This is a genomic window from Psychromicrobium xiongbiense (genome assembly GCF_030271165.1).
Classification (GTDB): Bacteria; Actinomycetota; Actinomycetes; order Actinomycetales; family Micrococcaceae; genus Renibacterium; species Renibacterium xiongbiense.
Genome location: NZ_JASSZH010000021.1, coordinates 227934 through 278668, shown reverse-complemented (window position 1 = coordinate 278668; position 50735 = coordinate 227934). Strand labels below are relative to the sequence as shown.

43 protein-coding genes and 1 tRNA gene (1 of these 44 only partly in view) are annotated in these 50735 nt (G+C 66.0%); 28 read left to right on the top strand and 16 right to left on the bottom strand.

Annotated elements, in window-relative coordinates:
* Positions 1-35: 35 nt before the first annotated feature.
* Genes QQM37_RS09180 through QQM37_RS09165 form a run of 4 tightly spaced genes read left to right on the top strand, consistent with a single transcriptional unit; the run spans position 36 to position 4841 of the window.
* Positions 36-1337: a M20 family metallopeptidase gene (locus QQM37_RS09180; protein ID WP_285726730.1), complete on the top strand. Its 1302-nt coding sequence runs from the start codon at positions 36-38 to the stop codon at positions 1335-1337.
* The gene (locus QQM37_RS09175; RefSeq protein WP_285726729.1) at positions 1330-3126 is read left to right on the top strand and encodes an ABC transporter ATP-binding protein; all 1797 of its coding nucleotides are present in this window, start codon (positions 1330-1332) and stop codon (positions 3124-3126) included. The genes QQM37_RS09180 and QQM37_RS09175 overlap by 8 nt, the downstream gene beginning before the upstream one ends.
* Positions 3113-3856, top strand: a complete 744-nt coding sequence (locus QQM37_RS09170) for an AroM family protein (protein WP_285726727.1) — start codon at positions 3113-3115, stop codon at positions 3854-3856. The genes QQM37_RS09175 and QQM37_RS09170 overlap by 14 nt, the downstream gene beginning before the upstream one ends.
* Before the next feature lie 52 nt (positions 3857-3908).
* On the top strand, positions 3909-4841 hold the full coding sequence (locus tag QQM37_RS09165) for a DUF1177 domain-containing protein (RefSeq protein WP_285726725.1): 933 nt from the start codon (positions 3909-3911) through the stop codon (positions 4839-4841).
* A gap of 113 nt (positions 4842-4954) precedes the next feature.
* Here the strand turns inward: QQM37_RS09165 and QQM37_RS09160 are convergent, their stop codons facing one another.
* From QQM37_RS09160 to QQM37_RS09140, 5 genes are all read right to left on the bottom strand, one after another.
* The gene (locus QQM37_RS09160; RefSeq protein ID WP_285726724.1) at positions 4955-5320 is read right to left on the bottom strand and encodes a hypothetical protein; all 366 of its coding nucleotides are present in this window, start codon (positions 5318-5320) and stop codon (positions 4955-4957) included.
* On the bottom strand, positions 5317-6591 hold the full coding sequence (gene manA, locus QQM37_RS09155) for a mannose-6-phosphate isomerase, class I (protein ID WP_285726722.1): 1275 nt from the start codon (positions 6589-6591) through the stop codon (positions 5317-5319). The genes QQM37_RS09160 and manA overlap by 4 nt, the downstream gene beginning before the upstream one ends.
* A gap of 62 nt (positions 6592-6653) precedes the next feature.
* The gene (locus QQM37_RS09150; protein WP_285726720.1) at positions 6654-8264 is read right to left on the bottom strand and encodes an LCP family glycopolymer transferase; all 1611 of its coding nucleotides are present in this window, start codon (positions 8262-8264) and stop codon (positions 6654-6656) included.
* Positions 8261-8791: a 5-(carboxyamino)imidazole ribonucleotide mutase gene (gene purE, locus QQM37_RS09145; protein WP_285726764.1), complete on the bottom strand. Its 531-nt coding sequence runs from the start codon at positions 8789-8791 to the stop codon at positions 8261-8263. Before purE ends, QQM37_RS09150 begins: the two co-directional genes overlap by 4 nt.
* An 83-nt stretch (positions 8792-8874) precedes the next feature.
* Positions 8875-10071, bottom strand: a complete 1197-nt coding sequence (locus tag QQM37_RS09140; protein WP_285726718.1) for a 5-(carboxyamino)imidazole ribonucleotide synthase — start codon at positions 10069-10071, stop codon at positions 8875-8877.
* Positions 10072-10318: 247 nt separating this feature from the next.
* Between QQM37_RS09140 and QQM37_RS09135 the strand changes: the two genes are divergently transcribed.
* The gene (locus tag QQM37_RS09135; protein ID WP_285726716.1) at positions 10319-10828 is read left to right on the top strand and encodes a GtrA family protein; all 510 of its coding nucleotides are present in this window, start codon (positions 10319-10321) and stop codon (positions 10826-10828) included.
* A gap of 9 nt (positions 10829-10837) precedes the next feature.
* Here QQM37_RS09135 and QQM37_RS09130 read toward each other — a convergent pair whose 3' ends face one another.
* Positions 10838-11614 (bottom strand): TIGR03089 family protein, encoded by a 777-nt coding sequence (locus QQM37_RS09130; protein WP_285726715.1) that lies wholly within the window; start codon positions 11612-11614, stop codon positions 10838-10840.
* Positions 11615-11901: 287 nt separating this feature from the next.
* On the opposite strand from QQM37_RS09130, the gene QQM37_RS09125 reads away from it, so the two are divergent.
* Genes QQM37_RS09125 through QQM37_RS09115 form a run of 3 tightly spaced genes read left to right on the top strand, consistent with a single transcriptional unit; the run spans position 11902 to position 17710 of the window.
* The gene (locus tag QQM37_RS09125; protein WP_285726713.1) at positions 11902-12501 is read left to right on the top strand and encodes a WhiB family transcriptional regulator; all 600 of its coding nucleotides are present in this window, start codon (positions 11902-11904) and stop codon (positions 12499-12501) included.
* An 11-nt stretch (positions 12502-12512) separates the two neighbouring features.
* Positions 12513-15944 (top strand): glycosyltransferase, encoded by a 3432-nt coding sequence (locus QQM37_RS09120; RefSeq protein WP_285726712.1) that lies wholly within the window; start codon positions 12513-12515, stop codon positions 15942-15944.
* Positions 15941-17710: a DUF5719 family protein gene (locus QQM37_RS09115; protein ID WP_285726710.1), complete on the top strand. Its 1770-nt coding sequence runs from the start codon at positions 15941-15943 to the stop codon at positions 17708-17710. The genes QQM37_RS09120 and QQM37_RS09115 overlap by 4 nt, the downstream gene beginning before the upstream one ends.
* Positions 17711-17756: 46 nt before the next feature.
* Here the strand turns inward: QQM37_RS09115 and QQM37_RS09110 are convergent, their stop codons facing one another.
* Positions 17757-18317, bottom strand: coding sequence for a metallopeptidase family protein (locus tag QQM37_RS09110; protein WP_285726708.1), 561 nt, complete (start codon positions 18315-18317; stop codon positions 17757-17759).
* A gap of 152 nt (positions 18318-18469) precedes the next feature.
* Between QQM37_RS09110 and QQM37_RS09105 the strand changes: the two genes are divergently transcribed.
* From QQM37_RS09105 to QQM37_RS09090, 4 genes are all read left to right on the top strand, one after another.
* A complete protein-coding gene (locus QQM37_RS09105; RefSeq protein WP_285726706.1) occupies positions 18470-18871 on the top strand; it encodes a DUF3499 domain-containing protein in 402 nt (133 codons plus the stop codon).
* 86 nt (positions 18872-18957) lie between these two features.
* The gene (locus QQM37_RS09100) at positions 18958-19173 is read left to right on the top strand and encodes a hypothetical protein (protein ID WP_285726704.1); all 216 of its coding nucleotides are present in this window, start codon (positions 18958-18960) and stop codon (positions 19171-19173) included.
* Positions 19174-19242: 69 nt separating this feature from the next.
* Positions 19243-20709: an adenosylhomocysteinase gene (gene ahcY / locus QQM37_RS09095; RefSeq protein WP_285726702.1), complete on the top strand. Its 1467-nt coding sequence runs from the start codon at positions 19243-19245 to the stop codon at positions 20707-20709.
* 186 nt (positions 20710-20895) lie between these two features.
* The gene (locus QQM37_RS09090; RefSeq protein ID WP_285726700.1) at positions 20896-22158 is read left to right on the top strand and encodes a L,D-transpeptidase; all 1263 of its coding nucleotides are present in this window, start codon (positions 20896-20898) and stop codon (positions 22156-22158) included.
* A 44-nt stretch (positions 22159-22202) separates the two neighbouring features.
* On the opposite strand, the gene QQM37_RS09085 is transcribed toward QQM37_RS09090, so the two are convergent.
* Positions 22203-23006 carry an RDD family protein gene (locus QQM37_RS09085; RefSeq protein WP_285726698.1) on the bottom strand — a complete coding sequence of 268 codons (804 nt, stop codon included), beginning with the start codon at positions 23004-23006 and terminating at the stop codon, positions 22203-22205.
* Between the two features lie 40 nt (positions 23007-23046).
* On the opposite strand from QQM37_RS09085, the gene QQM37_RS09080 reads away from it, so the two are divergent.
* Positions 23047-24039, top strand: a complete 993-nt coding sequence (locus QQM37_RS09080; protein ID WP_285726696.1) for a stage II sporulation protein M — start codon at positions 23047-23049, stop codon at positions 24037-24039.
* A gap of 57 nt (positions 24040-24096) precedes the next feature.
* Complete coding sequence (locus QQM37_RS09075; RefSeq protein ID WP_285726694.1) at positions 24097-25224, top strand: TIGR01906 family membrane protein; 1128 nt, start codon at positions 24097-24099, stop codon at positions 25222-25224.
* 98 nt (positions 25225-25322) lie between these two features.
* Here the strand turns inward: QQM37_RS09075 and QQM37_RS09070 are convergent, their stop codons facing one another.
* Positions 25323-26936, bottom strand: coding sequence for a dolichyl-phosphate-mannose--protein mannosyltransferase (locus QQM37_RS09070; protein WP_285726691.1), 1614 nt, complete (start codon positions 26934-26936; stop codon positions 25323-25325).
* Between the two features lie 63 nt (positions 26937-26999).
* Between QQM37_RS09070 and rsmI the strand changes: the two genes are divergently transcribed.
* Positions 27000-27860 carry a 16S rRNA (cytidine(1402)-2'-O)-methyltransferase gene (gene rsmI, locus QQM37_RS09065; RefSeq protein WP_285726690.1) on the top strand — a complete coding sequence of 287 codons (861 nt, stop codon included), beginning with the start codon at positions 27000-27002 and terminating at the stop codon, positions 27858-27860.
* 19 nt (positions 27861-27879) lie between these two features.
* On the opposite strand, the gene QQM37_RS09060 is transcribed toward rsmI, so the two are convergent.
* From QQM37_RS09060 to QQM37_RS09050, 3 genes are read right to left on the bottom strand one after another with little or no spacing between them, the layout of a single operon-like run.
* Positions 27880-30375: a transglutaminase TgpA family protein gene (locus QQM37_RS09060; protein ID WP_285726688.1), complete on the bottom strand. Its 2496-nt coding sequence runs from the start codon at positions 30373-30375 to the stop codon at positions 27880-27882.
* The gene (locus QQM37_RS09055; RefSeq protein ID WP_285726686.1) at positions 30372-31778 is read right to left on the bottom strand and encodes a DUF58 domain-containing protein; all 1407 of its coding nucleotides are present in this window, start codon (positions 31776-31778) and stop codon (positions 30372-30374) included. Before QQM37_RS09055 ends, QQM37_RS09060 begins: the two co-directional genes overlap by 4 nt.
* Positions 31775-32842, bottom strand: a complete 1068-nt coding sequence (locus tag QQM37_RS09050; protein WP_420030150.1) for an AAA family ATPase — start codon at positions 32840-32842, stop codon at positions 31775-31777. The genes QQM37_RS09055 and QQM37_RS09050 overlap by 4 nt, the downstream gene beginning before the upstream one ends.
* 174 nt (positions 32843-33016) lie before the next feature.
* Here QQM37_RS09050 and QQM37_RS09045 point away from each other — a divergent pair, with 174 nt between their 5' ends.
* The 8 genes from QQM37_RS09045 to QQM37_RS09010 all read left to right on the top strand — a co-directional run bounded on the left by QQM37_RS09045 (position 33017) and on the right by QQM37_RS09010 (position 42613).
* Positions 33017-34024: a TatD family hydrolase gene (locus tag QQM37_RS09045; RefSeq protein ID WP_420030149.1), complete on the top strand. Its 1008-nt coding sequence runs from the start codon at positions 33017-33019 to the stop codon at positions 34022-34024.
* Between the two features lie 251 nt (positions 34025-34275).
* The gene (locus QQM37_RS09040; protein ID WP_285726681.1) at positions 34276-35427 is read left to right on the top strand and encodes a transglycosylase family protein; all 1152 of its coding nucleotides are present in this window, start codon (positions 34276-34278) and stop codon (positions 35425-35427) included.
* A gap of 133 nt (positions 35428-35560) precedes the next feature.
* Positions 35561-36511 (top strand): 16S rRNA (adenine(1518)-N(6)/adenine(1519)-N(6))-dimethyltransferase RsmA, encoded by a 951-nt coding sequence (gene rsmA, locus QQM37_RS09035; RefSeq protein WP_420030145.1) that lies wholly within the window; start codon positions 35561-35563, stop codon positions 36509-36511.
* 72 nt (positions 36512-36583) lie between these two features.
* Positions 36584-37678, top strand: coding sequence for a 4-(cytidine 5'-diphospho)-2-C-methyl-D-erythritol kinase (locus tag QQM37_RS09030; protein ID WP_285726678.1), 1095 nt, complete (start codon positions 36584-36586; stop codon positions 37676-37678).
* Between the two features lie 159 nt (positions 37679-37837).
* Positions 37838-39634: an ABC-F family ATP-binding cassette domain-containing protein gene (locus QQM37_RS09025; protein ID WP_285726676.1), complete on the top strand. Its 1797-nt coding sequence runs from the start codon at positions 37838-37840 to the stop codon at positions 39632-39634.
* A gap of 260 nt (positions 39635-39894) precedes the next feature.
* Positions 39895-39966, top strand: a tRNA-Gln gene (locus tag QQM37_RS09020).
* A 197-nt stretch (positions 39967-40163) separates the two neighbouring features.
* Positions 40164-41636: a bifunctional UDP-N-acetylglucosamine diphosphorylase/glucosamine-1-phosphate N-acetyltransferase GlmU gene (glmU, locus tag QQM37_RS09015; RefSeq protein WP_285726760.1), complete on the top strand. Its 1473-nt coding sequence runs from the start codon at positions 40164-40166 to the stop codon at positions 41634-41636.
* A complete protein-coding gene (locus tag QQM37_RS09010) occupies positions 41633-42613 on the top strand; it encodes a ribose-phosphate diphosphokinase (RefSeq protein WP_285726674.1) in 981 nt (326 codons plus the stop codon). Before glmU ends, QQM37_RS09010 begins: the two co-directional genes overlap by 4 nt.
* Before the next feature lie 91 nt (positions 42614-42704).
* Here QQM37_RS09010 and QQM37_RS09005 read toward each other — a convergent pair whose 3' ends face one another.
* Entirely contained in the window at positions 42705-43298 is a 594-nt protein-coding gene (locus QQM37_RS09005) for a nitroreductase family protein (protein ID WP_285726672.1), read from the bottom strand.
* A 265-nt stretch (positions 43299-43563) separates the two neighbouring features.
* Here QQM37_RS09005 and QQM37_RS09000 point away from each other — a divergent pair, with 265 nt between their 5' ends.
* Together QQM37_RS09000 and pth are read left to right on the top strand one after the other, a co-directional pair.
* The gene (locus QQM37_RS09000) at positions 43564-44136 is read left to right on the top strand and encodes a 50S ribosomal protein L25/general stress protein Ctc (RefSeq protein WP_285726670.1); all 573 of its coding nucleotides are present in this window, start codon (positions 43564-43566) and stop codon (positions 44134-44136) included.
* Between the two features lie 40 nt (positions 44137-44176).
* The gene (pth, locus tag QQM37_RS08995; protein ID WP_285726668.1) at positions 44177-44761 is read left to right on the top strand and encodes an aminoacyl-tRNA hydrolase; all 585 of its coding nucleotides are present in this window, start codon (positions 44177-44179) and stop codon (positions 44759-44761) included.
* Here the strand turns inward: pth and QQM37_RS08990 are convergent.
* Positions 44751-46079, bottom strand: coding sequence for a UDP-glucose dehydrogenase family protein (locus tag QQM37_RS08990; RefSeq protein WP_285726758.1), 1329 nt, complete (start codon positions 46077-46079; stop codon positions 44751-44753). The two genes, pth and QQM37_RS08990, sit on opposite strands and share 11 nt — an antisense overlap.
* A gap of 203 nt (positions 46080-46282) precedes the next feature.
* Here QQM37_RS08990 and QQM37_RS08985 point away from each other — a divergent pair, with 203 nt between their 5' ends.
* Together QQM37_RS08985 and sufU are read left to right on the top strand one after the other, a co-directional pair.
* Positions 46283-47680, top strand: coding sequence for an aminotransferase class V-fold PLP-dependent enzyme (locus QQM37_RS08985; protein ID WP_285726666.1), 1398 nt, complete (start codon positions 46283-46285; stop codon positions 47678-47680).
* A complete protein-coding gene (sufU, locus tag QQM37_RS08980) occupies positions 47677-48138 on the top strand; it encodes a Fe-S cluster assembly sulfur transfer protein SufU (RefSeq protein ID WP_285726664.1) in 462 nt (153 codons plus the stop codon). The genes QQM37_RS08985 and sufU overlap by 4 nt, the downstream gene beginning before the upstream one ends.
* Here the strand turns inward: sufU and nhaA are convergent.
* Together nhaA and QQM37_RS08970 are read right to left on the bottom strand one after the other, a co-directional pair.
* On the bottom strand, positions 48135-49418 hold the full coding sequence (nhaA, locus tag QQM37_RS08975) for a Na+/H+ antiporter NhaA (RefSeq protein ID WP_285726662.1): 1284 nt from the start codon (positions 49416-49418) through the stop codon (positions 48135-48137). The two genes, sufU and nhaA, sit on opposite strands and share 4 nt — an antisense overlap.
* A gap of 116 nt (positions 49419-49534) precedes the next feature.
* Entirely contained in the window at positions 49535-50032 is a 498-nt protein-coding gene (locus QQM37_RS08970; RefSeq protein ID WP_285726660.1) for a DUF2505 domain-containing protein, read from the bottom strand.
* Between the two features lie 267 nt (positions 50033-50299).
* On the opposite strand from QQM37_RS08970, the gene mfd reads away from it, so the two are divergent.
* Positions 50300-50735, top strand: partial view of a transcription-repair coupling factor gene (gene mfd, locus QQM37_RS08965; RefSeq protein WP_285726658.1) — the beginning only. 3221 nt of this gene lie beyond the right edge of the window; the window shows 436 of its 3657 coding nt (coding positions 1-436); the start codon lies at positions 50300-50302; the stop codon falls past the right edge of the window.

Below are 50735 nucleotides of genomic sequence, written 5' to 3'. Positions count from 1 at the left end.
GGGGGGCGCCCCCCGGCCCCGTGAAAAGGACCATCATGACTGAATCCCTCAGCGCGGCCGAATGGGAAGCCCGCCTGCTGGCCGAGATCGAAGCGACGAGCGGAGAACTGCTCGAGCTGGCCTGCCGGCTGATCCAGATCCCCAGCGAGAACCCCTCGGGTGACTGCACGGAGGTCGCGGGATTTATTGCCGGCTGGCTGCGCGAACGCGGACTGGACTGCGAGGTGCTCGACGCCGGCGCGGGGCGACTGAATATCGTCGCTCACCAGCGGCCCGGGCAGGCTGGCGGATCGCAGCGCCACCTGGTGCTGGCCGGTCACCATGACGTGGTGCCCGTGGGCGACGTCAGCCGATGGTCCTTCCCTCCCTTTGCCGGCGACATCGTGGATGGGTATCTGCGCGGCCGCGGCGCCAGCGATATGAAGGCAGGGCTGGCCGGCGTGATCCACAGCTATGTGCTGATGCACCGGCTGGGGGTTCCGCTGCAGGGCACGCTGTCGCTGGCCTCGGTCTCCGACGAGGAGACCGGCGGACCGCTGGGCGCGGACTGGCTGCTCAACCGCGATGATCTGGCCGGGGCCACCTCGGCCGTCATCGCCGAGCCTTCGGAAAGGTCACACCCCACGATCGGTCAGAAGGGCAGCAACTGGTTCAGGCTGATCATCAGCGGACAGCCGGGCCATGGCAGCCTGCAGCCGATGCACGGTGTGTCTGCCAACCTGCTGGCGGCGAAGGCGATCCTGGCACTGCAGGGGCTCTGGGAGATGGTCCCGGACGCGCCGGAGGAAGTACGCCAGCTGATTGCCGACTCCAAGCATCACGCCGAAACCCGCGAGGGTTACCAGCCGGGGGTGAGCCGGGCCTTCGATCACGTGACGATCAATATCGGTACGATTCACGGTGGCAGCTCCACCAACGTGGTGGCGGACCGGGCCGTCGTGGACATCGATACCCGGGTGCCGATCGGTCTGAGCCGTGAGCAGGTGCGCCAGCGGGTGGATGAGCTGCTGGCCGAGGCCGGGGTGCCTGCGGAGATCGAACCGCTGGGATTCCGCAGCGAGCCGAACTGGACGCTGCCCACCGAGCCGATCGTGGAAGACCTGGTGGGCGTTCTGCGGGAGCTGGTGGATCCGGAGGCCTCCGGCGTGCTGCAGTGGGCGTCCTCCGATGCACGGACCTTCCGTAGCCACGGCATCCCGGTGCTGCAGTATGGGCCCGCGGAACTGTCCACGATTCATGGTTTCGATGAGCGGTCCAAGGTCTCCGACATCATCAATGCCGCCAAGGTCTATGCGCTGACCACCGTGCGCTACCTGGGAGTGCAGGCAGATGACTGAGCCGTCGCCAGCCGGGCAGGAGGCCACCAGGCCGCTGCTGTCCGTGTCCAATCTCAGCTTGGAGATCAGCGGTGGCGCGGCGCCTTTCCGGGCCGTGCAGAACGTCAGTTTCGACATCATGCCCGGGAAGATGCTGGGCCTGGTGGGCGAGTCGGGAAGCGGTAAGAGCCTCACCGCCATGTCGATCAACCGCCTGCTGGACCGGAACATCCGGATCACGGAAGGCTCCATCGAGTTTCAGGGCAAAGATCTGGCGCAGCTGGATGAACGGGCCATGCTCAAGATCCGGGGTGCGCAGATCGGCACCATTTTCCAGGAACCGATGACGGCGCTCAACCCGGTCTTCACGATCGGCGACCAGGTCTCGGAGCCGCTGCGCCGCCATCAGGGCATGAGCCGCAAACAGGCTCTGGCCCGGGCCGGCGAGCTGCTGGATATGGTGGGTATTCACCGAGTGCGCCAGGTGTTGCAGGACTACCCGCACCAGCTCTCCGGTGGCATGCGACAACGCGCCATGATCGCGATGGCGATGTCCTGCGAGCCCCAGCTGCTGATCGCGGATGAGCCGACCACCGCGCTGGACGTCACCACGCAGTTGCAGATTCTGGATCTGATGCTGGATCTGCAGGAGCAGCATGGTACGGCCGTGCTGCTGATCACCCATGATCTGGGAGTGGTGGCGCAGACCTGCGAGACGGTGGCGGTGATGACCGGTGGCCGGATTGTGGAGAATGCGCCGGTGGAGGACATCTTCGCCCGGCCCCAGCACGCATACACCAAACGGCTGCTCAGCTTCATGCCGGAAGGGCGGAAGAGCGCGGTGGCTTCGGCCGTCATCGCTCCTGCCGAGGTTGCCATCGCTGAGCCCGCTGGTGCGCCCGTCGCTGAGGCTGTTGCGCTCGCAGAGGAGACCGCCGAGCCTCTGCTCGAAGTGACCGACCTGGTCAAGATCTTCTCCTCGCGGCGGCGGGGGAGCGAGCCGGTCGTCGCGGTCGATGGCGTCAGCTTCAGCCTGTACCCCGGCAAGACCCTGGCGGTGGTTGGCGAGTCCGGCTCCGGCAAGTCCACCACGGGCCGTCTCGCCATGCGACTGCACGAGCCGACCTCCGGCCAGGTACGCTTCGAAGGGCAGGACTTCCTGGCCCTCGAGCCGGCGCAGCTGCGCGCGGCGCGTGCCAGGATGCAGATCATCTTCCAGGACACCTATGCCTCGCTGGATCCCCGGTGGACGATCGGGAAGATCCTCCGCGAACCGCTGGCCCTGCACACCTCCATGTCCAGGGAGGAAATCCGAGACCGGTGCATCGAGGTGCTGGAGATCGTCGGCCTCAACCGGGACCACCTGGGCCGCTACCCCCATGAGTTCTCCGGTGGCCAACGCCAGCGGATCGGCATCGCGCGCGCCCTGCTGCTGCGGCCCTCACTCGTGGTCTGCGATGAGCCGGTATCCGCGCTGGACGTGTCCGTGCAGGCGCAGGTGCTGGAACTGATGAAGGACCTGCAGCGACGCTTCGGGTTGTCCTACTTGTTCATTTCCCACGATATGTCGGTGGTGGAAATGATGGCCGATGACGTCATGGTCATGAGCCACGGTCGTGTGGTGGAGCACGCCCCGGCGGCGGAACTGTTCAGCAATCCGCAGCATCCGTACACCCGGGCTTTGCTGGCCGCGGTGCCCGGGGCGGACCCGACGGAGCGCAACAACAGGGCCGAGCGTCGTCGGATCGTGGAACAGGGACTCGACGCCGCTGCCGCCGTGGCAGGAGAAGACGCCGATGCCGCAGCCTGAGACCTCGTCTGTGCTGGACGGAGCGGAGGCACGGGGCGGCCCGGCGCCCCGTCCCCGGCTGGGTGTCGTGACCATCGGCCAGAGCCCGCGCAGCGATCTCATCCCTGACCTCCGGCCACTGCTGCCGGGCATCGACATCGTCCAAAGTGGTGCCCTCGACCGGCTGAGTGCCGAGGAGATCACCGCTCTGGCACCGCGGCCCGGCGAGGAGGTGCTGACCTCCCGATTGCGGGACGGATCGAGCGCCGTGATGGGCCGCGAATCGGTGATCCCCCTGGTGCAGCGCGCCATCGAGGAGATCGATACCGAGGTCGAGACCATTCTGCTGGCCTGTACGGGTGAATTTCCGCCGTTCCGCTCCCGGGTTCCGGTGCTGGAGCCGGAGAAGCTGCTGACTCACCTGCTGGCTGCCGTCGTTCCGCCCAGCAGCCGGATCGGCATCATCTGCCCGCTCGAGGAGCAACGCGATTCCACCCGGATCAAGTACTCCGCTGCACTGCCGGACTCGGTGTCCTGGTGCAGCGCTGTGGCGACGCCGTATTCCGATGATCTGAGCCCCCTGACGCTGGCTGCCGAACAGCTGGCCCGGGAGGGCGCCGACTACATCGTGATGGATTGCATCGGCTACACCACCACGATGGCTGCCATGGTCCGCCAGATCAGCGGGCGGACGGTGCTGCTGGCCCGTTCGACGGCCGCCCGCATCGCCGCAGAATTGCTGGCCGACTAAACCGCCGTGCTTCTTACCCTGATACCCACAACCCCCACCTACGGAGTAACGAATGTCCTGGAAACACGTACTGGAAGCTTTCGATCTGCTGGACAGCCCGGCCGCCAGCGGCGAGGGCGTTGCTGAGCTCTGGCGCAGTCATGGGGCGGATGAGGTCTTTGTGAAGACGGTCAGCGGAGAGCGGGGAGCGACCGACTTTGTCCGGATCGTCATCCCCGGTAGTCGTGGTCGACTCGCCGGCGGGGATGCGCCCACCCTGGGCCTGATCGGGCGCCTGGGCGGCCTCGGTGCCCGACCGGAGAAGATCGGTTTTGTCTCCGACGGCGATGGCGCTCTGACGATTGTGGCAGCTGCCGCGAAATTGCTCGAGATGGCGGCACGTGGAGACCGGCTGGATGGCGATGTGGTGCTCGCGACCCATATTGATCCGGATGCGCCGACCCAGCCGCACGATCCGGTGCCCTTCATGAACTCGTCAATCGAGATGTCGATCAACAACCAGTACGAGGTCACCGCTGAGATGGAAGCCATCATCTCGGTGGACACCACCAAGGGCAACCGCATCTGCAACCATCGCGGTTTTGCGGTGACTCCGACGATCAAAGAAGGCTGGATTCTCCGGGTGCCCGAATCGCTGCTCGATGTGGCGGAGCGCACCAGCGGGCGTCCGGCCATGGTCATGCCGATCACCATGCAGGACATCACGCCCTACGGCAACGGTATCTATCACATGAACTCGATCGTCCAGCCGTGCACGGCCACCACGGCCCCGGTGGTGGGTCTGGCGATCACCACGGAGACCGCCGTCGCAGGTTCAGCCACCGGCGCGACCGACCTGACCAGCGTGGAGTCTGCGGTCCGTTTTGTCATTGAAGCGGCCAAGGACTTCGGCCGGGACAACCTGAGCTTCTTCGACGTCGAGGATTTCGACCGTCTGCAGCAGCAGTACGGGTCGATGTCCGGCCTCCAGGTACTGCACAGCTAGTCCCCACGCCCTCCCGCCGCTCGTGCCTCGCAGCGGGGCCCTCGGGCGCGTGGGCCCACCGAGAGGCCCCGGGCGCGTGACCCTCCCAACTGAGTCGGAGTAGCTACTGCTACTCAGTTGGGAGGGGTGGAGACGTTTACGCGCTGCTCGGCCACAGTCACCACCGTCGCCGGGTCAACTGGCGCAAAGGTGTCCACGGTGCTCTCCTGGTCGCCCGGAGCGATCCGGTACGCGATGAGTCCGCCACCCTGGTCGCGGGCCATCCCGCTGGGCCGGACGTCACGCTCCGCCCCGGCGACGCCAATCCGCCAGCCGAGCTGTTCGAGCTTCTCGCGCACCAGGCACAGCGCCTCGACCGAGCCGGATGCCGTCGAGGTGATCTCGACGCGCCACCGTGTCCCCTCGAAACCCCAGGCGATCGTCGCGTCGCTCAGAATTCCATTCCGAGCTATCTGAATCGTCTGCGGACTCTGGATCATGCGCCCAGGGTACTCTGGGCGGCACCCCGGATGGCGGTGGTCACGGCGAAACCCACGCATCCGCTCTCCGAGTGCACCATGACCGGCGCCTCCGAGGCGGCTGCAAAGGCGCTTTCTCCGCGGTGGAGGACCAGATCGCCGCGCGGTGAGTCCAGTACGGCTGATCCCTCCAGCAGCAACACCAGCAGGGCGCCCTGCTGGGCCAGCGGCACAGGCGCGTCACCGGCGGCGAGGTCAAAGCGCTGTAGCGCAAACTCGCCGAAGCCCGGGTCAAAAATGCTCTGACCCAGCGAGGTCTCCTCGGGATGCACTTCGGGAACGGGCAGCGCACGGAAGTCGATCGTGCCGAGCAGCTCGGGCACATCCACATGCTTCGGGGTCAGGCCGCCGCGCAGCACATTGTCGCTGGCCGCCATGACCTCCACACCCAGCCCGTGCAGATAGGCATGGACGTTTCCGGCCGGCATCGAGATGCACTCACCGGGTTCCAGATGAACCCGGTTGAGCAGCAGCGAGATCAGGGCGCCTGCATCACCGGGGTACTCCGCTTCCAGATCAAGGACCGTGCGCAGGCTCGCATCGAGCGCGTCCACGCCCGCGTCCGCCAGATACGTATGGGTGGCTGCCAGCGCCTCCGTGACGTCTCCGCCTCCAACGATCAGTCGCTCGAATGCCTGCCGAAGCGCGTTGCTCTGGGCGTCCGGGGCAGCGCCAGAACTCTCAGAGCCCACGATGCCGGCCCGCAGGATGCCGGCAATCTCCTCCACCACCGGGTGACGCGTTTCAATCGCGAGCAGATCGAAGTACCGAGCCGATTCACTGAGCGCCCGGAATCCGCACAGCGCCTCAAAACCGGTCAGGGCCAGGATCATCTCCGGCTTATGGTTGTCGTCCTTGTAGTTGCGGTGTGCGGCGGTGCGGGGCACCCCAGCCGCCTCTTCGGCGGCGAAGCCACGTCGCGCCTGCTCCAGCGTCGGGTGGACCTGCAGCGACAGCGCGCCCTCGGCCGCCAGCAGCTTGAGCAGATAGGGCAGCCGGTCGCCGAAAGCCGAGCGGGATTCCTCGCCCAGCGTCCCGTGCGGATCGGCCGCAATGAGCTCATTCAGCGGCACGTCGCCCGTGGCAGTGTGTGCGATCGACGGCGCATCGGGGTGCGCGCCGATCCACAGTTCCGCCTCCGGCCCGCCGGACGGCTCGCGGCCCAGCGCCCGGGCAATGGCCGTCGTCGAGCCCCAGGCATAGGGCCGGGTGACATTACTGAGCAGGTACATCTGAACTCCTCACCGGCGGTGACACCTGGCGATGACTGAAACTGACGTGGCGGCGCCCGACCTCAGCCCGGCGTGCAGTTCCCATTATTCGCCAGCAACTGGGCCAACTGGTCATCCTGACCGGTCACAGCAAGTTTCTGCAACTGCGCCTCGGTCACCTGGGGCACAGTGTTCTGCGGCGCGGGCTGCGGCGCGGGCTGTTGGGCCGGTGCCGGGGCGGCAGGCTGCGGGGCGGCCGGTTGCTGGGCGCCCTGACCGGCAGCCTGGCCGGAGTCCGTGGCTGCGGGAGCCGGCTTGCCCGCGATGAAGTCGGCCACCCGCTGGTGGAGCACGCCGAAGTCAGGACTGACCGGGAAGTTGATATCGAAATCGGGCGGGCCGATGGTCAGACGGTCCAGCGGGAAGCCTTTGGCCTTGATCGCCAGATCCAGGAAACTGCCCAGCTGTTGCTGCGGCAGATCCGATTCGATGACCTGCGCACCGGCATTGGCGATCGAGTCGAATTTAGCCAGTACGGTGGCCGGGTCCATCTGCTTGAGAATGGCCTGCTGAATGCACTGCTGGCGCTGGCTGCGTGCATAGTCATTAACCCACTGGCGCGAGCGGGCGTACCAGAGTGCCTGCTGGCCGTTGAGCTTGTGCACACCGGGAGAAATCCAGCCCACGGGCGGCTCATGGCCACCCACCTCATCGGTCGCCGCACCGCTCATCGGCACCCAGCCGCCGGCATTGATTGTCACGCCGCCCAGGGCATCCACCATCTGGGAGAAGCCGTCCATGTCGATGAGCACATAGCCCTGGATGGTCAGCCCCAGCGTGCCACCGGCGGCCTCCATCATGGCCTGCGCACCGGGGTCCTTGGCGTTGGGATAAAGCTTCGAGTACTTCTGGGTGACCTCGCTGTAGAGGAAGTTGATGATGCAGTTATCGCCGCAGTTGTACCCCTTCGGATAAACCGATTTCATGGGGGACCCGTCGCTGAACTGCGCATTCTCCAGGTTGCGGGGAATTGAGATGGTGACGGTCTTGCCGGTGGTGGCGTCGATGCTGAGCACGATGATGCTGTCCGGACGGCGGCCCACGCGGTCCGCCCCGGCATCGCCACCCATCACCAGGAAGTTGTACCGGCCGTTCACGGGCTTCATATCCGGCCCGGCCGTGGTGAAGATGGAACCCAGCGCGCTGCGCCCGGAATTCACCAGATAGGCGGCATAGCCGAGCGTGCCGGAGCAGATCACCATGAGCACCACGAGCGCGCCGCAGACGATGGCGCGCATCCCCGGAGCCAGTAGCACCGGCTTGATCAGGCGGAGGGTGTTGATGAACAGTACGGCCCAGCCGACGGCCAGCAGGGACAGGACCAGAATGATGATGACGGAGCCGACCGGATGAGTGAACCAGCCCAGCACTACGCTGCGGGCGGTCAGTGCCAGGATGCCGAGCACGATGAGCGCCAGCCAGGCAGCGATGGTAACCCTCAGTGCAGCGCGTCCCAGGCGGCGATTGCCCGCGACCAGTTGGGCGCTTCCGGGAAAGAACACGGTGAGCGCCAGGAGCAATAGCGCACGCTTGGACCGCATGGGTGCGGTGGCCGTTTGCGGATAGCGCACCGGATTGGTCAACAGGGCGGGCTTGCCCGAGGTGGTGTTGCGCTGCGGCGAGGAAAACGTCATCCGGCGGCTCCCGTTGATGGCTCAGACTGATGCCTGCTGGGCTTGATCTCCAGACTCTCGCGGAGTCGTGCGCCCTTTTCGGTGGCCTGACGGTTCAGGTCTGCTGCGAAGCCCAGCAACTCTGCCCGCAGCCGCACCGCCAGCAGATCCGTCCCGCTGGCCAGAATGCGGACCGCCAGGATTCCGGCATTGCGGGCTCCACCGATGGACACGGTGGCCACCGGCACACCGGCCGGCATCTGGACGATCGAGAGCAGTGAATCCATGCCGTCCAGTGTCTTCAGCGGCACTGGCACTCCGATCACCGGAACGGTGGTGACCGAGGCGAGCATGCCCGGCAGATGTGCGGCACCTCCGGCTCCGGCAATCACCACGCGCAGCCCCCGGGAGACGGCGCTTTCTCCGTAGGCCATCATCTCGGCGGGCATCCGGTGGGCAGAGACGACATCGGCCTCGAAGCTGACCCCGAAGTCCTCAAGAGCCGCGGCGGCCTCCCGCATCACCGGCCAGTCCGAATCGGAGCCCATGACCAGGCCGACCAGCGGTGCAGGCTGCGAGGAATGGGCACGTCCGGGCGGGACGGCAGGGAACGAGCCGGGGGCGGGTGTGGTCATGAGGGCTCCTGGGTGGTGGTCTGAGGCTCATTGGGGACATCAGCGCCGTCGCGGAGGATGCTGGCCGCACGGCTGGCACGCCGACGGACGGACGCGGCATCGTCCCCCTCGGCAGAGAGGGCATTGACGTGGCCGATTTTGCGACCGGGGCGGACGGATTTGCCGTAGTGGTGCACTTTCACACCGGGCTCGGCTGCCAGCGCTGCAGGGTACGCGGAATAGAGATCCTCGTTGCGGCCACCGAGAATGTTTTTCATCACGGTCACCTTGGCTACCGGAGTGGTCCCGCCCAGAGGAAGGCCGGCCACCGCCCGCAGATGCTGTTCAAACTGGCCAGTGAGTGAGCCGTCCATGCTCCAGTGGCCGGAATTATGCGGCCGCATGGCGAGCTCATTGATCACAAAGCCGATGCCGATGCCGGGAGTCTCGAACAGTTCCACTGCCATCGCTCCGGTGACGTCCAACTCGGTGGCCAGCCGGATGGCCGTCTGCTGAATCAACAGCACCTGCTCGGGGTCCAGATCCGGTGCGGGGGCGATCACTTCATCACAGACGCCGTCCACCTGGATCGATTCGACCAGCGGCCAGGCCCGGACCTCGCCGCTGGCACTGCGGGCCACCATGGCGGAGAGCTCGCGGGTGTAAGGCACCAGGGCCTCCGCCAGCAGGGACCCCATGGACTGGAACCAGGCGGCGGCCTGAGGCAGCTCGGCGGGAGTGCGGAGAATCATCACACCCTTGCCGTCGTAGCCGCCGCGAGGGGTTTTGAGCACCAAAGGCCAGCCCGCGCGCTCACCGAAGGCCAGTAGGTCAGCCTCGGTGGAGACCTCGGCCCAGAGCGGATTGGGCAGGCCCAGACGCTCGACGGCGGAACGCATCACGAGCTTGTCCTGAGCGTGCAGGAGGGCCGCCGGGCCGGGGTGGATGCTGACGCCCTCCGCCTGCAGCGCCAGGAGGTGTTCCACGGGAACATGTTCGTGATCGAAGGTGAGCACATCCACGCCACGGGCAAATTCACGCAGGGTGTCCAGATCGCGGTAATCGCCCACCGGAGCGCTCCGTACGGCGGCGACGGCGCAGGCCTGCTCGGACTCAGCCAGAACCGTCAGTTCAAGGCCCAGTTCAACAGCGGCAGGCGCCATCATCCGGGCCAGCTGACCGCCGCCGACAACTCCAATAATGGGAAAGCTCACAACGACAAGGGTACCGAGTGCGGGCACATCTTCCGGTGTCCCGGCGTGCCGCTCGCTGGCTCTCAGGAAAATTTCAGGGCTGGCTTGGGCGGCTCGGGTAGCATTGTAAGCCGATGCAGACTCGCCCCGCGGATCCTGCCTCGGCTGGTACGCGATGTTCTCCGGTACCGGCGCACACCTTGCCCCAGAGAATGCCCCAGAGAATTGGACAAGATCCATTAGTACCCTAGTCACCAGACTCAAAGCCGTGATCGCCCTCCTCTGGCGGGAGGCGGCCAAGTTCGGCGTCGTCGGTGCTGTCGCCTGGGTGATCGACTCTGCGGTGAATATCTGGCTGTTCACCGGCCCCCTGCATGGCAGCGAGGTCTGGGCCAAGGTCTGGGCCACCATCGTGGCCAGCATCTTCTCCTGGGTGGCCAACCGCTACTGGACCTTCCGCCACCGCAAACAGGCAAACCCGGTCCGTGAGGCCGTGATGTTCGCCATGATGAACGGCGTCGGCCTGCTGATCGCCGCGGGCTGCGTCTGGGTGGCGAAGTACCCGCTGCATATGGATGACAAGGTCTCCCTGTTCATCGCGGGCAGTGTGGTGGGCCTGGTGCTGGGCACGATCTTCCGCTTCTTCGCCTACCGTTTCTGGGTGTTCACCGCTGAGCTGGACGACGAGCCAGGTTATACGCGGGACCACGAGCTGATCGAAGGGCGTCCTGCCCGCACCGACACTGGTTCGACCGCCCGGGTGGACGTCCGGGACTGACCCCGCAACTCAGGCACCCTGCCGGGTGATCCGTTCGCTGTCCCGGAGCCGATCCGTCAACAGCTCGCCGTGCTCGCAGAGCACCACGGAACCACCAGCCAGCCACGCCCCCAGGCTTGCCTGCAGCACGGCTGCCAGGCCGGCATCGGCGTCAAGGCCCCATCGCTGTGCCCGGTCGTCTTCCGTGGAGGCAGCTCTGGGGGCAGCCGTGTCCCGGGCCCACTCCGCGAGGTGGTCGTAGTTGTACCGCCTGCCACCCAGCACCAGTGCCGTGTCCTGGCCTGACGGATCGGTCAGACGCCAGTACTGGTCGCCATGCTGCCGGACCTCCGCTGCGTAGTCGATCACCCCTGCCGGGGCAGTGGGCAGCTCGCCCTCCCAGCGGAAGGCCAGGGCGGGCAAGGTCAGCGCCAGTGCGGGGGAGAGGCTTCCCGCCAGCACGGTGGCGGCGTCGGAAGCCAGGACGGCGTCCGCCGGTTCTGAGGCCCCGGGATGCTCGGGGTCCACGAGATGCAACTGGGCACCCGTGCGCCAGGCCGCCAGGGCCAGGCAGAGCGTCTTCCAGTGTGCGGGTGCGTCGATCCGGACCACGGCGCCTGGCTCGGCGTCGAACTCATCTGTCAGCAGATTGGCGGTCTTCGCCACCCAGTTGTCCAGGACCTTGCCGGAGAGCTCCACCCGCTCACCAGCGCTGCTGTACCAGGTCAGGCGCGGGCTGCCGGGCTCGCGCAACCAGGCGGCCAGCAGGCCGTCGATGACGGTGTGCATCGGGGACGGCAGAGGCATGAGAGTGTTCCCTTCGATGGCAAAATATGACGCGTGCATTGTTCCCGGTGGCCGACTGCGACACGCCGAGCCAGTCGGCAAAATACTAGGCGTGGCGCAGCCAAGATTCTGGTCCGGGCGTAGATAAAATCCACGCTACCGCTTGACGCCCACAGTATTACACCGGTGTAATTAGTCCTGAAGGTCGCGGGTTGATAACGACTCGGCCGAGGGAATTCCCCAGGCCGCGGAGAGCCTCTTTTCTTTTCCGGCGATTGACCGACTACGGAAACTACGGAAGGACCAGCATGGGGCAGGCGGAGCGTCAGCGCAGCACGACCAGCTCACTGGCATTTGGGGCGTTCACCGAGTTGGGCCACGAGGGCGCCAGTGATCTGCACCCGGCGCCGGTTCAGCGCAGCCGGGAGATTCCAGCCGATTGGTACGTCGATCCCGCCGATCCGGGTGCGGCAGAAGGATTCCGCCGGGCGCAGGCGCAGTCTCTGGAGGATCAGGCCACGGCATTCCTGGCCGATCATCTCGCCGAAGAGTATGACGACGATGACGATGACGACCTCCCGCTGGGGGGCCAGCTCACCGTCGGCGTCGCTGAGGTCATCGGCACGGTCGATCAGGCCATCTGGATTGGCCTTCCGCTCCAGCATCGGGCCGATCCGGCCGATGAAGGCGAGTTGGGATGGCAGGCCGATGCGCTGTGCGCCCAGACCGACCCGGAGGCCTTCTTCCCCGAAAAGGGCGGCTCTACCCGCGATGCCAAGAAAGTATGTGCCTCCTGCACGGTCCGTTCACAGTGCCTCGAATATGCTCTTTCCAACGATGAGCGCTTTGGCATCTGGGGTGGGCTTTCCGAGCGTGAGCGCCGTCGGCTACGGAAGCGAGCGGTCTGATTTCTGACGCAATGCACGTAACAGCCGTTGTGGTGAGCCACAACGGCTCCACGTATATGCCGCGCACTCTGGCGGCCCTGGCCGGACAGACCCGTCCTGTGGATCGGGCCATCGGGGTGGATGTGGCGTCCAAGGATTCCTCCGCCAGGCTGCTGGAGTCGGCACTGGGATCCGGGAATGTCCTGCGGCGCTCCAGCCGGGGTGGCTTCGGCGCTGCCGTGCGTGCGGGCCTCTCCGCCCTGACCTCACCGACAGACCGACCGGGCAACCGCGCCCCCGAGTCCGAATACCTCTGGCTTCTACACGACGATTCCGCTCCCGAGCGGACGGCGCTGGCCGAGCTGCTCAATGCGGTGGAGCGGGCGCCATCGGTCACCATTGCCGGGTGTAAACAGCTCGATGCCGAGGCGCCGCGTTCGCTGGTCGATGCCGGGCTGAGCGTCAGCCGCCGGGCTGAGCGGCTGACCATGATCGAGTCGGACGAACAGGACCAGGGCCAGTACGACGGCCGAACCGACGTCTTTGCGGTGAATTCCGCCGGGCTGCTGATCCGCCGGGACGTCTGGGATGCCCTGGGTGGTTTTGATCCCGCACTTCCGGCCATCGGTGACGATGTTGACCTTTGCTGGCGTAACCGGCTGGCGGGCCACCGCGTGGTGGTCGTGCCCAGTGCGGTCATGATGCACTCCAGAGCACCGCGCCCCGGGCACAGCGAGGCAGCCCTGGAACGTGCAGCCCGTCATGCCGAGGTTCTTCTGCGGCTCAAATTCGCTCCCTGGTGGGCGCTGCCCTTCGTCTGGTTTGCGGCGCTCCTGGGCGGCACCGGATCCTTGATCGCCGGTCTGCTGTTCAAGGATCCGGGCGGCGGACTCCGCTCGCTCGGTGCGACGCTGGCAGCCTTGTTCCGCTTTGACGTCATTGCAGCAGGCCGTCGCTCCGCGGCCCGGACCCGCCGGGTCTCGCGCAGCATGGTGGCGGACCTTCAGATCCCTGCGGCCGATGTACGGGCCTATCGTCGCGCGCTGGCGGAATCGGCAGTGGCGGAGGCCGAACGTGCGGCGGATCCGGAACGTGCCCGGGAAGACGCGGCCGATGCCGGTTCGGTGGTTGCCGCCTCGACGGTGCACGAATTTGAACCCAGTGGCGATGCCACCGATGACTTCGCGGCGCTGGCCACGGCGCGCCGACTCTGGGTGGGCGCGGGGGCGATCTTCGCCGTCCTGCTCCTGGCAGCGGTGTCCTTGGTCTCGCTCAACCGCCTGGTCGGCGCGAGTGCTGTGGGCGGTGGGGCGCTGCTCCCGCTCTCGGCCGGTCTGGGCGAAATCTGGCAACACGCCACCGGCTGGTGGATCACGCTCGGCGCCGGTTGGCCCGGTCATGGTGAACCCTTCGATCTGGTGCTCTGGGTCCTGGCCCTGCTGGGCTGGGGCAATGGTTCCACCGCAGTGGTGTGGCTGCTCACCCTGGCGTTGCCGCTGGCAGGCCTGGGTGCCTGGCTGTGCGCCGGGACGCTGAGCAGAAGCCGCTGGCCGCGGCTGCTCGCCGCCCTGGTCTGGGCCGGATCCCCGGTGCTTCTGTTGTCGCTGGGACAGGGCCGGCTGGGTGCTCTGCTGGCCCACCTGATGCTTCCCTGGGTGCTCTGGGCTTATCTGAGGGCGCTGCGTCCCGGGCCCCGGTCGCCCTGGACGGCGTGTGCTGCGGCGGGCCTTGGCCTGGCCGTCGTGACGGCCAGTGCGCCCAGTCTGCTGCCGCTCGCCATGGTGCTGGTGGTTCTGGTGATGATATTCGGCGGGCGCCGGGCCGCATCACTCTGGTGGTCTCTGGTGCCTAGCGCCGCGCTCTTTGCACCGTTCATCGCCTCCACCCTGGATAACCCGCGGGCGATTCTCGCTGATCCGGGGGTGCCGTTGCCCTTTGCGAATGCACCGGCCTGGCAGCAGCTCCTGGGTCAGCCGGCGACGCTCGCTCCGGATGCCGCCATCGTCGGCTTCGGCTGGCTTCCCGCCGGAGTCCCGTGGATGCTGATCCTGATCCTGATCATTGGTGCGCCTTTGGTGCTGACGGCGGCGATCAGTCTTCTCTGGCCTCAGCGCCGCATCCGGCTGGTGCGCACGCTCTGGGTGGTCGTGCTGCTGGCGGTGGCCTCAGGGTATGGCGTGGGTCTGCTGGGCACAGCACGAACTCAGAACAGCATCGTGACGGCCTTCAGTGGCCCCTCGGTCTCGGTAGCGGTGCTCGCCTTGCTGGCCATTGTGGTGATCGGACTGGATGCTCTGATCCGCAGAGGCCATGCTGCGGATCAGCGTGACTCCGGAGCCGCCCTGGCCGGAGAGGAGAGCTCGTCGCGGGTCTGGACTCGCCCGTTGGCGGTCATCGCCTCGGTGGCCCTCGTGGCTGGCCCGCTGCTGTCCTTGGGTGTCTGGACCGTTCAGCAGGTCACTGGCGCTCATCCCGGGTACAACGCGACGGTTCCGGCCGGAAGCACGGAGCTCCTGCCTACCGGGGTGCGCCCCCTGGCGGCCACGGCCGTGGACCGCGGCCTGAGCGCGGACCGCAGCCGCTCCCTCGTGATGACCGTTGGCCCTGATGGAGTGGCTCAGGCGAGCCTGATGCGCGATGGCGGCACGGGCGAGGATGCGCTCTCCACCATCGTGGCGGCGCAGGGCATCACGGGCGGATTCGGTGCAGAGACCGTGACCGGCGATGATCCGGTGGCGGCCTCCGTCCGACGCTCGGTGGCGGCGATCACCGCAGGGAGTGGGGCCAACCCGGGGGATGACCTCAACGCACTCGGTGTGGGTTTTGTGATGCTTCGCGGCACGGACAGCTCCTCGGAGTTGCTGGCGAGCAAGATCAACACCGTTCCCGGTCTGGTCAGCATAGGGCAGACCGATCAGGGCTGGCTCTGGCGGGTTCTGCCCCGGGCCACCGCTCAGCCGACGGCTGCCACGGTGGCGGCAGCGCGCATCGACGATGGCAAGGGTGGCACGCTGAGTTATCTGCCTTCCCAGCCTGCCTCACAGGCTGAAGGAGTGGACACCCAGGTGGGGCAGGGCGCTGAAGGTCGGCTCGTCGTCCTGGCTGAACGGGCCGATCCACGCTGGAGCGCCTGGTTTAACGACCAGAAACTGACCTCGGCCGCCGCGCCGGGAGCGGCATCCTGGGCGCAGGCCTTCAACCTGCCCGCCGCTGCCGGCCACCTGGAGATCCGCTACGAACAACCCGCAGCCTGGTGGTGGGGTGCTGCGCAGGTGGTGGTGTTCGCTCTCACCCTCCTGCTGGTCATCCCGTTGCCGACCCGCCGGATCAAACCAGCCTCACTGCGGGGAGTGCAGGCGCGTCGCAGCCGGCGAACGTCGCGACGAAGTGTCCCTGAGACAGCCACGTCTGCAGCGGAAAAACCAGCTCAGACAGACACGATGCGTGCGGGAGAGACAGCATGACGGAGGACCAGAAGCCAGGGCTGGAGCCGGTGGAGCCTTCCTCTGAGCCCGCTGCTGAGCCCGCAACTGAGCCCAGTGCGGAGCCCGCTCCGGAAAACCCCAAGGCCGGGGCACAGGCTCCGAAGAAGCCCTCAACCTCCAGAAAGGTCAAGGCTGCCATCCCTCGCACCGGGCGTCCGGCGCTCCGCCGCCGCCGAGGTCTTCGCACCACGGTGACGGTCCTCGGATCGGTGGGGATCGCCATCGTCGCTGGTGCCGTGGTGACCGCAGGTTCCTGGCCCGTGCCGCTGAGCGGAAGCCACCCCGTGGCGGTGCCTGCCGCGGCATTGCCCTCCGGTCCCAACCTCGCAGTCTGCCCCGGGCCTGCTCAATTGCTTCAGGGGGCCGGGACTCAGACGGATCCGCAGTTTTCCCCGGGATCCTCCGATGCCAAGACCACGGTGAGTGCCTTGGTGGGCGGTACCAGTACCGGTCTGATGCCGCAGAGTGTGCTTGCGAGCATGCCGGGAACCGGCGCGCCTCTGGCCACCGTGTCACAGGCGTCCACTCAGACACCCACACCGAGTCTGGGGGGTGGCCCGGTACAGCAGCAGTTCGCCTCGCTGGCAGCGCAGAGCGTCGGTCAGCCCAGTGTGCTGCGGGCCGATCCGGTGGGGGACCAACGCAGCTCTGCGGCCGCCGTCCTGACCTATACCGCCGGAACCGGCGATCTGCGCGGACTTGCGGCGGCCTCCTGCCAGACGCCCGGCAATGAAGTCTGGTTGCTCGGCGCCAGTACCGAGGTTGGCCGCACGGCGATCCTTCAGCTCAGCAATGCCTCCACCATCCCGGCTAACGTCACCGTGGACCTCTACGGGACCTCAGGGCCGCTGCAGGCCACCGGTTCCAAGGACCTCCTGGTGCCGCCGAATTCGGTGAAATCAGTGGTGGTTGCCGGGCTCGCGGGGTCTCAGAAGGATCTTGCCCTGCGGATTCGTTCTTCGGGGGGACCGGTCAGCGCCACGATCCAGCAGTCGGTGCTACGCGGGCTGACGCCCGGTGGCGTGGACTTCCTGACCGCCGTCGCACCTCCCAGTCAGCAGCAGGTCATGACGGCGGTCCAGGTGATGGACCCTGCGCTGGCCTCCAGCATCTCCGGCCAGAGCGGCTACCAGGATGCCCAGACCACCCTGCGGGTGCTCAACCCGGGTGCTGTCGACACGATGGTGCGGGTCCAGGCACTCGGTCAGTCAGGGCCGGTGGCACTGCCGCAGGGTGGTGTGTTCACGGCGAAAGCCGGCTCAGTGACCGAACTGCCGATCAGCGGCCTGCCGCAGGGCACGTACACCCTTGCGGTCGATGCCGATGCCTCCGTGATTGCCTCGGTGCGCACCGTCAGCGGGACCAAGGCTGGCGAGGCGGTGGATCTGGCGGAGTCCGGGGCCAACGCCAAGCTGACTGACTCTCATCTGGTGGTGCTGCCCTCCGGTGTGTCCAGCAAGCTGGTCTTCAGTGCCCCCGCCGGGGCAGCGCAACTGTCGCTGACGCCGATCGGCACCGACGGCAAACCGCAGGCGGCCAAGACGTTGACGTTGTCCGCGGGGAAGACCGTGGTGGTTGATCCCGCGCAATGGGCCGGCGGTGCCGTCTCAGGTTTCCTGGTCTCGGCCAGTGGTTCGCCCGCTTTCGGTGCTCAGCTGCTCTCCCAGAACGACGGAATCTCGGTGCTCGCAATTCCGCGGAATCCAGCCACGCTGCAGAGTGTCCAGGTGGGGCTGGGCTACTGAAGCCCGGCTCCCGAAGTGCTCCGGCACCCGGGCACTCCTCGTGGCCTCACCGGCCGTGCAGGCGTCCGTAGCTCGGATCCACCGCTTCGGGGCTCAGATTGAGCAGGATCGCGACTTGCTCAATCACGGCATCGTGGACTCGCTCGGCGAGGTCCTCGGCGCTGCGGCTGGTCTGGACCAACGGCATCCGGTAGACCGTGACGATGTCCGGCTCTCCCTGGTGACGGGGCGTGAAATCGGCCAACGGGGCAGGCTCCTGCCGCGCTACCAGGTCCTCGAGGTGGTCGGGGATGTCTTTGACCACAAAGCGGACGCGGTCAAGAGCTGAACCCCAGATGTCCTGAAGGCGCTCAGCCGACTCGACCACCACATCGTCAAAGAGTTCGGAACGACTGCGCGCCCCGGGATGAGGTTTCGGGACCAGGGGGCCGCGCAGGCCGCGCCCATGACGGTCCCGGCGGCGTTGACGGTAAGCCCGCGCAGCGCCGTTTTTCTGGTTGTCCTGACGGTTCAGACTGTCGGGGCCTTCCTGGCCGCCGGTGTTCTGCTGGGTAGCCAGCTGAAAACTCCAGCCTGACGATTCCTTGTACCCCCTGAAGTACCCCATGAATCGATGCTAGACCGCTGGGGGCTGTGCCGCGAATATCCCGTGACCAGCGGTCGCCTCACAGCGCCCAGGTCAGCTCGACCGTCAGTCGGAGCGTCTGATCGGGGGCCCACAGCTCCGAGTGTCGGCGCGGGGCGGTAGGCTACTTAATCGTGGGAAAGATACGTCAATGTTCGCGATCCGGGTGCCAGCAATCGGCTGTCGCCACCCTGACGTACGTCTATGCGGACTCCACTGCTGTTCTCGGCCCGTTGGCCACCTACGCTGAACCACACAGCTACGACCTGTGTGGGGTTCACGCCCAGGGGCTGACGGTTCCGCGGGGCTGGGAGGTGCTCCGGCTCGCGATGCCTGAGGTGGCACCGCAGCGCAGCGATGATGACCTGTTGGCGCTGGCTGATGCCGTCCGGGAGGCGGCGCGGAGTGTTCCGGACCAGGATGAGCCCTGGCCGGATGGTCTGGCTCAGCGGCTCAGCCCCGCCCCTCTGGAAGATCCGAGCCATGGATCCAGCACCTCGGCCCGGCGGGGGCATCTGCGCATCCTGCGGGACTGACCATGACTGCAGATTCCCACCCGAGCTTCAGCTGACCTTTCTGGTGCTGCTCGCTGAGCAGCGTTGCCCCTCTCTCAAGGAGAACTATGACCCAGCGGCCCACGCCACGCCTTCCCGAGGAACTGCTCGGCATCCTGCGCTGTCCGGTGACCGGGCTTCCGCTCCGTCAGGATGGCAGCGGCTTGGTCACTGCCTCAGCGGGGCCAGGGGGAGAGCCCGTGCACTACAGCATCGAGGACGGCATCGCCATCCTGATTCCCGGGTCTTCTGGCGAGCAGCCGGAGGCTGGCTCCGGGAGCTGACTCTCCGTCATCCTTTGTCATTCTTTTTCTCACCCAGCACCAGTGGTTCTTCAGTAAAGGCGGCCCCTCATGGCACTTGAGTACAAGATCGCGGACATCACCTTGGCGGAGGCCGGTCGGCACCAGATCCGACTGGCTGAGCACGAGATGCCGGGATTGATGTCCTTGCGCGCGGAATACGGTGAATCCCAGCCGCTCAAGGGCGCCCGGATTGCCGGTTCGCTGCATATGACCGTGCAGACCGCGGTGCTGATTGAGACGCTCGTTGCGCTCGGTGCCGAGGTCCGCTGGGCCTCCTGCAATATTTTCTCCACCCAGGACGAGGCCGCCGCGGCCATTGTCGTGGGCCAGGGGACCGTCGAGGACCCCCAGGGGGTCCCGGTCTTCGCCTGGAAGGGTGAATCGCTGGAGGAATACTGGTGGACGGCGGAACAGATTCTCAGCTGGCCCGGTGCCGCGGAGAACCCCGAGCTGGGCCCCAATATGATTCTCGATGACGGCGGGGATGCAACCTTGCTGCTGCACAAGGGTGTGGAATATGAGGCAGTGGGTGCTGTGCCTTCCCCAGCCGAGGACGACTCCCTGGAGTGGCGCATTGTGCTGGAACGGCTCCGCGCCGCTCTGGCCGAGGACCCGCAGAAGTGGAGCCGCATCGCGGCCGGGATCCGGGGTGTCACCGAGGAGACCACTACGGGCGTTCACCGGCTCTACCAGCTCGCGGAACAGGGCCGGCTGCTGTTCCCGGCGATCAACGTCAACGATTCGGTGACCAAGAGCAAATTCGATAACAAGTACGGCATCCGGCACTCCCTGCCGGACGGCATCAACCGCGCCACCGACGTGCTGATCGGCGGCAAGGTGGCCGTGGTGTGCGGTTATGGCGATGTGGGCAAGGGTGCGGCCGAGGCGTTGCGCGGCCAGGGCGCCCGGGTGATCATCACCGAGATCGATCCGATCTGCGCGCTGCAGGCGGCCATGGACGGTTACCAGGTGGCCAGGCTGGATTCCGTGGTGGCTCAGGGCGATATTTTCATCACCACGACCGGCAATAAGGACGTCATCTCGGCGGCGCAGATGCAGGCCATGAAGAACAAAGCGATTGTGGGGAACATCGGCCACTTCGACAATGAGATCGATATGGCGGGCCTGGGCCGGATTCCCGGTGTGGTCAAGGTGGAGATCAAGCCCCAGGTGCATGAATGGATCTTTGACCAGGGCACCGATCAGGAACGTTCCATCATCGTGCTCTCGGAAGGCCGACTGCTCAATCTGGGCAATGCGACCGGTCACCCCTCGTTCGTGATGAGCAATTCCTTCGCCAACCAGACCATCGCGCAGATCGAACTCTTCACCAAGCACGAGAACGAGCCCTATGAGACCACGGTCCACGTTCTGCCGAAGATTCTGGATGAGAAGGTGGCGCGCCTGCACCTGGCGGCCCTGGGCGTGGAGCTCAGCGAGCTGAGCAAGGAGCAGGCGGAATACCTGGACGTCGATGTGGCCGGGCCGTACAAGGCGGACCACTACCGCTACTGAGCTGCTCCCAGATTCTTCTGGGCAAACTGCTACAGAATCGCAACAATCGCGAGGGCCTGCTCACCGGGAATCGCTGGCGTCATGCGATAAACTGTTGTGCGTATCACTATTGCTGGGACAAACCAGCGCACATCAACAATCGCGCAGGGAATCCCCTGGTTTTCCGTTGCGCACCGGGAGCCTGGCATGACCGAATCCGTGGAGCAGAAACCCCGCCGCAAGGGTTGGAAGATCGCCGTCATCGCGGCCGTCTGCGTGCTGGCCGCCGCAGGTGGCATCGGCGCTGCCACCGCGCCCAGCTGGGCAGGTGGCGGGGCGAGTAACTCTCAGCCCACGACGAGTGCTCAGGCTGGCGCCAGCTCAACCGCCAGTGCCACGCCGAGCGTCCCGGTGCTGCCGCTCTCGGTGGTGGTCAGTCCGGCCGACGGCGCCAAGCAGGTCAACCCGATCACCCCGGTGCAGATCACAGCCACCAACGGATCCATCAAGTACGCGGTGCTCTCCAACGCGCTGACCGGCGAGAGCGTCGATGGCGTGGTCAGCGCCGACGGCACCACCTGGAAGGCCTCCGGCCTGCTGAAGTTCAACACGCAATACAAGCTCAGCTACTCCGCGCTGGACGGCGCCAAGCAGGAGACCACCGGTTCGCAGACTTTCAGCACCGTCAGCAGCGCCAATGAGGCGAACGCCGCCACCTACACCCCGGACGGATCCACGGTGGGCGTCGGCCAGCCCGTTCAGATCGATTTCAGCGAGCCGGTGATCAACAAGGAGGCCGTGGAAAAGGCGATCAAGATCACGACGACGGCCGGTCAGGTGGGTGCCTTCCACTGGTACAGCAACACCATGGTGCGTTACCGTCCGGAGGCCTTCTGGGCAGCCAACTCCACGATTTCCGTAGCGATGAACCTCTACGGAGTGGACCTGGGAAATGGTCAGATCGGCAACTTCAACAAGACCGTCAGTATGAAGGTTGGCGATAAGAAGCTGATCGTGGCCGATGGCAATACCCACCAGGCTCAGGTCTACGTCAATGACCAGCTGGTGCGCACCATGCCGATCACTATGGGAGACACCACCTTCCCCTCTGCCTCCGGTTACCAGGTCATGATGGAGAAGCAGCAACGCGCCCTGTTCGTGGCCTCCACGATCGGCCTCAAGCCCGGCGCACCCGGTGACTATGGGCAGGTCTGGGTCAACAATGCCATCCGGCTGACCACCAGCGGTCAGTTCATGCATGAGGCGACGCCCACCGGCATGTCCGTGCTGGGCGTGGAGAACGCCTCCCACGGCTGCATCGGTCTCAGCGAAGCGGATTCCAGCTGGGTGTTCGCCAACTTCGGAACGGGGGACATGGTGCAGGTGTTCAACTCCGGCAATACCGTGGCGCCGCCCACCGACGGTTTCGGCGACTGGAACATCCCCTGGGCACAGTACGGCTCCCGCTGACGCCCTGGGCGGCAGATCCTCACACCAGGTATGACCGGTGGGAGTCAGTTGGTATAGGGCAGGTGGGCCATCCGGGCGGCGATCCGATCGGACTCGGCCTTGACCGTGACAAGCCGACGATAGTCCCGATCTCGACGTTCAGCGGTCACCGCAGCCAGAAAGGCCTCCGCCGGGGTGCCCGGAGGTGGTGGCGGTGCAACCCACTGCGCGGCCTCGGTGGCCAGGGAGCTGGCCATCATCTCCCGTGATTGAGGAGTCATCCGGCTGCTCTGGGTCATGAACTGGCTGATCCTCCGCCCCAGGCCATCCGGCAGTCGGCCGATATCCGCCAATGAGGCCCAGTAGACCAGGGGCGGCGGCATCATCACTAAAGGTCCCGGGCGCGCGGCGACGGTCCGCTCCCGCAGCGAATAGGTTCCGGCCAGCAGATCACCCAGACGTTGGGATTTTTCATTCAGCAGTGAGGTGATGAAGGCCACCGAGCCGAAGGTCAGGTAGATCTCCAGAAAGCCCGTCAGGCCGCGAATCAGTGCTTGCCGGAAGCGGATTGACCCGCCGTCATCACGCACGATCCTCAAACCCATCGCGGCCTTACCCACCGACTTCCCCCGCCACAGCGTCTCCACCGCCACCGGCACGACGACGAAGGCCGTCACCGCCCAGCTAAGGAAGAGCGCGCTGATGGCCGCCGGATCCGCATGTTCGATGAGCGCCAGCAAGGCGATCAGTCCGCCAATGTACAGTGCTGTGTAGCACAGCAGATCCAGAAGCAGGCCCACCCCGCGAGCGGCGAAAGAGGCGGGTCTCAGCTCCAGGACGACGGCTTCGCCGGTGACGATGCTGCTCATGGACTCCAGTGTATGTGGCGGCCTGCCGTAGGCTGGTGCCGTGGATCTGGACGCATTCACCGCAGTACACCATGCGGAATGGAACCGCCTCAAGCAACTCAGCGGTCAGAGCCGTCTCAGTGGAGAGGAGGCGGACGAGTTGCTGCGCCTGTACCAGGTCACCTCCACTCATCTTTCGGTGATCCGTTCCGTCTCCGTGGAGGGCGATCTTTCCGCCCGCCTGTCCATGCTGCTGGCCCGGACGCGCACCGCCTTCACCGGCGCCCGGAGCAATATCTTCGAAGATGTCGCCGTCTTCTGCGTGGTCAGCCTGCCCGCAGCCTTCTACCGATTGCGGTGGCTGACCCTGGTCATCGCCGCGGGCTTTGTGCTGATCGCCGGGCTCTATGGCTGGTGGGTGGCCGCTAACCCGGAGGTTCAATCTGCACTGGGCCTGACGCCTCAGCTGAAGGACACCTTCGAGGGGCGGTTCGTCAATTACTATTCGGAGAACCCTGCAGCCTCTTTTGCGGGGCAGGTGTGGACCAATAATGCCTGGATTGCAGCCCAATGTGTGGCCTTCGGAGTGACCGGCATCTGGCCGCTGTACATGATCTACAGCAACGCCCAGGGGGTGGGGACCACCGCCGGGGTCATGTTCGCTTATGGGCGCGGGGATGTGTTCTTCAGCTATATCCTGCCGCACGGGCTGATGGAACTCACCGCGATCTTCGTGGCCGCCGCTGCGGGCTTCCGGCTGTTCTGGGCATGGGTCTCGCCCGGGCCGCTACGCCGGGCACAGTCCCTGGCCCAGGAGGGACGTTCTCTGATCACTGTGGCGCTGGGTCTGCTGGTGGTTCTGCTGGTCTCCGGCGTGGTGGAAGCCTTCGTCACCCCCTCACCGCTTCCGGTCTGGGTCAAAATCAGCATCGGCGCCCTCGTGCTGGCAGGCTACTGGGCCTACACCCTGGTACTGGGCGCTCGGGCACACCGGAGCGGGCAGCATGGCGACCTTGCAGAGCACGATGCCGGGAGCGTGGTCCCCACAGCATAGCTGCGGCTCTCGGGGTGGCTCACTCGGAGCAGGGGTCAGGGCGAGTAGCCTCAAAGGGTGAGTGAGAAGAACCCTGCACGTCCGCAAGACCGCCCTGCCCCGACCGAGGATCTGGCCGCCCAGTTGAATGCCTTCCGCGCCTCGGGCGAGGATGCGGGAGACACCTCGGCCGATTTCAGTTGGCTGGACACCGGCAAAGGGGCATCTTCCCAGGCTCCTTCTGCGACCAAGGACAGCAAGGCCGAGGGTGCAAAGCCTGCCGCTGGGGCAGCCGCTGCCAAGCCTGAGCCGGCTGCCGCCGCCAAAGCGGGGACGCCGTCATCGGGCGCTCCGGCATCGAGTGCTGCGTCCTCGGCTGCTCTATCCTCTGGTGCTCCAGAGGTCTCCACCGCCACCACCATGCTCTCCATCCGGCCGCCCAAAACCGACATTGACCGGCGGGTGGCCGGCCGGGAAGAAGCCATTGAGGCCAAGCCGGTGCTGCCTCGCATCTGGCAGATCATCGTGGCCATCTGCTTCCCCATCGTGGTCATCGCCGGCACCATTCGTCTGGTGGCCTCGCCGCTGTTCCTTTGGGTGGAGTACTTCCGGCCCGGGTTCCCGGCAGACCGGTTCGGCTTCAGCACCGATGATCGGCTCAGCTACGGCTCGTATGTGGTCGACTATCTGAACAATCTGGCCGGACCGCGCTTTCTGGGTGATCTGGTAGGCAGTAACGGGCAGAAACTGTTCCTGTCCACCGAGGTCAGCCACATGGCTGACGTCAAAGGCGTCATTTCCGTGTCCATGCTGATCGGATTCGTCGCGCTGGTGCTGGTCGTCATCGGTATGTTTTACCTGGCCCGGCACAGCGTCGGTGGCATCCGCCGGGCGGTCTTTGCCGGTTCGCTGGCCACGCTCGTGATCATCATCGGCCTGGGGGTTTTCGCCGTCATCGGCTGGGACACCTTCTTTGTCGATCTGCACAAGGTGTTCTTCGCCAACGGCACCTGGACCTTCCTGGAATCAGACACGCTGATCCGGCTCTTCCCGGAGCAGTTCTGGATGGACGCAGGTGGCACCATCGGGGCAATCGTGCTGATTGTGGCTTCGCTGGTCTTCGCCTTCAACTGGCCCACCAAGAGCCGCCGGACCGCTGTCGTCGAGGCTGCCAAGCGTTCGCAGGGCCGCCGCGTCGCCAACTGACCGCAGTCCTCCTCTCGAGTGGTGACGTATGGCCCCTAACACTCGGTGTTAGGGGCCATACGTCACCACTCGAGAGGAGCGAGAGGAGGAACAGGTCTTCAGATCCAGCTGGGCATCCACATATGTGAACGCCAGTCGTCGTAGGTGATGGTCTGTGCCGTCCAGATGGGCAGAAAGAACGCGCTGATCAGTAGAACCAGCACCACAAAAACGCCCACCACCATCGCGCCCTGCTGACGCCGCCAGGGCGGATCATCGCGGGTACCCAGGATGAGCCCCAGGCAGAACACCACGGCCAGAATCAGGTATGGCTCATAGGCGATGGCGTAAAAGAAGAAAATAGTGCGGTTCGGGTACATCAGCCACGGCAGGTAGCCCGCAGCCCAGCCGCAGAGGATCGCGCCGGCCCGCCAGTCCCGGCGCAGCAGCCAGTAGCCCAGCAGAAAGGTCAATGCTGCAGCCCCAGCCCACCAGATCAGCGGGTTCCCCACCGAGTTGACCACCTGGGCGCATTTGTCACCGTTGCAGCCGGAACCGGGGTACTCGGCGAAAAAGGAGGTCGGGCGGCCCATCACGAACCAGGACCAGGCATTCGCCTTATAGGGATGGTCGGATTCGATGGCGAGGCCCGCCGAGTACATCGACTGGTGATACGCCCAGAGAGAGCGCAGACTGGCCGGAATCCAGTCCCAGGTGCTGGAAGGGTTGCTCTGCGCCCAGTTGCGGTCGTAGGCATTGCTGGAGAGGAACCAGCCGGTCCAGCTGGCCAGATACGTCCCCAGCGAGACGAGGACCAGGCTGATGAAGGCCAGCGGAGAATCCTTGAGTACCGCGCCCATGAACCAGTAGCGGATGCCCGCAATGCGCCGGGCACTGGCATCCCACAGCACACTCATCACGGCAAAAGCGGCCAGGAAGAAAACACCGGTCCACTTGCTGCCGGCGCACAGGCCCAGCGACACCCCCGCGGCAATCCGCCACCACCGGATGCCGAGCCACGGCCCGTAGAGCAGGCGGGTGGAGTCGGAACCGACCCGCTCGCCATCGAGCGCCTGCGCCAGCCTGCGGGCCAGCCGCCGTCTGCCGTCATCGCGGTCCATCAGCAACGCACCGAAGCCCAGCAGGGCGAAGAACATCACGAAGTTGTCCAGAATGGCGGTGCGTGACATAACGATGGCATGGCCGTCCACCGCCAGAAGGAGCCCGGCGAGTGTGCCCAGGAGCGTCGAGCGGAACATCTTCTGGGCGATCAGCGCCAGCAGCAGGATGGCCAGCGTTCCCACCAGTGCCGTACCGAACCGCCAACCGAAGGTGCTGGAGGTGCCGAAGAGCTGCATGCCCCAGGCGATAATCCACTTGCCCACCGGCGGATGCACCACAAACCCCGGCGCATCCAGCAGCGAGGAATAATCACCCTGGTTGAATCCCGGATTGGGATCCCGGTTCCAGGCGCGTTCGTAACCGCTGATCAGATAGGAGTAGGCGTCTTTGACGTAATAGGTCTCATCGAAAACCAGTGAGGGCGGATCGCCCAGCCGCACGAAGCGCAGGATGCCGCCCAGCACAGCGGTGAGCAGCGGAGCCAGCCAGTACCAGAGGCGCAAGGACAGGGGAGTCTCCAGGAAGCGCCACCCGGTGCCCAGAAGCCGGCCCAGCAGCTGGCGTTGGCTGAACGCCTGGGCAGGGGGGAGGAGCCAGGATCCGCGAGTCACTGTGCCATGCTACCGGGGGCGTGCACGGAAGCCGTGGTCGCGGCCGGGCCGTAGGCTGGGAGCATGGATTCTTCGCGTGAGGCTGATTCGGCCGGGCAGATTGTGCTGGCAGCCACTCCGATCGGCAATGTAGCTGATGCCTCCGGCCGGTTGACCGAACTGCTGACGACGGCGGAAGTCGTGGCTGCGGAGGACACTCGCCGGCTGCTGGCCCTGGCTGCAGGCCTGGGCGTGAACGTCGCGGGAAGGCTGGTGAGCTACCACGAACACAATGAGGGCCGGAAAACCGCGGAGCTGATCGAGCGCGCCCGTTCCGGGGATACCGTCCTGATGGTCTCCGATGCCGGCATGCCCTCGGTCTCGGACCCCGGCTACCGCCTGGTGGAAGCGGCGCACGCGGCCCGGGTCCGGGTTACCGCGGTACCCGGGCCTTCCGCGGTGCTGACAGCCCTGACGCTGTCCGGTCTGCCGACGGACCGCTTTGCTTTTGAAGGCTTTCTCCCCCGCAAGGCTGGAGAACGGTTGAGCCGGCTCCGCGAGGTGGCCCAGGATCCACGCACGCTCGTCTTCTTCGAGGCGCCTCATCGACTGGAGAGCATGCTGGCCGCTGTGGTGGAGGTTTTCGGGCCGGACCGGCCTGCCGCTGTCACCCGGGAACTGACCAAAACCTACGAAGAGGTGCTGCGTGGCACGGTGGGTGAGCTCCATGCCTGGGCGGTGGAAGCCGAGGTGCGCGGCGAGATCGCGGTGGTGGTCGGAGGCAGCACCGGCCAGCAGGGCAGCGCCGAAGACCTGCTGGCCGCGGTGGCCACGCTGACCGAAAGCGGCATCCGGCTCAAGGATGCTGTGGCCACCGTGGCCGAAAGCGCCGGGGCCAGTAAACGTGAGTTGTATGCCGCTGTGCTCGCTGACCGCTCACGCTGAGCGCCCCAGTTGAGTGCCCTCAGCCCCGGTACGGCCGGGCCAGGGACGCCGGGAGGAGCAGGGCCCGCAGCCGGCGTGCAGGGCGGGCGTGAAGTTTCAGTGCGGTCAGGGCGGCCCTGAGCTGACGCAGCGCTGCAGGTGGCGTCGTCGTGACCGCAGGCCCGGGACCGTATCTCAGGCGCTCCACGGCATCGACCAATGACCCGAGATCAACAGGGGTTCCGGCGTCGGAGACCAGACCGGAGGCGGCAAGACGCTGGACGAAGCGGCGCGGGGTATCGCTGGCATCCCGGGGTAACCCGTGGTCGTAGCTGGCATCCTGCAACTCGGCCCAGGCCTGCTGAATTCCGGCACCCGGCTCGGTGCGGCGTCGCCGGCGTAGCGCGCGGAACACCGCGGGCAGAGTCGCCAGCATCAACGCGAGCGGCAGCGACAGCCACCACCAGGGAAACTCCTGCTTGGTGCCCTGGAGCTGCCCGGCGGAACTGCTGCTGGGCGAGCTGCTGCTGGAGGTTCCGGGGGCGCTGGTGCTCTGCCCGGTGGGTACTGTGTCGCCGGGCGGGGTGGTGGCATCGGCAACAGGCGCCTGTGCATAGCCGGGTACCACCCCTCGGGAGGGTGTCGGCTCGAAGGGTACCCAACCAAGGCCCTCAAAGTAGAGCTCGGGCCACGCATGTGCATCGGTTCCGTCGACCTCGAACTGAGTGTGCGGCTTGCCACCGATATCCGTGGTCGAGGAGGTGGCTCGTCCGGGTGCGAAGCCCACGGCGATCCGGCTGGGTATGCCGGCCTCCCGGGCCATGACCGCCATCGCCGCGGAAAAATGTACGCAATACCCGCTTTTGACCTGCAGGAAGGTTGCCAGCACGTCCATCCCCGTACCGTCATAGTTGCCGGACACCGGCGTCTGCAGGGAGTACGTGAAGGCCGGACCGCGCAGATAATTCTGCAATGCCATCGCCTTCTCATACGGGGTTCCGGCGGCAGCGGTCACCTCCAGAGCCCGTTGACGGATGATCGGAGGCATGGAGGTGGGCAACGACATGAAAATCGGGTCGAGGGTGGGTCGCGGACGCGCCCGAGCCAGCTCCAGCACCTCCGGAGTGAGCACCGGACTCGCACTGCTCACCTGGTAACTCTGGCCGTGTGTGGTGCTGCCCACGCCCTTGATGGATAGGGTTTTGGTGTCCACCCGCCAGGAACCGGAGAGGCCGGTGACGGCCTGAGGCGCATAGGGTGCGGGCAGCCAATCATTGGCCAGGTCGCTGGCCTCGATGACGCTGACCATGGGGGTGGTCGAGGTCGCGCTGGGCGCGAAGTCATCGCGGAGTGCCGTATCGCTCAGCGGTTGCATCTCCCGGACAGTGGGCTGCCAGTTATCGCCAGCAAAGGATTCCACGGTGGTCGTGCGCAGGTACGGCGCGTTATCGCTGGTGGTGGCCACGGTGAAGCTACCGCTGGCCGTTGGAGATCGCAGATCCGAGCCGAGCGCGAGCAAGGGGCTGAGCCCGGCGACCTGGCCGAACGGATTGAAGCGAGAGCCCTGGGGGAAGGTGCCCGTGGTGAAACCGGGCAGAGCCGTGCTCACACCCAGGGCCAGGATCAGTGCGACGGCTCCCCAGGCGGCCGGCCGCCACCAGGCGTCGACACTGAGGGTCACGGAGGCAGTCCGAGATGCCGCGTCTCCCCTCTGTTGGTTGCCCTGGCTCGCCTCGCCCCGCAACGCCGTCCAGCGTTCGCTGAGCCCCTCGCGGATAGCGGCCCGGGACTCCCGCGAGCCTGGGGCGCTCCGGGGGGCAGCCTGAACGCCCCCGCCCCGGTCAAAGGCTGAACCGGCCGATGCCGGTCCGGAGGCGGCCTTGGCTGCCGCCGCACCGCCGGTGGTCGCCAGACTCTGCGACAGCGCCAGAATGCTCAGGAACCCGGCCCCACCCAACAGGAATCCCAGCACCCCCAGGCTGTCCACTTTGATGGTTGCGGGCACGATGGCGACCATCAACGGCCCAATGCCGCTCGCCGCAGGCATCATCAGCCCTACTGCGAGCAGATCGGTCAGGACGGTGATCAGCCCCACGCCCAGGCAGAGGACGAACAGGATTCCGGAACCGGCCTCCACTGGCGCCACCTGGCGGGCGACGGTATCAGCCGCCTGACCGATCAGAGCATTGGCCAGCCCCAGACTGGACGAGGTGGGAATGAACCCCAGGAGCGCAGTGGAGGCCAGGAACTGCAGGGTCAGTACCGCCGTCAGGACAGCAGCGCCCACCACGGGAACCCAGCCAGCAGGGAACCGGAGCGCTCTGGCCCAGGCCTGGGCCAACACGACCGTACCCACCGTGAAGCTCAACGGCACGAACCATCCGTAGCCGCGGAAAACGCCACCGAAACCGACGGCGGTCCCCGCCACGGCCAGGAAGACGGCTGCTGCCAATTGCCAGGGCAGCGGACGGGAAGCGGCGAAAGGAACGAATCTGGCCCGGCGCTGCCTGGTCAGGGTTTCGGGACGCCAACTCATCCGGCACCTCCGCCCGACGTGAGATTCCGCCGGGCATCCAGCTGCGCCCAGAGCGCGGGCAGCCAGAGCGCGGGCAGAGAACTGTCCGCGGAGGCCACCGCCACTTGCCAGCCCGCGTGTCGGAGCAGTTCCGTGGCCCTCTTCAACCCGGGGTCGCTGGCGTGGTGTGCTGGCACGACGATCAGTGCACACGCTTCGGTGGCGTCGGCCGCCAGGGGAGCGAGCAGGCCGGCATCCGCCCCGTCGAGCAGGCCCAGCACCGCGACCACCGGTCCGCGCCGTGCTGTGGCGCTCACCGTGGAGAGCAGACCGGCATCGTGTCTGGAATCCTCACCCGGTCCTTGGTCGCCGCTGGCGCGAGGCAGTTCCAAGGCGGCGAGGCTGGCAGCGAGCTCGGCTGCGCCATCAGAACCCACCAGGTACTCCTGCTCAGGATGTTCAGCGGGGCGGGATCGTGCGGCCCCTGCAGATCCGAACAGGTCGAGGAAGCGGAGTTCAAAGCCGTGCTGGAGCAGATGTGCACCGATGGAGTTCGTTGCGGTCACAGCCCATTCGAAGGATTCAGAACTGTGCAGCTCGGGGTGGGCCGCCGCCTGACGCGAACCCGGCCCATGGGGCAGAAAGGCGGGCAGGCGCTGATCCAGGATCAGGGTGGCCAACGGAGTGGTGACGGATTCTTCCTGGCGGACCATGAGTTGACCGTGCCGTGCGGTCGCGGGCCAGTGCACCCGGCGCATCGGGTCCCCGTGGCGGTAGGTGCGGGTCATCACATCGTCATCGCTCGGATTGGCTCGTTGCCGGGTCGGCGCCGGGCCGTCCACCCCATGTGCGCCACTGAGCTGCAGGGTATGAAGTTCCAGGCAGGGCGGCGTGACGGTCAGCCAGGAGACTCCCGGCAGGATCAGCATGGTGCGGCTGAGTCCGAAGGCATCGGAGAATTCGGCGCTGACCGGCCCCACCGCAAACTGACCCCGGACGGCGGGGTGAATGCGGTATCGATAGCGGCTCAGCCGCTCGGTGGACGTCACCTGGTGAGCCTGGCCCGGATACCAGAACTGCGGAGACGGTCCGAACCGTTCGGGCAGGCCCTCCTGCATGCGTAGCCGCCCGGTAAAGCGGCTGGGCGCGCTGATCGACAGGCTCACCGAGGCTGCCGATCCGGCCACCACTACGGTGGGTTCGAAGCTGCGACGGACGGTGAAGCCGGGTACGCCGAGCCGCACCGATGCCAGGGCCAGAACCGGTAGGAGCAGCAGGAACAGGCCCAGGACCAGAAGGTCCTTGCGGCCCATCACCTGGGCCAGCAGCAGACACAGTACCCCGGCTCCGGCCAGCGACCAGCCGCGGAAGGTCAGGCGGGTTTGTGGCTTCCGACGCTCGCCGGAGCCCCGTGCTGCGCTCACCGCAGGCGGTCGGCGCGGTGGGTCAGGGCGCCAGCGGAGGGCGAGGAAAGGACCGACGCGGGGGAACCCACCGGAACAGAGGCCAGAATCGTCCGCAGGACCTGCCCGGTGGTGGTCCCTGCGGCGCCTGCCCGCCGGTCCAGCAGCAGGCGATGGTCCAGCACCGCCGGTGCGAGCGCGGCGACATCGTCCGGGACCACAAAACTGCGCCCGGCCAGGGCGGCGGTGGCCTTGGCCGCGCGGAGGAGCTGCAACAGGGCCCGCGGGCTGGCACCCAGGCGGATCTGTGGATGTTCCCTGGTGGCTCGACCCAGAGCCACCACGTAATCCTTGACCGCAGTAGCGACGTGGATCCCCTGGACCAGGCTGATCATCGCCCGCACCTGCGCCTCGCTCACCACCGGGTGGACCTGGCTCAGCGGGGAGGTCGACTGGTGGGTCTCGAGCATCTGAACCTCAGCCTCGGCATCCGGGTAGCCCAGCGAGATCCGGGCCATGAACCGGTCCCGTTGGGCCTCCGGCAACGGGTACGTGCCCTCCATTTCGAGCGGATTCTGGGTGGCGACCACCATGAACGGTTCGGCCAGCTGGTAGGTGGAACCGTCCACCGTGACCTGGTGTTCCTCCATACATTCCAGCAGGGCGGACTGGGTTTTGGCAGAGGCACGGTTGATTTCGTCCCCGATCACCACATTGGCAAAGACGGCGCCAGGCCGAAATTCGAAGCTGTGGTTGGTCTGATTGAAGATCGAGACCCCGGTGACATCGGAGGGGAGCAGATCCGGGGTGAACTGGATCCGGCTCACGGAGCAGTCCAAGGTGCGGGCCAGAGTCTTGGCCAGCATGGTCTTGCCAACGCCGGGCACGTCCTCGAGGAGGAGATGGCCACGGGCCAGCAGCACGGTCAGCGCCAGCTGGGCGGCTTCGGCTTTGCCGTCGATCACTGTGGAGATGGCGTGGAGAATGTCGTGGCTCAGGGCCGTGAATTCGGCGTGCGCCATCGCCGTCGGTGCCCCGTCCTGGGTGCCATCGGATGCCCTTCGGGCGACGAACTGGGGGGCGATATGGTCCGAAGGCGCGTGGCTCACAATGGATTCCTCTGATCAGCCGATTCCGCAGTCCCTGCAGGGCTCGTGGCCCGGCGGGGTGTGAACTACGTTACTCGTTGAACCGCTCCCTGAGCATCCCGCAGGGTACGGCCTAGAGTAGACAGCATGTCTTCTGTTGTTCCTGCCAGCATGGGATCGACGGCCAGTGCGCCTTCGCCAGCCGATACCGATCAGCTGGCGCCGCTGCCCTATCGCTCCGCGGAGCCGATCACGCCGGAGCGCCTGGCGGCGGAGAAGGATCCTGCGGCGAAAGCCGCGCTCAAACGCCGTCGCGCCCTGGAATTCCCGCCGGCCCCTGAGCCGCTTCCGGAGCCGGTGATGGACAATCACACCCACCTGGACTTCCCCGTTCTGGACGACAACGCCCCCGCGGATCTGCGGGACGCACTGGCCCGGGTGTCGCTGAAGGATGCGCTCGATGTCGCCGCTTCCGTGGGAGTGCAGGGTGCCGTGCAGGTGGGCTGTGATCTGGAGTCCTCCCGCTTCGTCGTCCAGGCGGTGAAGGCCGATGAGCGCCTGCTCGGTGCCGTCGCGATTCATCCCAACGATGCGCCCGCACTGGCGGAGGCGGGGCAGCTCGACGCGGCCCTGGCGGAACTCGAGGTTCTCGCCGCGCATCCACGGGTCCGGGCGATCGGGGAGACCGGTCTGGACTACTTCCGCACCGAGGCGCAGAGGCAGCCACAGCAGCAGGAGTCCTTCCGGAAGCATCTGGAACTGGCCAAGCGGCTGGACCTGGCACTGCAGATCCACGACCGGGATGCGCACGAGGATGTGGTGCGCATTCTGCTGGAGCAGGGTGCCCCTTCCCGGGTGGTGTTCCACTGCTTCTCCGGAGATGCCAGCCTGGCCCGGATCTGCAGGGAGCATGGCTGGTACCTCTCCTTCTCCGGGACGGTGACGTTCAAGAATTCGGAAGGTCTGAGGGAGGCGGCTGCGCTCGCCGATCCCTCGTTGATTCTGGTCGAAACCGATGCGCCTTTCCTGACGCCTCACCCCTTCCGGGGACGGCCCAATGCGAGCTATCTCATGCCCCAGACGGTACGGGTTCTGGCGGAGACCAGAGAGACCGAGCTGTCCCGGTTCTGCCAGCAGTTGAGTCGTAATACTGAGCAGGTCTACGGCAGCTGGGACTGACCTCATAGCATCCCGTCCGAGATGAAATCTTGGCCTTGGGTCACAATTCGGTTACAGTAGTGGGTAGATAGCCGGGATCGGGGAAGGTCCGCGGAGATCACTCGCATCATGAAGACCGCCTTGAGTCCTGCACGCACAGTGGCACAGCGTGGTCTGAAACAGATAGAGATCTCTGAGAGTGGGGATGCGCGCAGGTGCGTATGACTACTCTGAATTCCCGTGCCCGGATGCTTGAGTAGTTATGGGATCCAGTGGCACAATTCTTCACCTCCGGGGGCAAACTCAGCTGGCCGAAAATAGCCGGTCAGTCTCTCGTTCTTCTGGCCCTTGTGGCCGGTCTTGTCGGCTTTGTATCGGCAGCGAAAACTATCAAGCTCTCGGTAGATGGAGTGGCGACATCCGTGCAGACCTTTGGTGGGTCGGTGCACGATGTGCTCAATGCGGCCCAGGTCAGCGTGACGACCGCGGACAAGGTCGTCCCGGCCCTCGATTCTGCCGTGGATAACGGCATCACCATCACCGTGGAGAAGAGCAAGGATGTTCTGGTCACGGTCGATGGCGTCGCCAGCCACGTGCAGACCACTGCCAGCCACGTCGACGCGCTGGTGGATCAGCTCAACATCTCCCCGGCAGCGGTGCTCAGCTCCCCCCGGGATGCAGTTCTGGCCCAGGACGGCGCCAGCCTGACCATTACGACGCCGAAGCAGGTCACGATTGTGGCCGATGGCACCAGCGTGGAGCGCACCACCACCGCAGCAACGGTGGCGGATGTGCTCACTGAAGCCAAGGTGATCCTCGGCGCAGCTGATCTGACCTCCGTTCCGCGGACCGCGCCCATCGTGCCCCATCTGACCATCAAGGTCTCCCGGGTGCTGACCGATGGCTCCGTGACCACGCAGGAAGATGTCGCCTTCACCACCGAGCAGACGGTCGATCCGAATGCGTTCAAGGATGAGAAGAAGGTCACCCAGCAGGGTGTGGCCGGCAAGCTGCAGAAGACCTTCACGGTGACCACCATCGACGGGCGTGAGGTGAGCCGCGTGCAGACCGGTCAGCAGACGCTCAGCACCCCGGTAGTGCAGAAGGTCACGGTGGGCGGTAAGGACCGTCCTGCTGCCACCCCTGCCGCCGGCGGCAACACCGGCGCAGCTCCGACAGGCGCTGCCACCGGCGTGAACTGGGACGCGATCGCTCAATGTGAATCGGGTGGCAACTGGGCTATCAACACCGGTAACGGTTACTATGGCGGGCTCCAGTTCGCTACCGGTTCCTGGCTGGCCAACGGCGGTGGAGCCTACGCTCCCCGGGCCGATCTGGCGAGCCGCGAGCAGCAGATTGCTGTGGCCAACGCTTACTACGCGAAGGCTGGCCTGGGGCCCTGGGGCTGCGGTTATCGCGGCTAATCGCTCACACTTCTGTCAACAGATCCCGGCTCACACTCCAGTGAGCCGGGATCTGCTGTTCTATCCCATCTATCCCGGGCTAACGGCGCTGGCCAACCGGGACCTGGTGACGGCCGCCCGGTAGACTGCTGCGGTGAACCAGCCCACCGAACCGAGTTCTGACAGCACGCCAGCCCCTGCGGCTGCCACGTCCGGCGGCCGCTTACTCAGTGCAGCCGACATCCGCCGTCTTGCCGAGGAACTGGGACTGCGGCCCACCAAGACCCTGGGTCAGAACTTCGTCATCGACGGCAATACGATCCGTCGCATCGTGGCCGCGGCTCACGTTGACCCAGGGGAGACCGTGCTGGAGGTTGGGCCAGGGCTCGGCTCGCTGACCCTGGGACTGCTCGATGCCGCCGAGCGCGTCGTCGCGGTTGAGATCGATCCGCCCCTGGCCGAGCGGCTGCCGCAGACCGTGGCCGAATTCCGGCCGGAGAAAAGCGGATCGCTGAACGTGATCGGCGCCGATGCGCTCCGGGTGACCAGCCTGCCGGGCGGTGCTGGCGGGGAGCTGGAGCAGCCCACCGCGCTGGTGGCGAATCTGCCGTACAACGTGGCGGTACCCGTGGTGCTGCACCTGCTGGAACACTTCCCGAGCCTCCGCCACGGCCTGGTCATGGTCCAGGACGAGGTGGCGGACCGGCTGGCCGCCGGACCGGGCAGCAAGACCTACGGCATCCCCTCGGTCAAAGCCGCCTGGTACGCTTCCATGCGCAAAGCCGGGGTGATCGGCATGAACGTGTTCTGGCCAGCACCCAAAATCTCCTCAGGGCTGGTGGAATTCACCCGCCGTGAACCCCCGATCGCCGAGGAGATGCGCCCCGAGGTGTTCGCCGTGATCGACGCGGCGTTCGCCCAGCGCCGCAAGACGCTCCGTGCAGCACTGGCAGGTTGGGCCGGAAGCGCGGCAGAGGCGGAGCGTCGCCTCGTGGCGGCCGGGGTGGATCCGAGCAGCCGCGGCGAAATGCTCGATGTCGAGGCCTTTGCCCGGATCGCTCTGGCTGCTACCGGAGAACTGACTGCTGCTGATTCGGCTTCCTGATTCCTCCTCGGTGTTCGCCCCGCCGGGGCTCAGCACTTGGACGCTTCCGGCACGGTGGCCTAGGTTAGGGCTATGACGCCATCACGCGCCGGGAGCAACGGCACCGTTTCGCTGGGCTCCCGTTCGCAGGATTCTGGTTCACGCGGCCCGGGCAAGGCCAGGCAGCGCTCGGTCCGCGCCAAAGCGCCCGGAAAAATCAATGTCTCCTTTGAGGTGGGGCCGCTCCGCGAGGATGGCTATCATCCGGTGGCCAGCGCCTATCTGGCCGTCTCGCTGTATGAAGAAGTGACGGTGCGCAGTCGGCTCGAACCGGGTGTCGGGGTCAGCCTTCGCTATGCGCCGGACGGCCTGGCCGCCGGGCCTGCATCGTCGGATTCCTCGGGTTCCTCAGGGTCGGATTCGTCGGCGGGGCCGGAAGAGCAGGCGTTGCTCAGCATCCCTCTCGATCACAACAATCTGGTGGCCCGCGCGGCGAACCTGATGGCCGATCTCAGCGAGCACCCCACCGGCGTGGATATCGAAATTCTCAAGCGCGTTCCGGTGGCCGGTGGCATGGGCGGCGGGTCGGCTGATGCCGCCGCTACTCTGCTGGCCTGTGACGCCCTCTGGGAGGCTGGCCTGTCCCGGGAAGAGCTGGCCCATCTGGCGGCCGAACTCGGAGCTGACGTCCCCTTCGCGCTCTTTGGTGGTGCGGCGATTGGTCTGGGCGTGGGGGAGGAGCTCTCTTCCGCGCTGGCTCCGCGGCCGTTCTTCTGGGTGCTGGCAGCCGCGGACTTCGGTCTGTCCACGCCCTCGGTGTTCGGCACGCTGGACAAACTGCGCACGATGCACGGGGAGCGGCCCGAGGTGCCGCAGGCCGTCAACCCGCTGGTGCTACAGGCCTTGCGCAGCGGGGATGCCGAGGCGCTGGCCGCGGTGGTACACAATGATCTGGAGCCGGCAGCACTGAGTCTGTCGCCGGGCCTGGCAGGGACGCTCCGGGCTGCACGCGATGCCGGTGCACTGGCCGCAGTGGTCTCCGGTTCCGGCCCCACTGTTGCCGCTCTGGCGCGGGATCAGGTTCATGCCGAGGACATTGCCGATGAACTCCGTGCCGGGGGCCTGCGGGTGCGCGCTGTGCATTCGCCGGTGCACGGTGCGAAAATTGTCTCTGACGTGGTGCATTAGGCACTCTCCAGACCGGTCTCAAGCGCCCGGCTCTACCTGAAGGAACTCCTTGACCTCTCCCACCCCCGTGATGCTCTGTGGCCTGACCTGCACGCGCCCGGGCCGGCATCGTCCAATCCCCGTAGCCATGGTGTCGACCCAGCCCGGGCAGGCACGCTGATGGCACATCTGCTGGGGGCTGAAGCCCTGAACCTTGAATTCCCGACCCGCACGGTTTTCGGGTCGGTCACGCTCGGCGTCAATGAAGGTGACCGGATCGGCATCGTGGGTCGCAATGGTGACGGCAAGTCGAGTCTGCTGGCCATGCTGGCCGGGCAGCTGGAGCCGAACGCCGGGCGGGTCACGGTGCGCGGCGGCGTCCGGATGGGCGTCCTGGACCAGTCGGATACGCTCGATGACGCCCTGACGGTCGCGCAGACGATTGTCGGGGATCGGGCGGAGCATGAGTGGGCCTCGGAGGCGCGCACCCGTGAGGTGATCGCCGGTCTGGTCAGTGGCCTCGACTGGGACGCCCCGGTGCGTGGTCTCAGCGGTGGGCAGCGTCGCAGGGTTGCGCTGGCAGCGTTACTGGTGGGCGACTGGGACCTGTTGGCGCTGGATGAGCCGACCAACCACCTGGACGTGGAGGGCATTACCTGGCTGGCCTCGCATCTGAAGAAACGCTGGTCCGCGACGGCCGGTGGGTTGCTGGTGGTCACCCACGACCGCTGGTTCCTGGATGAGGTCTCCACGGCTACCTGGGAAGTCCACGACGGCATTGTGGAGCCCTTTGAGGGCGGATATGCGGCCTACGTGCTGCAACGGGTGGAGCGGGACCGGATTGCGGCCGCCACCGAATCGAAACGGCAGAACCTGATGCGTAAGGAACTCGCCTGGCTGCGGCGCGGCGCCCCGGCCCGCACCGCCAAGCCGAAGTTCCGCATCGATGCCGCGAACGCTCTGATTGAGGATGTCCCGCCGCTGCGCAACCCGATAGAGCTGCGTCAGATGGCCAGCGCCCGGCAGGGTAAAGAGGTGGTGGACCTGCTGGACGCCGGGGTGGCCTTCGGCGACAGCGAGGTACTGCGCAAGGTGGAGTGGCGGATCGCCCCGGGGGAGCGGACCGGCATTCTGGGTGTCAACGGTGCCGGAAAGTCGACCCTGCTCTCCCTGATTACCGGCGCACTGCAACCGACCTCCGGGCGGGTCAAACGTGGCAAGACCGTCCAGGTCGCCACCCTGGACCAGCAGCTGGGTGACCTGGCGGAGATCGCTGAGGAACGGGTCAGCGATGTGATCGGGCGCAAGCGCACCTCTTACATCGCCGGGGGTAAAGAGATGACTCCAGGCCAGCTGCTGGAGCGGCTGGGGTTCACCAACGCGCAGCTGTCCACTCAGATCAAGGATCTCTCCGGCGGCCAGAAGCGGCGGCTGCAGTTGCTGCTGATCCTGTTAGACGAGCCAAACCTGCTGGTGCTCGATGAACCGACGAACGATCTGGACACGGATATGCTCGCTGCGATCGAGGATCTTCTGGACTCCTGGCCCGGCTCGCTCGTGGTGGTCTCCCATGACCGCTACCTGCTGGAACGCGTCACCGATCAGCAGTATGCGATTCTGGACGGCCAGCTGCGGCATCTGCCGGGCGGGGTGGACCAGTACCTGGAACTCAGCGCGGCCGCCACGGCAGCGGCAGCCCGTGGCGGGTCTGCACCGTCGCTCGCCGCCGGAGCACCATCGACTGACTCCGCTCTCTCCGGCAGTGAGCTACGGGCCGCGCAGAAGGAGGTCAGCGCCCTCGAGCGTCGGCTGAACAAGCTCACGGAACTCATTGACCGGGCGCACGGAACGCTGGCTGGCCACGACCAGAGTGACTACCAGGGGCTGGCCGGGCACACCGAGGCGTTGCGGGTGCTGGAAGAGGAAGTGGCTCAGTTGGAGGACCGTTGGCTGGAGCTCTCCGAACAGCTCGGCTAACCTCGCCCGCGCCTCGGGTACGCTCCCGTAACCCAGCGTGCGTTACCCTCCCGTAACCCAACTGGGTGGCAGTAGTTGCTCAAAATTCGCCATTTTTCGACAACTACTGCCACTCAGTTGGGAAGGGGAGAGGGGCAGGGAGGGAAAGGGGCGGAGGGGGCTGGCTGGGAGTGACCCGGAACGGTTCATTCGACCCCCGGCGGCCCGCCATGGCAAACTAGAGAGTCGCCTCTGACGGACCTTCGTCCTGACGAGTGCACTCCGCTCTGGTGTAACGGCAGCACCCCGGCCTTTGGAGCCGTGGAGTATAGGTTCGAATCCTATGGGCGGAACGCGGTGCACAGAGGCATAGGATGAGTCTGTCACCGGCGCCGACCACACACCACGGTCGGTTCACGTGTTCCCTCCAGATGCACCGAGCCACAGGAGCAGCAGCTTGGATTCCTTGCCGCCTATCGCACTGACCGCCACCTCCGATTCTGCGCAGGGATTGAGCGTCATTGTTCTTGCGGCCGGGGCTGGCACCCGGATGAAATCATCCACTCCCAAAATTCTCCATCGCATCGGCGGTCTTCCACTGATCGGCCACGCCCTGGCCGCCGCCCGTGGCCTGTTGCCGCAGCGGCTCGCCGTCGTCGTCCGCTATGAACGTGACCGGGTGGCCGCTGAGGTCGCCACCCTGGATCCGACCGCACTCCTGGTGGACCAGGATGACGTCCCGGGTACCGGCCGGGCGGCTCAGGTGGCTCTGGAAGCGCTCGATGTCGCTGCCCTCGAGGCAGCCGATGCCCCGGTGGAGGGCACCGTCGTGGTGACCTACGGGGATGTTCCGCTGCTGAGTACCGAGCTGCTCCGCCAGCTGGTCGCCGCCCACGAGAACCAGTCCAATGCAGTCACCGTGCTTACCGCACACGTCGCGGACCCCACCGGGTACGGGCGCATTCTGCGCGCCGAGGACGGCACCGTTCTGGGTATCCGTGAGCACAAGGACGCTAGCGAGGCGGAGCGGGCGATCACCGAGATCAACTCCGGCATCTATGCCTTCGACGCCGGCATCCTGCGCGATGCGCTGAATCGCGTCGGAACGGACAACGCGCAGGGTGAGATGTACCTGACCGATGTGCTGGCCCTGGCCACCGAGGTGGGCGGACGGGTGGCCGCCTGGGTGACCGACGATCCGTGGCAGGTGGAGGGCATCAACGATCGGGTGCAGCTGGCCACCCTGGGTCGGGTCCTCAATGACCGGGTGCTGGAGCGCTGGATGCACGCCGGGGTGAGCGTGCTGGATCCCGCCACCACCTGGGTCGACGTCCAGGTGACGCTGCATTCGGACGTGACCCTGCTGCCCGGCGTCCAACTGCACGGGAGCACCACGGTGGAGCGCGATGCCGTCGTGGGGCCAGACTGCACCCTCACCGATGTGCAGATCGGCCCCGGCGCCACGGTGATCCGCACCCATGGTTCCGAATCCGTGATCGCAGCAGGGGCGAGCGTTGGCCCGTTCACCTATCTGCGGCCAGGCACCGTGCTGGGCGAAGACGGCAGGATCGGTGCTTTCTACGAGACCAAGAATGTGCGTATCGGGGCTCGCACCAAGCTGTCTCATCTGGGCTACGCCGGGGATGCCGAGATCGGTGAGGACACCAATATCGGGTGCGGCAATATCACCGCCAATTACGATGGCGAGAGGAAGCACCGCACGCTGATCGGCTCGGGGGTGCGCACCGGTTCCAATACCGTGTTCGTCGCCCCGGTCGAGGTGGGCAACGGTGCATACTCCGGCGCCGGTGCGGTGATCCGCAGGAACGTCCCTGCCGGTGCCCTGGCGCTGACCATCGCAGCGCAACGCAATGCCGAAGGCTGGGTGCTGGATCACCGGCCGGGCAGCGTTTCCGCCCTGCACGCCCAGTCTTCTTTGCACGCCCAGAGCGCCTTGGGCGCAACACGCCTCGACGAACACCCTGAAACACAACAACAGTCATCGGAAGGCACCCGGGCATGAGCGCAATCACCGCCAACGGCGAGAAAAAACTATTGTTGGCCTCTGGCCGGGCGCACCCGGAACTGGCGCAGGAGATTGCACGGGAACTGAATACCGAGCTTCTGCCGATTGACGCCTATGACTTCGCCAATGGTGAGATCTATGTGCGGTCGGCGGAGAGTGTGCGTGGCAGCGACGTTTTCGTGCTCCAGGCGCACCCCGCGCCGTTGAATAACTGGTTGATGGAGCAGCTGATCCTGATCGACTCTCTCAAGCGGGCTTCGGCCAAGCGGATCACCGTGGTGTCCCCGTTCTATCCCTACGCACGCCAGGACAAGAAGGGACGCGGGCGCGAGCCGATCACCGCGCGTCTGGTGGCTGACCTGTACAAGACCGCTGGCGCCGACCGGCTGATCAGCGTTGATCTGCACACAGCACAGATCCAGGGATTCTTCGACGGTCCCGTGGATCACCTGATGGCCATCCCGCTACTGGCGGAGTACATCCGCAGCCGGGTCAATGTGGACGAGGTCACGGTGGTCTCCCCGGACACCGGGCGCGTCCGGGTGGCCGAGCAGTGGGCCGATCGCCTCGGTGGCGCACCCCTGGCCTTCGTGCACAAGAGCCGTGACCTCACCGTCCCCAACCAGGCGGTGTCCAAGCAGGTGGTCGGCCAGATCGAAGGCCGTACCTGCGTCCTCATCGATGACATGATCGACACCGGCGGCACCATTTCCGGCGCCGTCCAGGTGCTTAAGAATGCCGGAGCGAAGGACGTCATCATCGCCGCAACGCATCCCGTGTTCTCCTCACCGGCGGCGGAGCGTCTGGCGGCCTCCGGTGCTCGCGAAGTGGTGGTGACCAACACGCTGCCGATCACCGAGGAACAGCGCTTCCCGACGTTGACCGTGCTCTCCATCGCGCCGTTGATCGCCCGCGCCATCAAGGCCGTGTTTGAAGACGGTTCCGTGACCTCACTGTTTGACGGTCAGGCCTGACTCAGAGCTGAGCAGTCTCAGACAAAAGCCCGCGTCCGGTTCTCCGTAGAGGCCGGACGCGGGCTTTTGCGTGACTGGAGCGGAGGCAGCCTTATTCGCTGACCAGGATCAGATCATCCAGGGCCAGCCTCTGCCGGGGTGCCACCTCACGCTCGCGCAGCGCTTCGGGCAGGGCATCGGGGCTGCCGAGCACTCCGATCGCCGAGACGCTCAGTGCCTTGAGGCCGTCATCGAGGTTGAAGGCCTTCTTGATCCCTTCAGCGTCGAAGCCGCCCATCTGGTGGACGTGCAGACCGTCGTGGTGGGCCTGGAAGCTCAGGTGGCTCAGCGCCTGGCCGAGGTCATACTCGGCCCAGGTGAGCGCGCTGCCGTCCTCTGTGGTGGGGATGGCCAGTGCCACGATGAGCGCCTGCGCGGAGCCGGCCCAGGTCTTGTTGAAGCCCATGAGGTGCTCAACGATGGTGTCGAAGGCTGCGCTGCCCCGTCGCGCGACGACGAAGCGCCAGGGCTGGGTGTTGGCGGCCGATGGCGACCAACGGGCGGCCTCAAGAGCGGCCACCAGTTTGCTTTCATCCAGGGGCGCGCTGGGATCGTAGGAACGGGGGCTCCAGCGTTCTGCCAGAACCTCGACGATGGGGGTACTGGTCTGCGCGGTGCGCACGGTGGTGTCAGCGGTCAACGACATCGGCCGTCTCCTTGGGTGTAGCTGGTACGGGGGATCGGCGTCATTGCCACGGATGTCAACCTGCGGGGCAACGGGAGTATTCCCCGGGCCAGGACCCCGGTCAACCCTGCTAAACTATCCGGGTACCTTGGCGAGGGAAGCGCGCCCGTCTGATGACGAGTGAATCCGGCTTCCGTGATCGACACGGTCTCACCCTCTGGCGTAGCACTCCCTTGCTCGAGGTGTTTGACCCCTCGTCCAACACCATCGAAGAAGGAGAGACTCCATGAGCGAAACCAAGCTTGCTGCCAAGCTTCGCACCGAATTCGGCAAGGGCTACGCCCGTCGCGCCCGTGCCGCTGGCCACATCCCTGCGGTCATCTACGGTCACGGCGCTGAGCCGATCCACCTGACCCTGCCGGAGCGCGAGACCGCTCGTGCCATCCGTACGGCTAACGCTCTGCTGACCATCGACCTTGAAGGCGCCGAGCACCTGGCCCTGGTCAAGGACGTCCAGCGTGATCCGGTTCTGCAGATCATCGAGCACATCGATCTGCTGACGGTCCGCAAGGGCGAGAAGGTCACCGTGGAAATCGCGCTCGTGCTGGTCGGTGAACCGCAGTCCGGCACCGTGGTCAACCAGGAAGCCACCCACGTTACGGTGGAGGCTGAAGCAACCCACCTGCCGACCCAGCTCGAGGCGAACATCGAGGGCTTTGCTGCAGGTCAGCACCTCGTTGCCTCCGATCTGGTGCTGCCGCAGGGCACCACTCTGGTGTCGGAGCCGGACACCCTGATCATCAACATCACCGAGGCAGCCGCTGCCGAGGACGAGGAAACCGAAGCAGCTGCCGAGTAACGAGGCACTGACTCACGGTTGACCTGAAGCAGCACCGCTGATGGCAGACACCTGGCTGATAGTCGGGCTCGGGAATCCCGGGCCCGACTATCGTCATACCCGCCACAACATCGGCTTCATGGTGGTGGAGGAGCTCGCCCAACGCATGGGCGTGAGCTTCCGCGCCAACAAATCCCGCGCCCTGGTCGCGGAAGGCCGGCTCAGCCCCGGCGGGCCCAAGCTGGTCCTGGCACAGCCACAGACCTTCATGAATCTCAGCGGCGGACCCACCTCGGCACTCGCCCGGTTCTACAACCTGCCGACCGATCGCGTCGTGGCTGTCCAGGATGAAATCGACATCCCGTTCAATACCCTCAAGCTCAAAATCGGTGGCGGTGAAGGTGGCCACAACGGTGTCCGGGATATGGCCAAGGCCCTGGCCACCAAGGATTTCTACCGCGTCCGCGTCGGTGTGGGCCGCCCGCCGGGCCGCGCAGATGCCGCCGCCCATGTGCTCAAGGCCTTCTCCACGGTGGAGCGCAAGGAACTGCCCTTCCTGATTCAGGATGCCGCCGATGCCGTCGAGCTACTGGTCAGCGACGGCCTGCTCGCCGCGCAACAGAAGTTTCATCCGGTCAACAAGTAGCGCGGCCGAGCCCCCGGTACGTCCAGCCGGCGGCCCGCCAGGCGGCGGCATCGAGCACATTGCGTGCATCGACGATGGTTCGCTCGCTGACCAGGGCTGCCACTGTCACCGGATCCAGACTGCGATACTGCGGCCATTCGGTCAGCAACACCACACAATGCGCACCCTCCAGCGCCAGCTGCAGGTCCGGCTCAAAGGAGAGCGTGGGGAAGCGCTGCGCCGCATTGTTCAGCGCCTCCGGGTCGGTGACCGTGACGGTGGCGCCTTGCAACTGCAATTGTGCGGCCACATTGAGCGCGGGGGAGTCGCGTACATCGTCGCTGTAGGGCTTGAATGCGGCACCCAGCACCGTCACCCGGCGCCCGATCAGGGAACCACCAGTCTCAGCCACCAGAGAACGCACCAGCTCCACCACCTTGGTGCGTCGGCGCATATTGATCGAGTCCACCTCTTTGAGGAAGGTCAGCGCCTGGTCTGCGCCCAGCTCCCCGGCCCTGGCCATAAAGGCTCGGATGTCCTTGGGCAGGCATCCGCCGCCAAAGCCCAGGCCGGCGTTGAGGAATTTCCTGCCAATCCGCTCATCCAGCCCGATGGCGTCCGCCAGCATGGTGACGTCGGCACCGGAGGCCTCGCAGACCTCCGCCATGGCATTGATGAAGGAGATTTTGGTGGCCAGGAAGGAGTTCGCCGCGGCCTTGACCAACTCTGCCGTTGCGTAGTCCATGACCAGCCGGGGGGTGTCCTCGGCCAGCGGGCGGGCGTAGACGGCATCGAGCGCGGCCACCGCTTGATCACCCGTCGCACCTTCCGGGACACCGTAGACCAGACGATCCGGGGACAGCGTGTCGCGTACGGCATAGCCCTCCCGCAGAAATTCCGGATTCCAGGCCAGCACGGCTCCTGGGGCGCTCACCGCCAGTTCGGCGGCGATCCGTCCAGCAGTCCCGACCGGAACGGTTGACTTACCGACCACCACATCACCCTCGCGCAGTAGCGGCGCGAGCTGTTCAAAGGCTGAATTCACATAGCTCAGATCTGCCGCGTAATCGCCTTTGCGCTGCGGAGTCCCCACACAGACGAAGTGCACCTGGCAGTCAGCGGCCTCGGACAGATCCGTGGTGAAACGGAGGTTTCCGGTGGCAGTGGCCTTCTGCAGCAGTTCCGGCAGCCCTGGTTCGAAGAAGGGGGCCCGGCCTGCGGACAACTCGGCGATCTGATGCGCATTGACGTCGATGCCGATTACTTCATGACCCATGGTGGCCAGACAACTTGCGTGCACGGCCCCCAGATAACCGCATCCCATCACCGAAATCCGCACCGTGCCTCCGTCTTTCTGAGCCTGCCGAAGAAGTTTGCTCTGGGCCTTCACCCGTGCTTCTCAGCCTCCCGCAGATGTGTGAGCGAGGCCTTTCTCACACACCAATCCCCGGTGAACCATGGGAGAATTGTGGGGTTCGTACTTCTACCGCGACGGCTGATTCCGTTGGCGGGGAACGGAGGCGAGGTGAGCACTGGAGGATGATGGTGGGGTCAACGGAGTTGAACCGCAGCGGGCTGAACCAGCCAACACTGAACCAGACGAGCGGGGATGAGCGACTGGCCCGTCCCAGCCTCACGGCACTCGAGGTGGCACGGATACGCAACGATTTCCCCCTTCTGGAGCGCCAGGTCAATGGGCATCCACTGGTCTATCTGGACTCCGGGGCCACCTCGCAGAAGCCGTTCAGCGTCCTTGAATCGGAGCAGGAATTTTACGAACAGCGCAATGCCGCCGTCCATCGCGGTGCCCACTGGCTGGCTGTCGAGGCGACCGAGGCCTATGAGGCTGCGCGCGGCATCGTCGCCGGGTTCATTGGTGCCCGGGAGGCCGAGCTGGTCTGGACCTCCAACGCCACGGAGGCACTCAATCTGATCGCGTATTCCTTCTCCAATGCGAGCATGGGGCCGGTGGCCGAGGAAGCCCGGCGGTTTGCCCTGAGGCCGGGGGACGAGATCTTGGTCACCGAAATGGAGCACCACGCCAACCTGGTGCCCTGGCAGGAGCTGGCGCGCCGCACCGGTGCCACTCTGCGCTACGTGCCGCTGACCGATGACGGCACGCTGGATCCTGGGCAGGTGAGCGAGCTGCTGACGGAACGAACCCGGGTTTTCGCCTTCACTCAGGCCTCCAATGTCCTGGGCACCATCAACCCGGTGGCCGAATTCACCGCGATGGCCCGGCGGGTCGGCGCGCTCACCGTGCTCGATGCCTGCCAGTCGGTGCCGCATCTTCCGGTCGATGTGAAGGCCCTTGGCGTGGATTTTGCGGCCTTCTCCGGCCACAAGATGCTCGCTCCGACCGGTATCGGGGCCCTCTACGGACGCTCCGAACTGCTCAACGCCATGCCGCCGTTCCTGACCGGTGGTTCCATGATCACCAAGGTCACCATGGAGTCCTCTGGCTATCTCCCGGCCCCGCAGCGTTTTGAGGCCGGAACGCAGCGGATTTCGCAGTCGATCGCCCTGTCCGTGGCCGTCAACTATCTGCGTGAAACCGGCATGGACGCCATCGCCGCATGGGAGGCGGCATTGGGACAGCGTCTGGCCTCCGGGCTGGTCTCGATCCCGGGAATCCACCTGCTTGGCCCGGCTCCCGGAGAGGAACGCCTCGGTCTGGCCTCCTTCGAGGTGGACGGCGTGCATGCGCACGATGTCGGCCAGTTCCTGGACGATCGCGGCATTGCGGTGCGCGTGGGGCACCACTGCGCGCAGCCACTGCACCGGCGCTACGGGCTGACCGCCAGCACCCGCGCCAGCGCCTATCTTTACACCACAGAGGACGAAGTGGACCAGTTCCTGCAGGCTGTCTCCGAGGTGCGCGGCTACTTCGGCGTGAGTCAACGATCCGGTTCCGCAACCAGCGAAGGGGCAACGGTATGAGCGGCCTTGATTCCCTCTACCAGGAGATCATCCTGGAGCAGTCCAAACTCCGCAACGGGGATGACCTGCTGACGGCGGAGCCGGTTCCAGCGGGGGCGCGCAGCGGCCACTCACACCAGCTCAACCCCGTCTGTGGCGATGAGATCACGGTGCGGGTGGATGTGGCCGAGGGTGGTGACGTGCTGGGCGTGCACTGGGACGGGGCTGGCTGTGCCATCTCGATGGCCTCCGCTTCGGTGCTGACCGGTGAGTTGAGAGGGCTGTCCGGTGGGGCCGCACTGGAGCTGATTGAGCAGTTCCGCACCGTGATGCGCTCCCGGGGAACGATCGAGGCGGATCCCGGGGTACTCGGCGAAGCAGCAGCCTTCTCCGGGGTGTCCCGCTATGCGGCCCGGGTGAAATGCGCCATGCTGGCCTGGGTTGCCGTCGAGGATGCGCTGCGGGCTGACAGCGCCTAGGCCAGCTGCCGGTAGCGGCGATTGCGCGCCCGGAGAATGATCGAGGCCAGCAACGCGGCGATCAGTGAGCCGGTCAGGATCGCCACCTTGGCATGATCGGTGTGCGGTGAGTCGTGGCCAAAGGCGAGCTCTCCGATCAGCAGAGAGACGGTAAATCCGATACCGGCCAGCACTGCAAGCCCAGCAACGTCCCACCAGGAGAGCCCACTGTCCAGGCTGGCCCGGGTGGTTGTGGTGACCAGGAGGGTTGCACCGAAGATGCCCACGGTCTTCCCGAGCACCAGCGCGAGCACAATGCCGACCGCCACCGAATCGCTCAGTGCAGCCTGAATTCCGCTGATCCCACCTACGGCCACGCCCGCAGAGAAGAACGCGAAGATCGGCACGGCCACCCCGGCGGAGAGCGGCCGGATGCGATGTTCAAAGTGTTCGGCCAAGCCGGGGCCCCTCTCTGCTTGATCTCCGTCCGGCGTCCGGTCCCGGCGCAACACCGGAACAGCGAAGGCCAGCAAGACCCCGGCCACGGTGGCGTGGATCCCGGAGGCGTGAACCAGCGCCCAGGTGGCGGCGGCCAGCGGCAGCAGCAGGTACCAGCTCCGGACGCGCTTCTGCACCAACCAGGTGAACAGCCCCAGTGGGATCAGCGCGAGCGCCAGATACCCCGGGGCCAGGCCGTGCGGATAGAACGCCGCGATGATGGCGATGGCGATCAGATCATCCACGACGGCCAGGGTCAGCAGGAAGGTGCGCAGCGCGGTGGGCAGATGCGTGCTGATCACCGCAAGGACCGCGAGTGCGAAGGCGATGTCCGTGGCAGTCGGGATGGCCCAGCCGTGCAGAATCTCAGCGCCATTCTGCACATTCACCAGAACATAGATCACTGCGGGAACCAGCACGCCGCCACAGGCAGCGGCCACCGGGACGATGGCCCGGTTGAAGCTGCGCAGATCCCCGGCCACAAACTCCCGTTTGAGTTCCAGCCCTGCGACGAAGAAGAAGATTGCCAACAACCCATCCGCGGCCCAGTCGCCAAGCCTCAGCTTGAGGCCCAGGAAGTCCACACCCAGTGGGGTTTCACGGAGTGCGAAGTACCCGGCAGCAGCAGGGGAGTTGGCCCAGATCAACGCGGCAACCGTCGCGATGAGCAACAGCGCTCCGCCGACGGTTTCGCGGCGCAGAATGGCGGAGATCCGCACACGTTCCGGGCTCGAGCCGCGGGCAAATACTGTGCGGGCAGCTTGATGGTTGTGTACAGCAGGGGTGGGGCGTGCACCGGGCATGGTCAGTCCTTACTGAGATCTCTCATGACAGCACGAAGGCTGTGCCGACCAGACTTCCCGGCTCACCACTACCCATTTTAGGCTGGATGGCCGACTTCAGCCCGCCCGGTGCCGATCTACTCCCCGCCGAGGACCTTGAGCGCCTCGGAGACCTGCAGGTTCAGTGCCTTGCCGAAGGCGGGCTCTGCCGCACGGACGATCTTGTCACCGAGGAATGGGATGCTGCTGGTCACAGCTCCGTCGAGTTCGATGCGGGTCTGTGCGCCTTCCGCGATCAATCGCTGCACGGCCTTGGCCTCCACGGGTGCACCGGAGATCGTCGCGCTGATCCTCACCTCACGGGAACCATCCGCAGCGGGGGCGGACCAGCTGTCCTTCTGCTTGAGAGTCAGGCTGGCGCCGACAAATTTGCGGGCGATATCCGGCAGTCGGTCGCTCGGAACGGCGCGGACCAGCGTCACCTCGAAGGAACCACTCGGATCCTCCTGGACGGCGTAGGACTCCAGAGTTCCACCGGCGGCCTCGCTGACCTGACGGACGAAGTCAACACTCCGGAAGAGTTCGACGACGCGCTCGATGTCGGTGGGCAGTGAGGCGGAAGAAGACAGAGCCATGAGTGGTCCTTACATCGGGATACCGCCGCGAACGACGGCGCTGCGAACAGACTGCGAACAAACTGCAGCACCAGCCAACCACATGAGCGGCCCGCGCCGCGAGTGGAAGGGACTCATGAAGGCGTCGCTGAGCTCACTGTCAGTGGCCAGCGATACACTGAAAGGGCACCCCGGGCTTCTCAGGAATCCCGGGTTTTCGTGCTGCGATTCGCGGCATGGGACGCCCCGTCATTCTGCCCAACTCCACCCACAGGTCGAGGATTCTTCATGACATTGAACGGATTGCGCTCCACACTGCGCGAGGAGCCCAGTATTGCCAGGGTTCGCGCACATGCAGAACGTGCTCATGCCCTGCGCACCGAGGGTCTGCAGATCGGCGCGCCCAATGGATTGCGGGCACCTTTGATCGCAGAGATCGCTGAGGGTCTGGCCGCCGCGCCTGCCGTGGAAGGGGCGGCCGGCATCGTGCTGGTGGTCACGGCCACCAGCCGGGAGAGTGAAGATCTGGTGGCAGCGCTGCGCTCCTACCTGCCCGTCGATGCCGTGGCGGAATTCCCCAGCTGGGAAACGCTTCCGCATGAACGGTTGTCGCCCCGCTCGGACACGGTGGGCCGTCGACTTGCTGTGCTCCGCCGGCTCAAACACGCCAGAACCGGAGATCAGCGGACAGGATCAACGAAGGACGCCGCCCTGCGCGTGGTGG

Excerpts from the sequence above, each read along its gene's own strand:
- QQM37_RS09010 (WP_285726674.1), top strand. The coding sequence starts at position 41,633 with ATGAGCGCAATCACCGCCAACGGCGAGAAAAAACTATTGTTGGCCTCT.
- QQM37_RS09115 (WP_285726710.1), top strand. The coding sequence starts at position 15,941 with ATGACGGAGGACCAGAAGCCAGGGCTGGAGCCGGTGGAGCCTTCCTCT.
- manA (WP_285726722.1), bottom strand. The coding sequence starts at position 6,591 with ATGTACCTGCTCAGTAATGTCACCCGGCCCTATGCCTGGGGCTCGACG.
- QQM37_RS09165 (WP_285726725.1), top strand. The coding sequence starts at position 3,909 with ATGTCCTGGAAACACGTACTGGAAGCTTTCGATCTGCTGGACAGCCCG.
- QQM37_RS09150 (WP_285726720.1), bottom strand. The coding sequence starts at position 8,264 with ATGACGTTTTCCTCGCCGCAGCGCAACACCACCTCGGGCAAGCCCGCC.
- QQM37_RS09100 (WP_285726704.1), top strand. The coding sequence starts at position 18,958 with ATGACCCAGCGGCCCACGCCACGCCTTCCCGAGGAACTGCTCGGCATC.
- QQM37_RS09175 (WP_285726729.1), top strand. The coding sequence starts at position 1,330 with ATGACTGAGCCGTCGCCAGCCGGGCAGGAGGCCACCAGGCCGCTGCTG.
- QQM37_RS09125 (WP_285726713.1), top strand. The coding sequence starts at position 11,902 with ATGGGGCAGGCGGAGCGTCAGCGCAGCACGACCAGCTCACTGGCATTT.
- QQM37_RS09030 (WP_285726678.1), top strand. The coding sequence starts at position 36,584 with ATGACGCCATCACGCGCCGGGAGCAACGGCACCGTTTCGCTGGGCTCC.
- nhaA (WP_285726662.1), bottom strand. The coding sequence starts at position 49,418 with ATGCCCGGTGCACGCCCCACCCCTGCTGTACACAACCATCAAGCTGCC.
- glmU (WP_285726760.1), top strand. The coding sequence starts at position 40,164 with ATGAAATCATCCACTCCCAAAATTCTCCATCGCATCGGCGGTCTTCCA.
- QQM37_RS09130 (WP_285726715.1), bottom strand. The coding sequence starts at position 11,614 with ATGCCTCTGCCGTCCCCGATGCACACCGTCATCGACGGCCTGCTGGCC.
- QQM37_RS09085 (WP_285726698.1), bottom strand. The coding sequence starts at position 23,006 with ATGAGCAGCATCGTCACCGGCGAAGCCGTCGTCCTGGAGCTGAGACCC.
- QQM37_RS09120 (WP_285726712.1), top strand. The coding sequence starts at position 12,513 with ATGCACGTAACAGCCGTTGTGGTGAGCCACAACGGCTCCACGTATATG.
- purE (WP_285726764.1), bottom strand. The coding sequence starts at position 8,791 with ATGGGCTCCGATTCGGACTGGCCGGTGATGCGGGAGGCCGCCGCGGCT.
- QQM37_RS09090 (WP_285726700.1), top strand. The coding sequence starts at position 20,896 with ATGACCGAATCCGTGGAGCAGAAACCCCGCCGCAAGGGTTGGAAGATC.
- QQM37_RS09110 (WP_285726708.1), bottom strand. The coding sequence starts at position 18,317 with ATGGGGTACTTCAGGGGGTACAAGGAATCGTCAGGCTGGAGTTTTCAG.
- QQM37_RS09170 (WP_285726727.1), top strand. The coding sequence starts at position 3,113 with ATGCCGCAGCCTGAGACCTCGTCTGTGCTGGACGGAGCGGAGGCACGG.
- QQM37_RS09005 (WP_285726672.1), bottom strand. The coding sequence starts at position 43,298 with ATGTCGTTGACCGCTGACACCACCGTGCGCACCGCGCAGACCAGTACC.
- QQM37_RS09000 (WP_285726670.1), top strand. The coding sequence starts at position 43,564 with ATGAGCGAAACCAAGCTTGCTGCCAAGCTTCGCACCGAATTCGGCAAG.
- QQM37_RS09045 (WP_420030149.1), top strand. The coding sequence starts at position 33,017 with ATGGGATCGACGGCCAGTGCGCCTTCGCCAGCCGATACCGATCAGCTG.
- QQM37_RS09060 (WP_285726688.1), bottom strand. The coding sequence starts at position 30,375 with ATGAGTTGGCGTCCCGAAACCCTGACCAGGCAGCGCCGGGCCAGATTC.
- QQM37_RS09180 (WP_285726730.1), top strand. The coding sequence starts at position 36 with ATGACTGAATCCCTCAGCGCGGCCGAATGGGAAGCCCGCCTGCTGGCC.
- QQM37_RS08970 (WP_285726660.1), bottom strand. The coding sequence starts at position 50,032 with ATGGCTCTGTCTTCTTCCGCCTCACTGCCCACCGACATCGAGCGCGTC.
- ahcY (WP_285726702.1), top strand. The coding sequence starts at position 19,243 with ATGGCACTTGAGTACAAGATCGCGGACATCACCTTGGCGGAGGCCGGT.
- pth (WP_285726668.1), top strand. The coding sequence starts at position 44,177 with ATGGCAGACACCTGGCTGATAGTCGGGCTCGGGAATCCCGGGCCCGAC.
- QQM37_RS09025 (WP_285726676.1), top strand. The coding sequence starts at position 37,838 with ATGGCACATCTGCTGGGGGCTGAAGCCCTGAACCTTGAATTCCCGACC.
- QQM37_RS08985 (WP_285726666.1), top strand. The coding sequence starts at position 46,283 with ATGGTGGGGTCAACGGAGTTGAACCGCAGCGGGCTGAACCAGCCAACA.
- rsmI (WP_285726690.1), top strand. The coding sequence starts at position 27,000 with ATGGATTCTTCGCGTGAGGCTGATTCGGCCGGGCAGATTGTGCTGGCA.
- sufU (WP_285726664.1), top strand. The coding sequence starts at position 47,677 with ATGAGCGGCCTTGATTCCCTCTACCAGGAGATCATCCTGGAGCAGTCC.
- QQM37_RS09160 (WP_285726724.1), bottom strand. The coding sequence starts at position 5,320 with ATGATCCAGAGTCCGCAGACGATTCAGATAGCTCGGAATGGAATTCTG.